The sequence below is a fragment of the Polaribacter sp. HaHaR_3_91 genome, from assembly GCF_019278525.1.
GTDB lineage: Bacteria > Bacteroidota > Bacteroidia > Flavobacteriales > Flavobacteriaceae > Polaribacter.
This window is the reverse complement of record NZ_CP058986.1, coordinates 3,554,731-3,612,401: the sequence shown is the minus strand read 5'-3', so window position 1 is coordinate 3,612,401 and position 57,671 is coordinate 3,554,731. Positions and strand designations below refer to the sequence as shown.

At 31.4% G+C, this 57,671-nt stretch carries 38 protein-coding genes, 2 rRNA genes and 2 riboswitches (2 of these 42 only partly in view); of the genes, 32 read left to right on the top strand and 8 right to left on the bottom strand.

The genetic code is table 11. The features are described from left to right. The 16 genes from H0I27_RS15110 to H0I27_RS15035 all read left to right on the top strand — a co-directional run. Window positions 1–1,636: ribosomal RNA gene (locus H0I27_RS15110) — 23S ribosomal RNA — on the top strand (it extends 1,249 nt beyond the left edge of the window). A gap of 107 nt (window positions 1,637–1,743) precedes the next feature. Continuing rightward, a 5S ribosomal RNA gene (gene rrf / locus H0I27_RS15105) occupies window positions 1,744–1,853 on the top strand. Between the two features lie 644 nt (window positions 1,854–2,497). Then, complete coding sequence (locus H0I27_RS15100; RefSeq protein WP_218731446.1) at window positions 2,498–4,879, top strand: polysaccharide lyase 6 family protein; 2,382 nt, start codon at window positions 2,498–2,500, stop codon at window positions 4,877–4,879. A 12-nt stretch (window positions 4,880–4,891) separates the two neighbouring features. Then, the gene (locus tag H0I27_RS15095) at window positions 4,892–5,968 is read left to right on the top strand and encodes a T9SS type A sorting domain-containing protein (RefSeq protein WP_218731444.1); all 1,077 of its coding nucleotides are present in this window, start codon (window positions 4,892–4,894) and stop codon (window positions 5,966–5,968) included. A 276-nt stretch (window positions 5,969–6,244) separates the two neighbouring features. Next, window positions 6,245–8,554, top strand: coding sequence for a chondroitinase-B domain-containing protein (locus tag H0I27_RS15090; protein WP_218731443.1), 2,310 nt, complete (start codon window positions 6,245–6,247; stop codon window positions 8,552–8,554). A gap of 370 nt (window positions 8,555–8,924) precedes the next feature. Continuing rightward, window positions 8,925–11,192, top strand: coding sequence for an alginate lyase family protein (locus tag H0I27_RS15085; protein ID WP_218731441.1), 2,268 nt, complete (start codon window positions 8,925–8,927; stop codon window positions 11,190–11,192). A gap of 27 nt (window positions 11,193–11,219) precedes the next feature. Next, on the top strand, window positions 11,220–11,594 hold the full coding sequence (locus tag H0I27_RS15080) for a cupin domain-containing protein (protein WP_165733157.1): 375 nt from the start codon (window positions 11,220–11,222) through the stop codon (window positions 11,592–11,594). A gap of 133 nt (window positions 11,595–11,727) precedes the next feature. Continuing rightward, window positions 11,728–14,982, top strand: coding sequence for a SusC/RagA family TonB-linked outer membrane protein (locus H0I27_RS15075; protein ID WP_218731440.1), 3,255 nt, complete (start codon window positions 11,728–11,730; stop codon window positions 14,980–14,982). 6 nt (window positions 14,983–14,988) lie between these two features. Then, window positions 14,989–16,560: a RagB/SusD family nutrient uptake outer membrane protein gene (locus H0I27_RS15070; protein WP_218731439.1), complete on the top strand. Its 1,572-nt coding sequence runs from the start codon at window positions 14,989–14,991 to the stop codon at window positions 16,558–16,560. 13 nt (window positions 16,561–16,573) lie between these two features. Next, a complete protein-coding gene (locus tag H0I27_RS15065; protein ID WP_254712694.1) occupies window positions 16,574–17,749 on the top strand; it encodes a hypothetical protein in 1,176 nt (391 codons plus the stop codon). 21 nt (window positions 17,750–17,770) lie between these two features. Further along, complete coding sequence (locus H0I27_RS15060; protein WP_218731437.1) at window positions 17,771–19,264, top strand: PKD domain-containing protein; 1,494 nt, start codon at window positions 17,771–17,773, stop codon at window positions 19,262–19,264. A gap of 1,386 nt (window positions 19,265–20,650) precedes the next feature. Further along, window positions 20,651–21,352, top strand: a complete 702-nt coding sequence (locus H0I27_RS15055; protein WP_218731435.1) for a FadR/GntR family transcriptional regulator — start codon at window positions 20,651–20,653, stop codon at window positions 21,350–21,352. Window positions 21,353–21,369: 17 nt separating this feature from the next. After that, the gene (locus H0I27_RS15050; protein WP_218731434.1) at window positions 21,370–22,668 is read left to right on the top strand and encodes an MFS transporter; all 1,299 of its coding nucleotides are present in this window, start codon (window positions 21,370–21,372) and stop codon (window positions 22,666–22,668) included. Between the two features lie 32 nt (window positions 22,669–22,700). After that, a complete protein-coding gene (locus H0I27_RS15045) occupies window positions 22,701–23,465 on the top strand; it encodes an SDR family NAD(P)-dependent oxidoreductase (RefSeq protein WP_165733151.1) in 765 nt (254 codons plus the stop codon). Window positions 23,466–24,196: 731 nt separating this feature from the next. Further along, window positions 24,197–27,388 (top strand): TonB-dependent receptor, encoded by a 3,192-nt coding sequence (locus H0I27_RS15040; RefSeq protein WP_218731432.1) that lies wholly within the window; start codon window positions 24,197–24,199, stop codon window positions 27,386–27,388. Between the two features lie 19 nt (window positions 27,389–27,407). After that, entirely contained in the window at window positions 27,408–28,736 is a 1,329-nt protein-coding gene (locus H0I27_RS15035; RefSeq protein ID WP_218731431.1) for a RagB/SusD family nutrient uptake outer membrane protein, read from the top strand. A gap of 582 nt (window positions 28,737–29,318) precedes the next feature. Here the strand turns inward: H0I27_RS15035 and H0I27_RS15030 are convergent. From H0I27_RS15030 to metK, 8 genes are all read right to left on the bottom strand, one after another. Continuing rightward, complete coding sequence (locus tag H0I27_RS15030) at window positions 29,319–30,383, bottom strand: polysaccharide lyase family 7 protein (RefSeq protein ID WP_218731430.1); 1,065 nt, start codon at window positions 30,381–30,383, stop codon at window positions 29,319–29,321. A 53-nt stretch (window positions 30,384–30,436) separates the two neighbouring features. After that, entirely contained in the window at window positions 30,437–30,871 is a 435-nt protein-coding gene (locus H0I27_RS15025) for an RbsD/FucU domain-containing protein (protein ID WP_218731428.1), read from the bottom strand. Between the two features lie 87 nt (window positions 30,872–30,958). Then, on the bottom strand, window positions 30,959–31,729 hold the full coding sequence (locus H0I27_RS15020) for an SDR family NAD(P)-dependent oxidoreductase (RefSeq protein ID WP_218731427.1): 771 nt from the start codon (window positions 31,727–31,729) through the stop codon (window positions 30,959–30,961). 56 nt (window positions 31,730–31,785) lie between these two features. Next, window positions 31,786–32,901: a polysaccharide lyase family 7 protein gene (locus H0I27_RS15015; RefSeq protein ID WP_254713101.1), complete on the bottom strand. Its 1,116-nt coding sequence runs from the start codon at window positions 32,899–32,901 to the stop codon at window positions 31,786–31,788. A 29-nt stretch (window positions 32,902–32,930) separates the two neighbouring features. After that, window positions 32,931–33,641, bottom strand: a complete 711-nt coding sequence (locus H0I27_RS15010) for a FadR/GntR family transcriptional regulator (RefSeq protein WP_218731424.1) — start codon at window positions 33,639–33,641, stop codon at window positions 32,931–32,933. Between the two features lie 43 nt (window positions 33,642–33,684). Then, window positions 33,685–34,959 carry an Nramp family divalent metal transporter gene (locus H0I27_RS15005; protein WP_218731422.1) on the bottom strand — a complete coding sequence of 425 codons (1,275 nt, stop codon included), beginning with the start codon at window positions 34,957–34,959 and terminating at the stop codon, window positions 33,685–33,687. 20 nt (window positions 34,960–34,979) lie between these two features. Further along, window positions 34,980–36,878 carry an NADP-dependent phosphogluconate dehydrogenase gene (gndA, locus tag H0I27_RS15000; RefSeq protein ID WP_218731420.1) on the bottom strand — a complete coding sequence of 633 codons (1,899 nt, stop codon included), beginning with the start codon at window positions 36,876–36,878 and terminating at the stop codon, window positions 34,980–34,982. A 375-nt stretch (window positions 36,879–37,253) separates the two neighbouring features. After that, window positions 37,254–38,510: a methionine adenosyltransferase gene (gene metK, locus H0I27_RS14995; protein ID WP_218731419.1), complete on the bottom strand. Its 1,257-nt coding sequence runs from the start codon at window positions 38,508–38,510 to the stop codon at window positions 37,254–37,256. Window positions 38,511–38,931: 421 nt separating this feature from the next. Beyond that, window positions 38,932–39,055, top strand: a riboswitch (SAM riboswitch). 123 nt (window positions 39,056–39,178) lie between these two features. Here metK and H0I27_RS14990 point away from each other — a divergent pair. The 16 genes from H0I27_RS14990 to cysM all read left to right on the top strand — a co-directional run bounded on the left by H0I27_RS14990 (window position 39,179) and on the right by cysM (window position 57,539). Beyond that, window positions 39,179–40,453, top strand: coding sequence for an O-acetylhomoserine aminocarboxypropyltransferase/cysteine synthase family protein (locus tag H0I27_RS14990; RefSeq protein WP_218731417.1), 1,275 nt, complete (start codon window positions 39,179–39,181; stop codon window positions 40,451–40,453). 104 nt (window positions 40,454–40,557) lie between these two features. Further along, entirely contained in the window at window positions 40,558–43,962 is a 3,405-nt protein-coding gene (thrA, locus tag H0I27_RS14985; protein ID WP_218731415.1) for a bifunctional aspartate kinase/homoserine dehydrogenase I, read from the top strand. Between the two features lie 167 nt (window positions 43,963–44,129). Beyond that, the gene (locus H0I27_RS14980; protein ID WP_218731413.1) at window positions 44,130–45,299 is read left to right on the top strand and encodes an O-succinylhomoserine sulfhydrylase; all 1,170 of its coding nucleotides are present in this window, start codon (window positions 44,130–44,132) and stop codon (window positions 45,297–45,299) included. 137 nt (window positions 45,300–45,436) lie between these two features. Further along, window positions 45,437–46,645 carry a polysaccharide lyase family 7 protein gene (locus tag H0I27_RS14975; protein WP_254713100.1) on the top strand — a complete coding sequence of 403 codons (1,209 nt, stop codon included), beginning with the start codon at window positions 45,437–45,439 and terminating at the stop codon, window positions 46,643–46,645. A 144-nt stretch (window positions 46,646–46,789) separates the two neighbouring features. Beyond that, window positions 46,790–47,203, top strand: a complete 414-nt coding sequence (locus tag H0I27_RS14970) for an Rrf2 family transcriptional regulator (protein WP_165733138.1) — start codon at window positions 46,790–46,792, stop codon at window positions 47,201–47,203. Window positions 47,204–47,532: 329 nt separating this feature from the next. Further along, a complete protein-coding gene (locus H0I27_RS14965; RefSeq protein WP_208891073.1) occupies window positions 47,533–47,796 on the top strand; it encodes a DUF2061 domain-containing protein in 264 nt (87 codons plus the stop codon). Beyond that, complete coding sequence (locus H0I27_RS14960) at window positions 47,796–48,410, top strand: phosphoadenosine phosphosulfate reductase family protein (RefSeq protein ID WP_218731411.1); 615 nt, start codon at window positions 47,796–47,798, stop codon at window positions 48,408–48,410. Before H0I27_RS14965 ends, H0I27_RS14960 begins: the two co-directional genes overlap by 1 nt. A 10-nt stretch (window positions 48,411–48,420) precedes the next feature. Then, the gene (cysD, locus tag H0I27_RS14955; RefSeq protein WP_218731410.1) at window positions 48,421–49,326 is read left to right on the top strand and encodes a sulfate adenylyltransferase subunit CysD; all 906 of its coding nucleotides are present in this window, start codon (window positions 48,421–48,423) and stop codon (window positions 49,324–49,326) included. A 188-nt stretch (window positions 49,327–49,514) separates the two neighbouring features. Continuing rightward, window positions 49,515–50,762 (top strand): sulfate adenylyltransferase subunit 1, encoded by a 1,248-nt coding sequence (locus H0I27_RS14950; RefSeq protein WP_218731409.1) that lies wholly within the window; start codon window positions 49,515–49,517, stop codon window positions 50,760–50,762. A 97-nt stretch (window positions 50,763–50,859) separates the two neighbouring features. Then, the gene (locus tag H0I27_RS14945) at window positions 50,860–52,953 is read left to right on the top strand and encodes a HEPN domain-containing protein (RefSeq protein ID WP_218731408.1); all 2,094 of its coding nucleotides are present in this window, start codon (window positions 50,860–50,862) and stop codon (window positions 52,951–52,953) included. A gap of 16 nt (window positions 52,954–52,969) precedes the next feature. After that, entirely contained in the window at window positions 52,970–53,740 is a 771-nt protein-coding gene (cobA, locus tag H0I27_RS14940; protein ID WP_218731407.1) for a uroporphyrinogen-III C-methyltransferase, read from the top strand. A gap of 4 nt (window positions 53,741–53,744) precedes the next feature. Beyond that, window positions 53,745–54,329 carry a bifunctional precorrin-2 dehydrogenase/sirohydrochlorin ferrochelatase gene (locus H0I27_RS14935; RefSeq protein ID WP_165733131.1) on the top strand — a complete coding sequence of 195 codons (585 nt, stop codon included), beginning with the start codon at window positions 53,745–53,747 and terminating at the stop codon, window positions 54,327–54,329. A gap of 1 nt (window position 54,330) precedes the next feature. After that, window positions 54,331–55,386 carry an NAD(P)/FAD-dependent oxidoreductase gene (locus H0I27_RS14930; RefSeq protein WP_218731406.1) on the top strand — a complete coding sequence of 352 codons (1,056 nt, stop codon included), beginning with the start codon at window positions 54,331–54,333 and terminating at the stop codon, window positions 55,384–55,386. Window positions 55,387–55,550: 164 nt separating this feature from the next. Continuing rightward, complete coding sequence (locus H0I27_RS14925; RefSeq protein WP_218731405.1) at window positions 55,551–55,883, top strand: 2Fe-2S iron-sulfur cluster-binding protein; 333 nt, start codon at window positions 55,551–55,553, stop codon at window positions 55,881–55,883. 8 nt (window positions 55,884–55,891) lie between these two features. Next, window positions 55,892–56,650, top strand: a complete 759-nt coding sequence (gene epsC, locus H0I27_RS14920; RefSeq protein WP_218731404.1) for a serine O-acetyltransferase EpsC — start codon at window positions 55,892–55,894, stop codon at window positions 56,648–56,650. 1 nt (window position 56,651) lies between these two features. Further along, on the top strand, window positions 56,652–57,539 hold the full coding sequence (cysM, locus tag H0I27_RS14915; protein WP_218731403.1) for a cysteine synthase CysM: 888 nt from the start codon (window positions 56,652–56,654) through the stop codon (window positions 57,537–57,539). A gap of 61 nt (window positions 57,540–57,600) precedes the next feature. Further along, a riboswitch (SAM riboswitch) is annotated at window positions 57,601–57,671 on the top strand; it runs 55 nt beyond the window's last position.

The following is a 57,671-nucleotide window of genomic DNA, read 5'->3' as shown; positions in this document are numbered from 1 at the left end:
TGTACTGTGAGGTATGCTGGAGTGTTTACAAAAGAAAATGTAGGCATAAGTAACGATAATGGGGGCGAGAAACCCCCACACCGAAAGACTAAGGTTTCCTCAGCGATGCTAATCAGCTGAGGGTTAGTCGGGTCCTAAGGCGAATCCGAAGGGAGTAGTCGATGGATAACAGGTTAATATTCCTGTACTTCTTATAATTGCGATGGGGTGACGGAGTAATGAAAGCACCGCGAACTGACGGAATAGTTCGTTGAAACATGTAGCTATTGGCACTGTAGGTAAATCCGCAGAGTTAGGTGAAATGTGATAGTACCAAGCGTCTTCGGACAATTGGATAGTGTGCCTAAGGGCTTCCAAGAAAAACCTCTAAGCTTCAGATTATAAGAACCCGTACCGTAAACCGACACAGGTAGTTGGGATGAGAATTCTAAGGTGCTCGAGAGATTCATGGCTAAGGAACTAGGCAAAATAGACCCGTAACTTCGGGAGAAGGGTCGCCCATCTTCGGATGGGCCGCAGTGAAAAGGTCCAGGCGACTGTTTATCAAAAACACAGGGCTTTGCTAAATTGAAAGATGATGTATAAGGCCTGACACCTGCCCGGTGCTGGAAGGTTAAGTGGAGGGTTTAGCTTCGGCGAAGATCTGAAATGAAGCCCCAGTAAACGGCGGCCGTAACTATAACGGTCCTAAGGTAGCGAAATTCCTTGTCGGGTAAGTTCCGACCTGCACGAATGGTGCAACGATCTGGACACTGTCTCAGCCATGAGCTCGGTGAAATTGTAGTATCGGTGAAGATGCCGATTACCCGCAGCGGGACGAAAAGACCCCGTGAACCTTTACTATAGCTTAGTATTGGCTTTGGATAAGTAATGTGTAGGATAGGTGGGAGACATTGAAGCGGCGTCGCTAGGCGTTGTGGAGTCGTCCTTGAAATACCACCCTTTGCTTATCTAGAGTCTAACTCAGAGATGAGGACAGTGCTTGGTGGGTAGTTTGACTGGGGTGGTCGCCTCCAAAAGAGTAACGGAGGCTTCTAAAGGTACCCTCAGTACGCTTGGTAACCGTACGTAGAGTGCAATGGCATAAGGGTGCTTGACTGAGAGACATACAGGTCGATCAGGTTGGAAACAAGAGCATAGTGATCCGGTGGTTCCGCATGGAAGGGCCATCGCTCAAAGGATAAAAGGTACTCCGGGGATAACAGGCTGATCTCCCCCAAGAGCTCATATCGACGGGGGGGTTTGGCACCTCGATGTCGGCTCGTCACATCCTGGGGCTGGAGAAGGTCCCAAGGGTTGGGCTGTTCGCCCATTAAAGTGGCACGCGAGCTGGGTTCAGAACGTCGTGAGACAGTTCGGTCTCTATCTGCTGTGGGCGTTAGAAATTTGCGTGGATCTGACTCTAGTACGAGAGGACCGAGTTGGACTGACCTCTAGTGTACCTGTTGTTTCGCCAGAAGCATAGCAGGGTAGCTACGTCGGGAAGGGATAAGCGCTGAAAGCATATAAGCGCGAAACCCACCACAAGATGAGATTTCTTTAAAGGGTCGTAGGAGATTACTACGTTGATAGGTCATAGGTGTAAAGGCAGTAATGTCATAGCCAAGTGATACTAATAACCCATAGACTTATGTACGCTTCCCGCCGAAAGGCGGGAGCAGAACCTCTTTATTTATTAGACGATTTAGATATTATTTTACCATATGTTAACTTATACAGTTAAAATTATTTAGCTGAAAATTTTAGGGTGGTTATAGCATTGGGGCTCACCTCTTCCCATCTCGAACAGAGAAGTTAAGCCCAATCGCGCCGATGGTACTGCATTTATGTGGGAGAGTAGGTCGCCGCCTTTCTTTAATCTTGAATATTCAAGATCCTAAACCTCAATTCTTATGAATTGAGGTTTTTTTTTTGTCCTAAACTCAAATCATAGTCACTTTTTTTAATCTATGAATTACATAAAATCATTTATATCCTACATTTAAAGATTCGTTTTCTTCTGAAAACTATTATTTATTATTAGTTTCATAATATGTTTAGGTGCTTATTTAAAGATGAAAATCCTAAGTAATTATATTTTATCATATTTGTTTATTAAAATATTTTTACAATCTTTTTATACCAATAAAATATATATCTATTTTAAAGTTAATTAAATTCATTATTTAGAAAATTTTAATTATTAAATTTAAAATATTTTTTTCTGTAAAATTGTTATTCCATATTAAAAATTTTATTAGCATATATAACTAATTATTCTTCTTTATATCTTTTATTAATCTAATTTTATGTTTTATACATCTCCTTTAATTATTAAAACTAAATTGCATTTTATTATTTTAAATTTTCGAATGGCCTTACCATTTTTTTATTTAATAAAAATACGTATATTTGGTTAACCAATTTGGTTTACCAGTTTAAAACTATACTTAAATGGTTGTTTTAAAAAGTGGCTCACCTTTTGATTATTACCATATATTAATTATAAATTCTATTTATGAAAAAATTAGTTTTATTTTATATTTCCATTTTATCAATTACTAATATTAATATCTTTGCACAAGAAAAATTAGTTTCTAATATAACAGAATATAACAGTACTATTAAAACTGTAAAAGCGGGAGATGTTATTGTTTTGAAGAATGGTATTTGGCAAGATGTTAAATTAAATGCTTACGGACAAGGTGAGGTAGGAAGCCCCATTTTAATAAAAGCAGAAACTGCTGGAGAAGTAATAATCACAGGAAACTCTACCTTAAATATTTATGGCGAACACATTATTGTAAGTGGCTTGTGGTTTAAAGATGGTAATACAAGCTATAAATCGGTTGTTCAGTTTAGAAAAGATTCTAAAACCTTTGCTAATAATTGTCGTTTAACAAACTCTACAATATCTTATTATAAATCTAAAGAAAATTTAAAAGACCATTGGGTAGATCTTTGGGGTAAAAATAACCGTGTGGATCATAATAACTTTACAGGTAAAATAAGTGAAGGAACTACTTTGGTAGTTTGGCTTAAAGGAGAAGAACATGTAGAAAATAATCATAGAATAGATAATAACTTTTTTGGTACAAGACCAGACCTAGGTAAAAACGGAGGAGAAACAATTAGAATTGGTACCAGTACGAACTCTAAAAAATCATCTAAAACTCTTGTAGAAAAAAATATTTTTTCAAGTTGTGACGGTGAAATAGAAATTATTTCTAATAAATCTGGAGACAATATTTATAGAGATAATTTATTTGTAGGTAGCCAAGGTGCTTTAACGCTAAGACATGGCGATAACGCGTTGGTAGAACGAAATGTTTTTTTAGGAAATGGTGTATCTAAAACAGGTGGAGTTAGGGTAATCAACTCTAATCATATTATCAGAAATAATTTATTTGTAGGTTTGTTAGGTGATGGTTTTAGAGGACCAATTGTAGTAATGAACGGGGTGCCAAATTCACCTTTAAATAGATATGAACAAGTAAAGAATGTAGATATTCAGAATAATACCATTATCAATTCTGGGCCAATTTCCTTTGGAGAAGGTAAAGATGATGAAAAAACGCTTGCACCTATAAATACTAATTTTTCAAACAATTTAATTTTTAACGACAAACCAGGGAAAAATATTTTATTTGTTGATGACGTTTCTGGAATCACTTTTAATAATAATTATATAGATGCGGCAACACCACAAGTTATTAACGGTTTTAATGCAACCAAAATAGATTGGAAAGAGATAGGTTCTTTTCCTGTGCCGACTGCTAAGAATAACGATTTGTTAGTAGTTACTAAAAATAGTAAAAGTCTAGAAAAAGATATCAACAATAATATAAGAGAAGTTTTTAATGCAGGCGCTTTTAATCTGGATGCCAATAATTTACCAAGAGCTTTAAAGTTAAGATCTGGTCCGGGTTGGACACCTAATATTGTTGCTCCAATTATTAAAGCTGAAGAAATTACCGTAGAACCTGGTATAGAAACTTTAAGAAAAGCGATTGATAAAGCATCTCCAGGTTCTGTTTTAAATTTAAAAACAGGAGAGTATATTTTAGAAAAATCAATTAAAGTATCTAAGAATATTACTATTGTTGGAGATAAAGGCGGTGCTACCATTATAGCAGCCAAAAAAGATCTAGAAAAACCGATTAGTTATTTGTTTAGGGTAAATGAAGGGATAAACTTACACATTAGCAATGCAATTCTAGATGGTGTAAATTCTGAATTAAAATATGCTATTGTTTCTCCTGACAAACAAGAAGGCGGACTTTATAATTTATTTGTAGATAATATTATCTTTCAAAACTTTACGAATAAAAATGGAGGAAGCGTTTTTAAAGCCTATAATGGTACAAAAGCAGATACATTAAGTTTTGTAAACTCTAGATTTGAAAACAATTATAGAGGACTAAATTTATCTTATGATAAAGATATTATGGAACTATATAATGCGAATACAATTATTATAGACAACACTGTATTTAAAAATATAGAAGAAGCAGCAATTAATTATTATAGAAAAACTGTATCGACAGAAATTCCGGGTGGTAACTTAATTATAAATAATTCAATATTTAGTAATGTTTTTAATAATGAAAAAGGTAAAATTATTAGAGCAGATGGAATTAGCAATGTTTCCATTACAAATTCTGTGATTGAAGATAGTTATAAAGTTATAACGCCTGTTTCTTTAAAAGGTTCTAATAATAGTATTTCTAATTGTTTAATTCATAAAAGTGGTTTTGTTAAAATAAGTGATAATGCTAAAAAGGAAAATTTAATTTATAAAAATCCCCGATGGGATGATAATTATCTTTTTACTCCAAGTGATAAATCTCCATTATTAAAAGTAAATAATGATATCGATAACATAGGTTTAAAGCAATAAATATATTTTCTGATGAAGAAAAACTTTTTTTTTGGTATTGTTTTTTTGACTTTAGTCTCACAAACAATTTTTAGTCAGGTTGTTTTAAGTGCAGATGGTCCTGGAAATACCTATGAGTTGATAAATGCTGTTTTTGCTAATCCAAACAGAAGTGTGGTGGAAGCTCCAGATTGTAATCATACAGATTTTGGAAATCATATAGATGAAGTTTTTGATACAGAATTAAATAAGAATGTTTTCCGTTTTCATATTCATGTAACTCCAGATAATGATCGTTGTAAAAAGTTTGATAGGCAACGTAATGAGATAAAAACATATTCTGATTCACCTGAAAATTTAAAGGTAACTAAAGGAGAAACTGTAGCTTATAAATGGAAATTTAAGTTAAGTGATTCCTTTAAAACTTCAGCAAGTTTTACACATATTCATCAAATAAAAGCAGTTGGTGGTTCGTATGCATCTATACCAATGATTTCTTTTACTTTAAGAAAAGGAAATCCGGATAAATTTGAATTAAGGTATACAGCAACCAATGATCAAACTACTTTAGAAACGGCAAACTTAGATTTATTTAGAGGGAATTGGGTAGAAGTAACAGAGTATATTAAATTTGATGATGCAGGGAGTTATTCTTTAGAAATAAGAAAAGTTTCTAATAATGAAGAAATATTTAGTTATTCTAATAGTCCATTAGACACTTGGCAAGATGGTGCAGAATTTGCAAGACCAAAATGGGGTATTTATAGAAGTTTAAATAACAAACAAGATTTGCAAGATGAAATAGTAAAATATGCAGATTTTAGCATTGAAGAAATTACAGGATTACTTTCTGTTGATGATTTAAAAGCAAAATCAGAAAATATTTTATTATTTCCAAATCCATCATCTAATGAGATAGAGTTTAAAAATACAGATTCAGATGCGTATGATGAAGTTGCGTTGTTTGATTATACTGGTAGAAATATTTCTATAGAAAATAGGTTTAATAATAAAACGGTAGATTTTAGTGGTTTTTCTAAAGGATTGTATTTTGTTGTTCTTACAAAAGATTCAGTAATAGTAAAAGTATTAAAATGCTATATTAAATAATGCTTTCAAAGCATTATAAGTTAAATTAAAGTATCTACATTTATTTTTAATTTTTGAAACATAAAATTAATTACTTCTTAATGAAACTATTAATTCTTCTTAAATAGTTTTATCATTCCAAAATTAGTAACTATATTTGGTAAACCAATTTGGTAAACCAGTTTGTGTTTTACCAAATAATTTATGTACTATTTTTTAAAACAATATACTTTTTTAGGGTTAGCAGTCTCTAAAAATTTTATAAGAGTTTACCCAAAACATATTAACTAAAAGAAAATGAAAAAAACACTTCTAATTATCAGTTTACTATTGCTAATCGTTTCTTGTGAGCAAAAAGTTGCTAAAAGTATTGTTGTAACAAATTCATCCGAACTAATAGAGGCAACAAAAAACGCGCAAGCAGGAGATAATATTGTTATTAAAGACGGAATTTACAAAGATGTAGAAATTGTTTTTGAAGGTGAAGGAACAAAAGAAAATCCTATTATTTTAAAAGCAGAAAATGCTGGTAATGTTTTTATAGAAGGTATTTCTAGTTTACAAATGGGAGGTAGTTATTTAGAAGTAAATGGATTGTTTTTTAGAAACGGATATTCACCGTTTAAAAATGTTATTGGTTTTAGAATTACAGAAGAAAATGTAGCAAACTATAGTAAAGTTACCAATTGTGTTATTTTAGATTATAACAGTTTAGAGCGTGATCAGGATAATTTATGGGTGCAACTTTATGGTACGCATAACGTATTAAGTAATAACTATATTGCTGGTAAAACAAATGGTGGACCAACTGTTAGAGTAGATCTAAAAGGGAACCAAAGCATTAGAAATTATCACCAAATTATAAATAATCATTTTGGACCAAGACCTAGAAAAGGTGGTGCAAGAGGAGAAACTATTCAATTAGGAAGTAGTTTTACATCTATGTCTCCAAGTAATACAACCATTGCAAACAATTTATTTGAAGAATGTAATGGAGAAGTTGAAATAATTTCTAGTAAGACAAATTTTAATATCATTAAAAATAACATTTTTTATAAAAGTGAAGGTTCTGTTGTAACCCGTCATGGAAATTACGTTACTATTGATGGTAATTATTTTATTGGTGATGGTGTAAATAAACAATTTGGTGGAATTAGAATTGTAAATACCGGACACTGGATTATCAATAATTATTTTTATAAAATTATAGGAGAAAACTTTAGAAGTCCATTAGCTATTATGAATGGTATTCCTAAATCACCATTAAATAGATACAATCAAGTTACCGATGTTGTAGTTGCATATAATACATATGTAGACTCTAAATCTCCTTGGCAATTTGGTGTAGGTACAAATATTGCTCAAGCAGCTGTATTGCCTAAGTCAGAAATTCGTTCTGCAAGAGCGCTTAGAACAGTTGTTGCAAATAATATTATTTACAACAGTGTAGGAGATGAAACTCCAATTATAGAACATGATAAAGCGGATGGAGTTAAATTTAAAAACAACATCATTAATAATCAGGGTGTAGGTTTTGATAATTCAGAAAGAATACAAGCTGCCGAATTTGAATTAACAAAATTGAGTGAGCATATTTATATGCCTAAATTAACGAGTGATTTTGATGTTTATAACGGTTTTGGTTTTGAAACTATTAAACAAGATATTTTTGGAAACTCTAGAGAAAATTCGAACTCTATAGGAGCTGCAGTTCAAGGATTAATGAAAGATCCAGCAATTTTAGATAAAACTAAATACGGAGCTTCTTGGTATTCTAATGTAGTAGAAGCTGCAACACCAAATGTTTTAGCTGTTACAAATGCTAAAGGTGAATTAGAAGGGGTAATTGCTTCTGCTAAATCTGGTGACGTTATTGCTTTGAGTCCTGGTACATATAATGTTTCTGCATCTCTTGTAATTAATAAATCACTTACAATTCAATCTAAGGATGATAAAAAAGCGGAAATTATTTTTGAAGGAGCAGACAATACGCCTTTGTTTAATTTGAATCCGTACGGAATTTTAACAATCAATAACATTGTGCTTTCTGGAAACGGAAAACAAAAAGCGTTTGCAAACTTAAATAAAAACATGTCTAATCATTTTGGATTGACAGTTTCTGGATGCGATATTAATAATTTTAATTATGTGTTAAAAGCATATAAACAGACATTTGCAGAAGAAGTTACCTTTAAAAATAGCACCATTACCAATTGTGAAAATGGTATTGAATTATCTGAAGAAACAAATGATAGAGGAGACTATAATACAGAGTATTTAACGGTAGATAACTGTCAGTTTACAAATGTTAAGCAAAATGTGATAGACTATTACAGAGGTGGTTATGATGAGTCTACTATTGGTGGAAACTTATTGGTTTCTAATAGTACTTTTACAGAATGTGGGAGTAAAGAGGAAAACGGTATGTTGTTAAATCATAGAGGTATAGTAAATGTAAACATCACTAAGAATGTATTTAAAAACAATAAAGTGGAGTTTGTTTCTATTTTATGGGGAGCAAAAAACAACGTTGAATCTAATAATACATTAATCAATTCTGGTAAAATTAAAACTGAAGAAAATTTAGTGATGAAATTAATGTATTAATAAAATATATTATACCTCTAATCGTTCTTTTAATTTTTTTCAATATCCATTTTCGAACAATATATAGGCAAAAAAACAATTGAATTGTCTGTTTTTTTAATGAGTTTATGTTATAAATAAGTAATGACTTAGTAGGTTCTATAAAAATAATTATTGAGTAGTTTTTTGAATTATTACTTTTAAGGCCCATTTATTTAATAAATGGGCCTTTTTTTTGTTTTTTTATAACATGACTAATGTAAAAAGATGAAATTCTGCGTGTAAAATATGTTAAATTCACTATTTTATATACTATTATTTTGTTAAAATACTAATTAGCCATATATTTGGTACACCAATCTGGTTAACCAATTTTAATTTCAATTTATATATGAAAAAATTTAGCATACAATTAATAGCTCTTTTTTTTATTAGTTTTATTGCGATCTCTTGTAATAAAACAACAGAGAATGCTAATGAGGATGCAAAAAAAGAGGGTTCACATCCTAAATTGATTTTAACCAAAGAAGGTGTAGATAACATCAGAAAAAACTTAGGCAATGTGCCTATTTTCGATAAAACGTTAGCAGATACAAAAGCAGAAGTAGATGCCGAAATAGAATTAGGAATATTAGTTCCTATTCCTAAAGATTTATCTGGAGGTTATACACATGAACGTCACAAGAAAAACTTTATAATTATTCAAAAAGCTGGAGTCTTATTTCAGATTTTGAATGATGAAAAATATGCAAACTATGTTAAAGATATGTTGTTTGCGTATGCAAAATTATATCCAACATTACCTGTACACCCACAAACAAGGTCGTATGCAAGAGGTAAATTATTTTGGCAATGTTTAAATGATTCTAATTGGTTAGTGTATTCTGCACAAGCTTATGATTGCGTATATGATTGGTTGTCTAAAGAAGAAAGAGAAACATTAGAAAACGATTTATTTATTCCGTTTGCTGAATTTATATCAGAAGGGAATCCTCAATTTTTTAACAGAGTACATAACCATAGTACTTGGGGTAATGTAGCTGTTGGAATGATTGCCTTGGTTATGGACAACGATGAGTTGTTAGACAATGCATTAAACGGTTTAAAAACTGATAATTTAAATACCGGAATGAGAGACAATGATGGTGGTTTTATTAAAGTTGAAGGATTAAGGTTAGGCTTTTTCGGTAACTTAGACGAGCCTTTTTCTCCAGATGGTTATTATAATGAAGGTCCTTATTACCAACGTTATGCCATGTATCCTTTTTTAATTTTTGCTGAAGCATTACACAATGTAAAACCAGAATTAAAAATATTTGAATATAAAGATGGCGTTTTATTAAAAGCAGTAGATGCTTTACTAAACTTATCGGATGCAGATGGAGATTTTTTTCCATTAAATGATGGCCAGAAAGGAATGTCTTATTATACAGCAGCGTTGGTTTCTGCAGTAGACATTGCTTATAAGTTTGGAGGAGAAAATCCTGAGTTGTTAAGTATTGCTAAAAAACAAGATAGAGTTGTTTTAGATGATACTGGTTTAGCAATTGCAATTGGAATTAAAGAAGGCTTAGAGAAACCTTTTACAAAAAAATCTGTTAATTTATCTGACGGTAAAAAAGGAGACGAAGGTGGAGTTGGTATTTTAAGAAGTGATAATTTAGAGTTGGTGTATAAATACGCTTCACATGGTTCTAGTCATGGTCATTATGATAAATTATCTTTCTCTTTACATGAAAAGGGTAATGAAGTATTGCAAGATTATGGTTTAGCTCGTTTTGTAAATATTGAACAAAAAGGTGGAGGTAATTATTTAAAAGAAAACCAAACATGGGCAAAACAAACTATTGCACATAATACAATTACCGTAAATGAAGAAAGTCATTTTGAAGGTAAGTTTGAGATTGGAACCAAACACCATTCAGACTTGTATTTTTATGATGATAAAAATCCTAATATACAGATATTAAGTGCAACAGAGGTAAATGCTTATCCTGGTACAGAAATGCTTAGAACTCTTGCCTTAATTAAAGATGAAGATTTTGAAAGACCATTTACAATAGATCTTTTTAAAATAAAATCAGATAGTAAAAAGCAATATGATTTACCTTATTATTACTTAGGTCATATTATGAAAACTAATTTTGAGTTTGAAACGTATGATCAACTAAATCCTTTAGGAAAAAAGAATGGTTATCAGCATTTATGGAAAGAGGCTTCAGGAAAACCTGCTGATGCTAATACGGTGTTCTCTTGGAAAAATAATGATTTATTCTACACATTAACAACCGCTTCTAATGCAAATGATGAGTTGATTTTGGCAAGAATTGGTGCAAACGATCCAGAGTATAATTTACGTAAAGAACCTTCTTTTATTATCCGAAGAAAAAATACTCAAAACACCACTTTTGCTTCTGTAATAGAATCTCATGGTAGTTATAGTTCTGTTTCTGAATTAGCTTTAAACGCATATAGTAGTATTACAAACTTAAATGTTGTTTTAGATACAGAGGCTTATACTGCAGTAGAAATTACTACTAAGAAAAATACTACTAAAATTTTTATAATTTCTAATAAAGATAATTCTACAGATAAAAATCATATAATTAAAATAGGCAATAAGGAGTATAATTGGAAAGGTTCTTATTATTATAAGTAAATAAAAAAAATAAATAAAATGGGAAAAATGAATAGATTTAGTGAAAAGTACGTAATTTCTAAAGATTTAGATTGGGAAGTATTAGGTGGAGGAGTTTCTAGAAAATTTTTAGGTTATGATAATCAAATTATGATGGTAAGCGTAAAATTTGAAGAAGGAGCATTAGGTGCACCTCATCAACATTTTCATACGCAAGCTACTTATGTGGTTTCAGGTAAATTCGAATTTGAAATTGACGGTGTAAAACAAATTGTAGAAGCAGGAGATGGGGTTTATATAGAGCCTAATTTATTGCATAGTGCTGTTTGTTTAGAAGAGGGACAATTAATTGACACATTTAGTCCTGTAAGAGAAGATTTTTTAACTGGAGATGGACCTTCTTATTTTGCAGACAAGAAGTAAAATAAGAATCTCTTAAGGAAGATTTAATGAGGTGATAGACGTTACTATTACATCAAAATATAGCAGTTTTAATCTTAAAGACATATTTAAGATTAAATGTTTTTTAAAGAAAAATAATTCAAAACAATTAACAATGAACTTAAAAATTAAGTTAGTATTTATTGCAATGCTTCTTTTTAGTGCAATAGGATTTGCGCAAGAAAGTGTTACAGTAACGGGAAATGTTATGTCTAAAACGGATAGTGAGCCTATATTGGGTGCTAATGTTATCCTGGTTGGAACAACAAAAGGAACAAGTACCGATTTTGATGGTAATTATAAAATTACCGTGAAGTCTGGAGATGTTATTCAGTTTTCTTACCTAGGTTTTAAAACGAAAACAGTAACTTTTACAAATCAAAAAACAATTAATGTAGCCTTAGACGAAGATTCTAATATTTTAGATGAAATTGTTGTAGTAGGTTATGGAAATCAAAAACAAAAAAACGTAACAAGTGCTTTAACAAAAGTTTCTGGAGAAGATCTTCAAAACCAAGCAGTAGCGCGTGTAGAGGATGCTCTTAAGGGTAGAGTAGCAGGTTTAAGAATTCAAGTAACTTCTTCTGAAGCGGGTGGAGATCCAAAAATTACATTAAGAGGACCTGGTTCTGTTACTGGTTCTTCTTCTCCTTTAATTGTGGTAGATGGAGTAATTCTAGGTACAGATTCAGATATTTTAGGATCTATAGACAATAATAATATTAAATCTATTAGTGTTTTAAAAGATGCATCTTCTGTGGCCATTTATGGTTCTCGTGGTGCAAATGGTGTAATTTTAGTTACTTTAAAAGAAGGAATTTCTGGTCAAACAAGATTTTCTTATAACAGCTTTACAGGGTATAAATATTCTGATAACAATAGCAACTTTAATACAACAATAGCGCAAGAAAGAGCAAGGTTAGATGGTTTACAAGGTCAAGTGAGTGCAATATCAGTAAATAGTCCTAACTATGGTAGAATTGTTGGTGATAACGCAAATGCAGATAATGGATCTTATAATAATGCTTACGCTGAATTAGAAGCTATGGAATTTATTGCTTCATTAGGGAGTGGTGAAACAAATTGGCAAGATGAAATTTTTGATGGTGGTTTTATACAAAGTCATTCTTTTGCTGCCAGAGGTGGTTCTGAGTTAACTAGTTATTCAGCTTCTTTAGGTTATTTAGAAGATGAAGGAATTGTTTTAAATGATGATTTTAAAAAATACAATGCTAGAGTTAAGATTGATAGTAGATCTAAGAATAAAAAAATAAAATATGGTGCAAGTATACGTGTTAATTATAATGACCAAACTAAAGTACCTGCAAGATTTACAGATCCATTAAGACAAATGGGGCATGTGCCATTATATTTAAATGAAGAACATTTAAAATATGTAACTCCATTTTCTACAGAGGTAGGTGTTTCTACAGATGCAGGAAAATTATTTGAAAACCTTGGTGTTGGAAGTTACGGTTTTTCTAGAGCTTTTGATCATACCTTTACAGCAGATCCTAGCAACCCAAGAAGTATTCTTAGAGATCCAGCTACTGGTTTACCTGTTGCTAGTGGTTTAACTTCTGGTGGTTTAACCTTATCTACCACTAAAAACGTACATCCTTTGGTACATTATATGGAAAGATCTAGAACTAAGAAGAAGTTAAGTTTAAACGCATCTTCTTATATCGATTTTAAATTAGCAAAAGGGCTTAGTTTTAGACAAACTATTTCTGGTGATTTTAGACACAATAAAAGTAACGAAGCAGATTATTTGTATGGTCAAGAAAACAGAGATCAAGAATCTTTTAGATTAGAAAGGAGAGACGAATTAAACCAATATACGTTCGAGTCATTACTTAAATATGATACAAGTTATAAAAAGCATAACTTTAATTCAGTATTAGGATTTGAGTACATGCAAAGTGATAATTACAGACAAGAATCTGAAGCAGTTGGTTTTTCTAATGATTTTAACAATAATATTGCTATTGCAGATGGAGGAACAACATATACAGATAACGCAAGCGAAAAATTAGTTTCATTTTTTGGTAGGTTAGACTATAATTATGATGAAAAATACTTGTTTCAATTATCTGTACGTAATGATGCAAGTACAAGATTTGGTCCAGATTCTAAAAATGGATTTTTTCCTGCTGCATCTCTTGGTTGGGTTATGTCTAATGAAAAATTCTTATCAGACAGCAACTTAATATCATTCTTAAAAGTAAGAGCAAGTTATGGTCTTTCTGGTTCTAACCAAATTTCTAATAACATATTCGAATCTCTTTACAGATTTGAAGAAGCGTATAGTACAATAAGCTATGATGGAACAACTGGTGTAAAAGCAACAACTTTAGCAAATCAAATTTTAGGTTGGGAAAAATTAAGAGAATTTAACCCAGGTATAGATGTTACTTTTGGTAGAGGTCTTTTTAGCTTAACAGCAGATTACTATATTAGAACAAGTGAAGATTTATTACTTTTTGCTCCATCTGCTGCTGCTTATGGTACAGACAATTGGTTACAAAACCTTGGTGAAGTTAAAAATGAAGGAGTAGAATTTGAGGTAAGTTCTAGATTGATGTCTAAAGAAAACTTCCGTTGGAGTGTTTCTGGTCAGTTTTCTTTAAATAGAAACGAAGTAACAAGCTTAGGAAATAACGAACAAATTATCTCTAGAATTGATCAAGATACAAGACCAACAGAATTTATTGCAAAAGTTGGGCAGCCAATTACCTCTTTTTATGGATGGGTATATGAAAAAGAAATTCCTTTAGAATGGGTAGACAATCCTTTTAATAGATTTAACAATGATTATGCAGATGTTTATGTAAAAGATTTAAATGGAGACGGAATTATTGATGATGATGATAGAACAGAATTAGGTAGTCCTTACCCAGATTTTGAATGGGGTTTTAATTCTGATTTTACTTTGTATGATTTCGATTTTTCTTTTCAATTACAAGGTTCTCATGGAGCAGAAGTTAGAGTTGCAGATTTAGATCAATTGTATTATGCAAGTGAGTCTGCTGTTAACGAAGTATCTAATTTTCCGGATAGAGACTTAACGGTTCATAGAAGATTTACTGATGACCACATTCAAGATGCATCTTTTGTAGCTTTAAGAAATGTAACTTTAGGATATACATTACCAGAGTCTTTTACATCAAAATATAATTTTGATAAATTAAGATTTTACATAGCAGGAGAAAACTTATTATTCTTTACAGCTAAAGGTTATGAAGGATTTAATCCAGAAGCAGCAGGTCAAACATCAGATAATGCGAATACGCCTTTAACAGCAGGATATCAAAGAGGAGATGGACCTATCGTTAAAACAATTTCAGCGGGAATTAACTTTCAATTTTAAATAATTATGAAAAATATATATAAAAATATAATAGTTGGTTTTTCTTTTATAGCTTTATTGACAAGTTGTGAAACAGAACTGGACTTAAGTAATCCTACAGCACTTTCGCTAGAGGAGTTACTACAAACAGACGATGGGTTTATAGCATTATCTAATGGAGTTTTAGATTCTTATCAAAAAATTCCTGCAAACGAATTCTTATTAACAGAATTAAGATCAGATAATGTTAGAGCAAATTCAGAAAACGGAAACTTTCCTGCAATTAACGCATTTAATGTAGATGCAAATAATGGAGATGTAGCAACGTATTACTCTAATAATATGCATACTATTAAGCATGCAAATACAATTATTGATAATAAGTTTTTAGCACCAGAAAGTCAACAATATACTGTTGGTGAAGCTTACTTTATGAGAGCTTTATGTCACTTTAACTTGGTAAGAGCATATCAAAACATACCTTTTATAGACAAAGTATTAGATGTTACAGAAAAGGAAGCTTTAGATTATCCTCAATTACCAGAAGCTGAAGTGTATGCTAAAATTATTGAAGATTTTAAAACTTCAATTGCTTACTTAAACAATGCAGAACAAAATAGATACCGTCCTTCTAAAGGAGCTGCAATTTCTTTAGCAGCAAAAGCATATTTAAGTCAACCGAATCCAAATTATGTAGAAGCAGAACTTTTATTAGCTTCAGTTGTAGAAAACAATGTTACCTATAAATATGATTTAATGTTTACAGAAAAAGCTGCTGGTTTATCAGACCGTGATTATTATGCAACTTTAGCTGTAGATTATGGACATATTTTTGGGAATGAATTTACGGGTGATTTTTCTGAATCAAATTTAGAATCAGATCCAGTTCTTGATGGAGATTGGGTTAATAACTCAGGTCTTGAAATTAACAACGAAATTATTTTTTCAATAGCTTATGATCTTGTTAGTAGTGATAACTATGCAACTAGTGATAGTGGTTTAGGCGATCAAGTAGAAACAGATTCAGAATCTCACAGTTTTGCAATGACATTACAAGGACCTTCTAACGGTGTAAATATTGCAACTTTAGAATTCTTAGAAGTTATGAACCCAACAGCACAACCGGTAAGATTTCCTGCCTCTATTTTGTCTTTAGGGTATAGCGCTTTTTTAGCAAATAATACTGTAGATGTTTTTAATGCTAAATATCCTACGGATGGTGAAATTGGAGATAATGATTGGATTGTTTTAAGATATGCAGATGTGTTGTTATTATATGCAGAAGCTATTCTAGGAAACTCAGATAGTACTACAGACCAAAGAGCTATAGATGCTTTTAATCAAGTGAGACTAAGAGCTGGTTTAGAAGAGGTAGTAAACTTAACAAAACAAGACTTATTAGATGAAAGAAGAGTTGAGTTTGTATATGAAAACCAACGTATGTATGATTTAATAAGATTTGGAGAAGCAGATAATGTGTTGTCTAAATTTTCTACAGACAATAGTTTAAATTATACTAGTGGAAAGAAATACCTTCCATTCCCACAAAGAGAAAGAGATAATTTGCCTAATTTTTATAAACAAAATGATGGATACTAAAAAACACTCAATTATGAAAAAATATTTGTTTAACTTAAAATATATTGTGTTAGGGACAGTAGTTTCTCTAACCTCTTGTGTAAGTAACGACTTACCAGAAGTTGGCGATTTAGAAGATTTTACAAGTCCAACACCTTTTTACAATTCAACAGATATTACAACATCTGAATTTGATTGTAATGATGTAGAATTATGGGCTAATTATGAAGTTAATTTTCAAGCAGGTTCTAATTTAGCTGTAAATGGTACACAGTACGATTGGACAGTAACACCATCTGAAGGGGTAACTTTAATAAATAAAGACTTGCCAATTCTTAAGCAATCTATAGATGCGGAATTAGCAACTGTCGTAGCATTAGAAAATGAGATAGCTAAAATTGAATTTAAATTACCATGTGAAGTAAATGAAGACAAAAAGGCTGTCTTAGAAGCTTCTATTGCAAGTTTAAAAGTTCAATTACAAGCAGCTAAAGATGAGGTTTCTGCAGAAGTTACAGAAAATGTTGCTGCTTTAAATACACAAATTTCAGAATTAGCACCAGCAACATTACAAGATCAAGAATTAATTTTTTCTTTTCCTGGTCCAGGTACATATACTATTGGTTTAACGGTAACAGACAACCTTGGTAAATCTGCTTATACAGAAAAGTTAGTAACTGTAAATCAAGCCGTACCAACCATTGCTATACCAGAAATTGGAGAGCCAGGTTTTGATGATGGAACTTTATTTGATGGAACAGGAGACGGTAGAGATTCTTGGAGATCTCCTAGTACCGCAAATTGGGGAGGAGTATTTCAAATCAATTCAAAATCTGAGTTAGGTGTATTGCCTTCTGGTTTACAAGCTGCTAAATTTCCTGCAGATGGTAGTAGAGTAGGGTATCAAGAAATTGAGGTTACTCCTGGAGCAACTTATGTGTTAACTTATTTTAGTGAGTTAGATACTAATAATGCAGGAGACGTAACAGTTTCTTTAATAAGTCCAAATGCTACAACACTTGCCGAGTCTAAATTAGAAGCTAATATTATTGCATCTAGAACAGATAGTAGTGAAGGACGTGTAGATGATGTATTTAAAAAACATGCTATTACGTTTGAAGCAGGTCTTAATGAATCAGTAATTATTTTACTTACTAATTCTGGAACAGAGTGTAGGCTAGATGCTTTTGATATAATAGTTAAACAATAATAGATTCTAAAATTTAATATTATGAATTATAAAAAAAATAAAAAATTCAATAGCAGTATTTTTGCACTGTTTTTTGTATTTCTAGGTCTAGTTTCTTGTTATGACAACGGGTATGAAGAATTTGTGCCACCAACAGGTAATGTAAATGATATACAACCATCTACACTTTTTACAACAAGTACAAGTGCAGATGATACTATGTCTATCGTGTTTAGAAGTTATTCTACAGATGCTGCTTCTTATTTGTGGGATTTTGGCGATGGTACAACTTCTTCGGAAGCAAATCCAGATTATAAATATACCAATGGTGGAGAGTATAAAGTAAAACTTACTACTACAAGTTCAGATGGTTTAGTAGCTGTAGATTCAGCAACAGTAGCTCCTGTTTTTGTTGATTTTAATTTTACTTCTATAGATTCTAAAGTAACTTTCGAAAACTTAACTTCTGGTGCAAAATCTTTAGTTTGGAATTTTGGAGACGGAGAAACTTTAACATGGAACTCTGAAGAAGATACAGAATTAGATTCAGACTTTAACCCTTCTCATATTTATAAAACAGCAGATACTTTTGAAGTAACCTTAACAGTAACTAATTTTTTAGATGCTGAGGTTACGGTTTCAAAAAATATTGAAGGATTGGTTTTATCTACAGTACCAGATTTTACTTTTGATGTAAATGGTCTTACTGTTCAGTTTACAGATGCTTCTCTTTTAGCAACTACACATAGTTGGGATTTTGGAGACGGAACTACATCAACAGAAGTTAGTCCATTACACACTTTTCCGGCAGAAGCGACTTATGATGTAACTTTAACAACAACCAACGAAGCAGGTGTTTCTAAAAGTGAAACAAAAGCGGTACCAGTAGGTGCTGTTAAACCAACTTTTAAAGCAATTGTTCAAAATGGTACAGCAGATGATTTTACTAAAAATACAGGTGATAATGCAGATGCTTGGGATATGACTCCTAACAGTAGTGTAGAAGATAATTCTGGGAATACTATAGATAGTCCTTTTAGAGCACTATGGAATAATACTGCTCTAAATGCCTATATAGATGGAGCTTTTGGTACAAATGAACAACCAGGTTCTTCTAGTGATGGTTCTTATGTGAATGGAGAAAAAACGAGAGCAGTTAAACTTTCTAATAATTCTAGACGTCTATACCAACTTGTAGAGGTAGAAGCAGGTGTTGTGTATTCTTTTACTATTGATACTCGTTCTGAAGCTGAAGGAATCAATACCGAAGTATTCATTTTAAATAATGAAATTACTACGGAAGAAGATATCAATACAGACCCTGCAAATAATAGCAATGTTGATGCTTATTTTGATATTACTAATGATTTTAATTCAAGTAAAGGATCTTCATCTGATAATACATTTACAACTACAACATTTACCTTTAAGGCTACATCAAATATTGTTGTAATTTATGCGAGAGCATTAAAAGCGGTAGATAGCAGCAATGAGGTATTTATAGATAATATTGATATTATTACTCCTGGCTTTTAATTAAGAAGTACTATATCACAATGAAATAACACTTATTTTATTTCATTCGATGGTAAAGAAGTAGACAGTTTTACAAGTCTATCATAGAATAAATAGCACACATTATAATTTTTAAATAATGTGTGTTATTTTTTTTTGTGCTAATTTTTAGCCATAAATATGCTTTATAAATTCATGATATTTAATTTTTAAACTTCTAATTATTCAAATTTTTGAGCATATTTAAGTATGATATCAGTGGTGGTTTTTTACGTATATTTTAGCTTTAAAAATCAATATATTAAGGATGATTTCTGCGTAGAGTAATAATATTTCACTTCTTTTTTTTATTGTAACAGCTATTTTAATATTTACGTATCTAAATAAATCAGGTTGAAGTTTGACTGATAAATAGCCTTTATCAGAAAATAATACCCATTCTTTCATTTTGAATCTTTTAAATGATGAATTTCTTACCAATTTATTATTAATAAATTACTGTATTTGATAAGTATAAATACTAAATAAAACAGCACTTAATTTACCTCCTAAATACTTCTAAAAAGACTCATGAAAAATACTTCGTTTAAGGTCTTTTTTGAATATTTACTTAATTTTATTTCTTCTTTTTATTGATAATTTAGAAGCTTTAAAAGTGATGTTATTGACATTAAAATAATATTGAAAATTAAGAGAATAGTTATCTCTTTTTAAGTCCGTTTTATTTTGAATATAATACGAATAGTTGCTTTTTATTGTAAACAGAATTTTCTAATTGGTATATTGTAATAGGCTTTAATCTATTGATTTTCAGGTATATTTTTTGTTTTTTTTAATATTTAAGGGAGGAGCGTAGCTATTTTTATGATATTTTATTTTTGGTTTTATTGCTTTTTAAAACTAAAATTATTTGATAATAATTCACTTTAATATTGTGTTGTTTTTTGCTTTTTTATTTTAAACCTACAAGAGGAAAAATTAATAGATAACTAACGATTAACTTCTTAGTAAAATAATTATTATTAAGTCAATAATTTGTTTAGAATTTTAAGTAGAATAATCTTCAATAAAACATAATTTGTCATTTTAATTAAATTACAATAGTTTAGTGAATTAATTAATAAAGTGTTTTATAGGTAAAAAAAATAGTATATCTTTGAAAAACTGAAACTGGTAAACCAATTTGGTAAACCAGAAGTAAGCTTATTTTAGATGTTCTTTAAAAACCAATTTATTTTAACTATAAAATAGCAGTATTTAAAGTTTAAAAGGTTAATTAAAGTTTCTAGAATTATAATAAATAATTCAAAACAATTAACAATTAGTATAACGGTTAATTTAATTTTTATGACAATGTTTCTTTTAAAAATAATGTTAGTAAGTCATAAAACTATAAAATTTGAATAAATGAAATTAGAGGTGCTTACAAAAAATGAAAATCAAAAAATCCAGGATTTAATAATTAAAGGAATTAAAGAACTTATTAATTATAAAAATTTAGAACCTGGAGATAAATTACCTTCTGAAAGGATGCTTTCAGAAAAATTTGTAGTGAGTAGAAGTAACGTAAGAGAAGCGATTCAGAAATTAGAATTTTATGGCCTTCTAAAATCCATTCCACAAAGTGGAACATTTGTAGCTAATATTGGTGTTATTGCTATGAATGGTATGATAGACGATATTTTAAGATTAGAAAAATCAGGTTTTAAATCTCTAGTAGAAACTAGAATACTATTAGAATTAAAAACTGTAAGATTAGCTGCATTAAGGAGAACGGATGATGATTTATTAAAAATAGAAGAAGCGTTAGAAGCACACAAAGAAAAGGTGCTTAATGGAGAAGACGCTGTACAAGAAGACTTGTTATTTCATTTAGCAATAGCAAAGGCTTGTCGTAACAGCACTATGAATACATTTATGTTGATTATTACTCCAGAAATTATTACAAACTTTAAGGAGCACCATGTTTGTGATGCAGACTTAGCGCATAGAGGAATAGCTGATCACCAGGCTATTTTTGAAGCTATTAAAGCTAAAGACCCTCAAATGGCAAAACTAAAAATGAAAGAGCATTTTAGAGAGCTCTATACATATTGTTATAATGTTTAATTAAATAAGTATATAAAATGAAAGTAAAAGGATTACGTTGGTGGGTCGTCGCATTGATTGCTATAGCTACTATTATTAATTACATTGACCGAACATCATTAAGTGTCCTTTGGCCAGAAATAGCCAAGGATTTATATCCCGGGCATACAGCTGATGAAACGAAAGCAATTTATGCTCTTATTTCAATTATTTTCGTATTTTCTTATGCTTTCGGACAAGCAATATTTGGGAAAATATTTGATTGGGTAGGTACACGATTCGGGTTTGTTTTGTCTATTGGTGTGTGGTCTGTTGCTACAGCATTACACGCATTTGCTCAAGGAGTTTTAAGTTTTGGTATATTCCGTGCAATCTTAGGAGTTTCTGAAGCAGGAAATTGGCCAGGTGCTACAAAGGGAAATGCAGAATGGTTTCCTACCAAAGAACGTGCACTTGCACAAGGTATCTTTAACTCAGGAGCTGCGATAGGTGGAATTATTTCCATTCCGTTAATTGCTTTTTTAACAGTGTATTTTAGTTGGAAAGGTATATTTATTTTAATTGGTTTAGCAGGTTTACTATGGTTGGTGCCTTGGTTAATTTTAGTAAAAGCGCCACCAATAAATCACCCATGGATTACAGATGAAGAGCGTGATTATATCTTAACAGGTCAAAAGAATGAAGATTTTGATGGAGATGGAGTAAATGATCAAGAATACAATCCAGATACAAAAGAGTTATTAGGTCATAAAGAAAGTTGGGGTGTAATATTAGCATCAGCATTTATTGATCCTATCTGGTGGTTGTTTGTTTTTTGGATACCAATCTATTTAAATGAAGTGTATGGTATGGATGTAAAATCTATCGGACTTTATGGTTGGGTGCCTTATGCAGGAGCTATGTTAGGAGCTTGGTTTGGTGGTCTTTTGGCACAAAATAGACTTAAAAAAGGATGGACTATTAACAAGACCAGAAAAATGATAATTACATTAGGTTGTCTAATAATGTTACCAGCATTATTGGCTATGGCTAGTCCTGGAGGACCAACAACTGCAGTAATTATTATGGCTGTTATTTTATTCGGATTTCAAACAGCGATTGGAAATGTTCAAACTTTAACAAGTGATCTTTTTAGTGGAAAAACAGTAGGTACATTATCTGGACTTTCTGGTATGGCTGCTAAACTGACTGCTGCTGGTTTAACATATTTAGTGCCTTGGTTAACAAGTGGTGGTAATTATACACCTGCATTTGTTATTGGTGCTGGATTAGCTATCTTAACTTTAGTAAGTGTTTGGGTATTTATACCAAAAGTTAAGTCGATTACAAAAATTTAATATAACATAATTAATATTTAAAAATAATTTAAATGAGTACATTAAACAACAAGGTTGCTGTAATTACTGGAGCAACAGGAGGAATTGGTTTTGCAGTAGCAAAAAGATTAGGAAAAGATGGTTATACTGTTATATTAAACGGTATAGAAGATGAAGCAGGAGCTAAAAGAGTAGAAGAGTTAACTGCAGAAGGAATTACTGCAGAATACTATGGTTTTGATGTTACTAAAGAAGAAGAAGTAACTGCAAACATCAATAAAATTGGTGAAAAGTTTGGTAAAATTGATGTGTTAGTTAATAACGCAGGTGGTTTAGGTGGTAGATCTAGATTTGAAGAAATGACAACTGAATTTTACAGGTTTGTAATGGCTTTAAACTTAGATTCAGCATTTTTTGCTTCTAGAGCAGCAATCCCTTTTCTTAAGAAAAGTGACAATGCTTCAATCGTTAACTATACTTCTAACGCTGGTTGGAATGCAGGTGGACCAGGAGCAGGAATCTATGGTACTTCTAAAGCTGGTGTTCATGCAATTACAAGAGCGTTAGCAAAAGATTTAGCAGAATATGGTATTAGAGTAAATGCAGTATCTCCTGGTACTATTGATACTCCTTTTCATGCTCAAATTAAAGCTACTAAGCCAGAAGTTTTTGCTTCTTGGGCAAATAGTATTATGTTAGGAAGATTAGGTCAGCCAGAAGATGTGGCAGGTGTAGTTGCTTTCTTAGCTAGTAAAGATGCTGCTTTTATTACTGCAGAAACTATCCAAATTGGTGGTGGTCAAGCATTAGGTATCTAATTAGATATTTTTTTATATACAACTCCTTTACATTATATGTAAAGGAGTTTTTTTTTGTTCTAATTTTAGCATTAGAAATTATTGTAAATACTAGTTGTGTATTTAATTTTAAAGAATTCATTACAATTTTTAGTTTATCCTTCTATTGAATTTTAGATGTAAAAGTTTAAAAAATTATTACCATATTCTTTGTAATTCTAATCACGCTCCTGTCTACAAATATGTTTGTCGCACAAAATCAAATGACTATTGTGTGTTTCTCACTCTTTAAAAAGGGGGTGTACTTAATGAATAATTTATGTTATCTACAATGTGAATATTAAGATTAGATTTTAATAAAAAAATCAAAAAATTACATAATCATATTATTTCTTAGGATAATTAAGTTCAGTCTGCGAGCTTTATTCTTTTAATTATGCATTCAACTGATCGTGAAAAGAACTCTTAAATGGTTTTTAAAACGTTGATATTGGTTAAAATTACCTTAATAATAGCTCATTTTTTTATTTGTGTAAATTAATTTCATCTCTTTGTAATAGTGGTGTTTATGTGTTTCTTTAAAAGTTGTTGAAGTTTTTAGAGGTTAATTTAGAATATTTTAGAGTTAATATATTGTTAATTCAAATATAATTGTATATTTGAAAAACCATATTGGTTAACCAGTTTGGGTGACCAAATTGGATTACCAATTAAAAATATAACTCTTTAATTAATTAAAATTAAATTTTATTATGTCGAAACACAACATTATTAAAAAATTAAGTACATGCTTCTTTTTGTTAGCATCGCTTTTTGCTTTTTCTCAGCAGAAAGTAACAGGTACTGTAACAGGAGGTGTAAGTGAAGGCTTGCTACCTGGGGTTAGTATTCAAGAGAAAGGAACAACAAATGGTACTTCAACAGATTTTGATGGAAACTATTCTTTAACAGTTTCTAATGGAGATGCTACTTTAGTTTTTAGCTATTTAGGTTTTGCAGCGCTAGAAGTAAAAGTAGACAATAGAAATAATATCAATGTAAATTTAGTAGAAGATGCTAGTGCACTTGATGAGATTATTGTGGTAGGTTATGGTACTAGTAAAAAATCTCACCTTACAGGTTCAATTTCTAAAATAGGTGGAGAAGACCTTGCATCTGTTCAAGTTGCGCGTGTAGATGAGGCCTTAACAGGTAAGTTATCTGGTGTTTTAATTCAAAACCAAAGTGGAGAGCCAGGTTCAGATCCAAAAATTCAAATTAGAACAGGATCATCTCTTTCAAGTAATTCAGATCCATTAATTGTTGTAGATGGATTTCCTATTTCTGGAAATTTAGCAACAGTTAATCCAAATGATATTGAGAGCATGGAAGTATTAAAAGATGCTGCTTCTGCTGCCATTTATGGTTCTTTGGGTGCAAATGGTGTAATTTTAATTACTACTAAAAAAGGAAAGACAGGGAAATTAAATTTCAGTTATAATGCCTATACAAGTGTTTCTAGAAAATATGTGAAAGACATTGATATGCTTAAAACTTCTGGAGAGTGGGCAAAAGAATTGCAGACAGATGCTTATGATCTTACACAAACAGATGCTGGATTATTAGATTATAGATTATGGGCTTATGAGAATGCACCAGATGTTGTTAGTATAGAAGATTGGCTTTTCCAAGATGGTTCTACAACTAGTCACGATTTTAGCGTGAGTGGTGGATCAGAAAATATAAAAGCGTTTGCTTCTGTAGGATATTTAAATACTGAAGGTATTGTTAAAGGACAAGGTTATGAAAGATTTAATGGACGTATGAATATTGATGCTAATTTGAATGATAAATTTAAGGCAGGATTAAGTATGAATGGGTTTTATGGTAACCAAGATATTGTGCCTTGGGAAATGAGAGATCTTTTAAGAGCATATAGTATTAGTCCTATTTACCATACGCAATCTTCAATTGATTTTGTTCAAGAATTAGATACTAGAAGACAAGCATTAGCAGACTCTGGTTTTACAGGTAATAATATTGGTCGTTCATTTGACCAAGATTATAGAGGTATAGGTTTAGATGCTACAAGTATTTATGATTTACAGCCAGGTGATGTTGCTCATGATTGGCAATATGGTAGAAATCAGAATGGTATTGGAGGAACAGGTGATGCAGGTGTAGCTGCTAAATTTGATAATTCAGAAAGAACCAAAAAAACATTTTATGGTAATGTAAGTTCTTATTTACAGTATGAAATAACTGATGGGTTAAATATCAAAACCATTTTTGGAGCAGATGTACAAGATGTACAGTTGTATTATTATAGAGGAATATTATCAGATGGTCAACAACGTTCTAATCAGACTGCTTTAGATATTTCAGATATTAAAAAATCTACCATTTTAAGTACAACTACTTTAGATTACGCAACAGTAATAGCTGATAAGCATGATCTTTCTGCTGTAGTTGGAGTTGAACTTGTAAGTACAAAATTTAAAGGTTTAGAATCTTATGGATCAAATGTGCCAATTAGTTTACCTTTAAATTATTCTTTATTTAATGCTGAAGATGTAGTATCTAACAGAATTGATGAAGTGCAAGCAAGAAGAGGTATTTTTGGTAGAGTTGCTTATGCATATGACGATAAATATTTAGTATCTGCATCTGTTAGAAGAGATGGTGATTCTCGTTTTGGAGCTAATGAAAAATATGCAGTATTTCCAGCAGTTTCTTTAGGTTGGAATGTACATAAAGAAGATTTTTTACAAGACAATGAAACATTAAGTACATTAAAACTTAGATTTAGTATGGGATCTTTAGGAACTTCATCTGATTTAGATTCTTACAGTTCATTAAGTGTTTTAGGTACTTCATCAACTGCTTTTGGTACAGGATTTTTAATTCCTGATGAGGTTGCAAATGCTGATTTAACTTGGCAAACAAATAAAGAAACTAATTATGGTGTTGACACAGGATTTTTAGACAATCGTTTAAAATTTAGTGTAGACTATTATACATCAGATGTGAATAACATGTTGATTCAACAAAGTGTTTCTGAAGTTCTTGGTACAGATCAGGTTAGACTTAACCGTGGAGATATTACTAGTTCTGGTTTAGAGTTAGAATTAAATGCTAGAATTATCCAAAATGATGAGTTTACTTGGAGTATGGGAGCGAATTTATCTACTGTTAATTCAGAAATTACAAGTTTAGGAGCTGTAGACGAATTACCTCGTCAAATATATGGAGGTCCTAGTGGTAGAGGTGTTGAGTTTAGAAATTATGTTGGTGGAGAACTTGGTGAAATGTGGGGATATGAAAGCGCAGGTCAAGTAGAATCTATTTATATAGAAGACCCAACAAGATCTATAGGTTATACTAGTGGTGTACAATACGTAGTAGATCAAAATAATGATGGTCAAATAACGTATGAAGATGATTACGTAAAGTTAGGTTCTGCTACTCCAGATTTTTATTGGGGAGTATCAAGTAATATGAATTATAAAGAATTTGATTTATCATTCCAGTTACAAGGATCTCAAGGGGCAGAATTATATAATATAGATCCTATCTATTGGCAATCTCAATTCCGTGATGCAACAAACACTGCTTTTGATGCTAATAGTGACGGTATTGCTGATAATAATGGTAAACATTATTTACAAACTAGAGATGTACATGGTGCATTAATTCAAGATGCCTCATACATCGCACTAAGAAACCTTACTATCGGTTATACTCTTAATTCAGATTTTACAAGTAAAATGGGGATTGGCTCATTGAGATTATATCTTGCAGGTACAAATTTGTTATATATAATGGGTAATGATTATACTTCATTTAATCCTGAAGGGATAGAGACTGAAAATAGTAACTATGGAGGTCCAACAACTTACGGATACCAAGAAGGTGCAAGTCCAATTGTTAGAAGTTTTACTTTTGGATTAAATGTTAATTTTTAATTAAGAAAAAATGAGAAAAATGAAAACTATATATATAGTATTAACAGCGATGATGTTATTTACATCATGCGATAATGACTTAGAACAAACACCAGCTTTAGATTTAGAATCAAGTAATTTAGAAGTATATGGTCCTGTTTTAAATGCAGCATATTATTATCATACAGGAGTTGCAATGTCACAAGTAGTTTTAGGTGATTTTAGAGCAGACAACATGTTAATGTTAGAAGACCCATTTACATCTTTAGATACCTATAATCCAGATTTATCAGGTGGAGATATGACAGAAGCCTTTTTTAATCCAATTTATACAAACTTGTACAAGTCAATCTTAAGTGCAAACAATGTAATAGAAAACTCATCGGAGTCTACAGAGGTAGCAGAAGCAAAGTTTTTAAGAGGTTTATCTTATTTTAAACTTGTAACAATTTTTGGTGATGTTGCAGTAAATTTATCTGCTACGCCAAGTACTTCAGATTTATCTATTTTGGAGAGACAACCGACTGAAGACATTTATAATAATGTAATTATTCCAGATTTTCAAGACGCTATAGCAGGTTTAGACAATTCTGGATTAGAAGAAGGTAGAGCAACACAAATTGCTGCACGTGCATTTTTAGGAAAAGTATATATGCACAGAAATAATTTTACGAGTGCAGTAACAGAGCTTGCAGCTGTTGTAAGTGGTGCATCTGCAGCAGGTGTTAGTTTAGAAGCTAACTTTGAAGATGTTGTAACTGATTTAAGTTCAGAAAGATTATTTGCAACTCAATTATCAACCTCTGTTTCAATTGCTGATGGTTCTTCTATATCTTCTACATTTGTAGGATGGTTTGAAGGAGCTGATACAAAATCTCTTACACCGTTAGACCCACGTTTAACTGCTGCATTTGATGCTAGTAGTGCAGCTGATGGAAATACAGACTTAAGAAAAGCGTTAACAGTTGATGCTGCTAATGGAGTAGCTGTAAAATATACAGGAGGTTTAGAACAAGATTTTATTGAAATGAGATTGTCTGATGTGATACTAATGTATGCAGAAGCTTTAAACGAAACGAGTTCTCCTGCAAGCACTGTACTTCCTATGTTAGATGATATAAGAAGTAGAGCAGGTTTAAGTAGTCTAACAGGTACAATCAGTTCTCAAGCAGATGTTAGAGAAGCAATTGCAAATGAAAGAAGGTTAGAGTTAGCTTTAGAAGGACATAGATGGTTCGATTTGGTAAGAACAGGTACAGTTGATGCTGAAATGGGATTATCAGTTAATCCTAACTATTATGTATTTCCAATTCCAACCTCAGAAATAACAGCAACCAATGGAGTAATTACTCAAAATGCAGGTTACTAATAATTAAGTTTTTTAAATTGGTTTTTTACTAAGGGTTGCAACTTTTAAAAGTTGCAACCCTTTTTTTGTATTCTAATAAAATTATTTTGTAATATTATTAATATAGCACATGGTTTGTTTTAGTCTTTATTTTTAAACATGTATAAAAGTTATCTTAAAAGATGTTATTGGTTTTGTTATCTGTTAAGGATTGTAAATGGTTTTACTGATAACATATAGCAGTTAACCAGTGATTTTAGGTGTTAAGCACTGAAGAAAGTTGAAAACTAAAGAGAATTTGTTGAATTGTTTACCCTTAATAAAAGATGATTACCAAATAAGGCGGTATCTTATTTAATAGTTTGTACACGTTTTATATTCGAGAATATTAGATATTAAGATGATTATATTCTTTCCTATTAAGAATAATGTAATGATATTTATCAGAGTAGTAAGTTGTAATTGATGAAGGTTTAATTGTATTTAGACTTTATTTTTAGTCATAAAAAAAGCTCAAAACACCAATGAAGTGTATTCTGAGCTTTAAATAAATATAATAAGTTGATCCTTTTTTATAATGAAGTTATTAATTCAAAATTGATATTATTCCTCATCAGGTAAAGTACCTTCTCCTACAGTTCCTTCTCTAAACCAAACTTCTGCATAGCATCCGTTGGCATATTGTTTAGCGATATCTCCATTGTAAGTTTCAGATCCAGTGCTCCAAACAATATTATCTTCAGGGTTTTTACCGTTTGTTTGATTGTATGCACCTTGTTTAAAATAATTTATTTCTCCAGCATACGCATTTTCACGTTCTACACCATCGCGACCAATTGCTGCGTAAAGTGATAGTATTTGTTGAGGAATATCTGCTTTTGTTGAAAATTCGGATTTTAATAAATTTTTAGTAAACTTAATTGTTTCATGTCCTTCGCTTGTAAAAGTTAAATACATGATACCTTTATATACATTAATTTCATAACTAAATTCCTCACCTAATTCAATTCCATCTTTAGGTTCTTCTGGATATGTGGTAGCATCAGGTCCAACAACAGACATGTCATTTCCCCAAACGGCTGATGAATAATCCCATCTTCCAGAATTATCTCCTTTTGTATTAATTTCATAATTCCAGAAAACAGATCCTTTTGTATGACCAGGAAATTTTTTATAAAATATTTTGATTGGTTCATTTTCATGACCTTCATCACTATGAATTTGTCCTACTACAACAGAATAAGAAGCGGCTACTCTAGCGTCACCAGAAGTAGAAACATGTTGTACTTTTAAGGTACCCGTTAATTTACCACCTGTTTCTGGTATCCAATGTTTTTTCTGACCTAATTCTGTTCTTGTATTACTAGATGTTCTAGAAGTAATACCAGCGTTAGGCGTTTTATACACTACCCAATCAGTTCCTTTTTCATTTTCTACATAAAAAAAGTCTTTATGTTCTACGTCTACTAATTCTTTATATTTTGTACCATCTCCACAAAGAATACTCCATTCATTTAAAAAGGGTAATACATCACTAGGGTAAGTGACTGCTATTAATTCTTTAGACGGCTCTTTTTTTTTCTTTGGAGTAGAACAACCAATTAATAATAAACCTAAGCTTATCATTAAAAAAGACTGTAAAGATGATTTAGTGATTGTTATTTTCATTTTGTTTCTATTTTAGATATATAATTCTTATAAATGCATTCGGTATTTTGTTTTTAAAAGTTGCTTTCTTCTGCCATTTTAACAACACCAACAGTTAAAATCAAATTTGCAAAACGACGTTGTTCTCCTGTTTGGATAATTAAGGTTGTATTTTGGTCTCTAATTTTATCATAAAAAGCATAACGTTCCATTTCATCCCAAGTTACATCACCCAATAAATTTTTATATTCATGGTGAATTTCTGCATTTGCTTCTGCTGGCTTTTCCATAACGATTGCACCTTGAATAGGACAAACTTCTAGGATGCCTTCTAGAACGGTAAGTGCATCTAAAAGCCCTGGACGAAAATTAAGGTGAACTGTAGTTGAGTTTGGTCCTGTCATTGCTCCAACTGGTAAATTACCATCTGCGATAACAACTTGTGCAAAGTGACCTGATCTTGCAAGCACTTCCATTATTGTAGGGTGTATTACTGCCGTTTTTAACATAATTTAATTTTTTATTAATTGATTAAATTTAAAACACTAGAGATTAGTATAGTTCCTAGTGTTTTAAATTATTATTAAAAGCTATAATTACATATTGTAAACACCACCATTAATATCTAAGGTTGCACCTGTAATAAATCCATCATATTCTGATGCTAAAAATAAAACAGCACGAGCTACATCCGCAGCATTACCAGCTCTTTGAATTGGAATTCCTGCTGTAGTTTCTGCTGCAGATTCTTTTGTTGTGTGTGTGTTATGGAAAGAAGTACCCAAAATAAGTCCTGGAGCAACGGCATTTACCCTTGTTCCTTGAGGACCTAATTCGGTAGAAAGTGCTCTTGTAAATGTTAGAATAGCACCTTTACTGGTAGCGTAAACTAAAGATCCTGGGTGGCCACCTTTACGTCCTGCAAGAGACGCCAAATTAACAATACTACTATGGTTGTTTTTTGCTAAATGAGGTACTGCAGCTTTTGTTACAAACATCATAGAGGTCATGTTAATGTCCATTACTTTATGCCAGAATTCAGCTTCCATTTCTCCTATTAGTTTTCTTGCAACAAGAGATCCTGCATTATTAATTAGAATATCTAAACCACCTAATGCTTCTATTGTTTTTTCTACTACTTTATTAGCATCTGCTTCTTTGGTTAAATCTCCTGCAATAGCAATTGCTTTCTGTCCTTTACTAGTTGCGTATTCTACTAATTGGTTTGCAGTATCTGCACTAGAAAAATAATGGATTGCTACGTGTGCACCATTATCAATAAAATGTTTAGTGATGGATTCTCCAATTCCTTGAGCACCAGCTGTTACTAATATGTTTTTTCCAACTAATTTGTTATCGTTCTTCATGTTATTCTTGTGTCTGTTAGATTTTTTTTGATGGACTAATAAATAAAATATTTCTTTTAGTGTTTTGTTTCTTTTTGGTACAGTAAATCATTTTTAGAGAAATAACCATCGTTAGAAACAGAATTACTGCTTATAGTGATGCTAGCTGTTTTAAACCAAACTTCTGCATAGTTGCCATCTGCATATTGTTTTTTAAGATCTCCTCCATGTGTTTCTGCACCAGAACACCAGTTTTTATTTTTTTCTGGAGATTTTCCATTTGTTTGATTGTAAGTACCAAGTTTAAAAAAACAACCTTCACCTGCGTAAGCTTCTTTACGTTCTACACCATCTTGACCAAGTGGCCCAAATAATTTTTTAGTTTGTTCTGGTATATCTGCTTTTGTTGTGTATTCAGATTCAATTAAGTTTTTTGTAAATGTTTTAGTTTCGTGTCCTTCACTTGTAAATTTTAAGTTCATGATTCCATCCTTCACTTCAATTTCATAACTAAATTCTTCTCCCAATGCAATTCCGTCTTTTGGTTCTTCTGGCGGTGTATTTGCATCTGTACCAACAACTGAAAAGTCATCACCCCAAACAGCATAAGAATAATCCCATCTTCCAGAATTATCGTCTCCTGCCGTATTTATTTCATAATGCCAAAACACAGATCCTTTTGTGTGACTAGGGTATTTTTTATAAAATATTTTAAGAGGTTCGTTTTCATGTTTGTCTGCACTATGAATTTGACCAACAACAACGGCGTGTGAAGCTGCTACACGAGCGTCTCCAGTTGCAGATACATTCATTACCTTAAGTGTAGCGGTTAATTTGTCATTCGCTGTTTTTGGATACCACTTTTTTACTTGTGCTAATTCTGTTCTTGTGTTGTTTGACGTTCCGTGTGTGTTTCCTCCGTTAGGTGATTTAAAAACAACCCAATCTTCTTTTTTATCGTTTGTAGCGTAAAAGAAATCTTTGTCTTCAAAATTATTTGCAATTCCAGCATTAGAACCGTCTCCTAATATTAATTTCCAATGATCGAAAAATGGAATAACGTCACTAGGGTAAACTGTTTTTGCAACTTCTTTTTCAGCTTCTTTTTTATCAGTCTTTTTTGGCTTGTTGTTACAACTACTTAATATTAATAGAATGCTAAATATAAAGATGGTTGATACCGATTTAATCATTTTTTTGTTCATTTTATTTTTATTTAAGTTTATTTTTTTGAATCACTACTTGTAATATGTTTAGATAATTTATTAAAATGTTGTTTCATCATGTCCGTTGCAAGTTCAAGGTCTTGAGACTCTATGGCTAAATAAATATCTTCATGTTTTTTTATTTCAGAAATCAATTTATCTCCTTCACACACCGTTTTTCTGTCGTAAGTAGCAAGGATAGGAGGCGTAATTAAAAGCATTAATGAAATCATTGTATTGTTTTTACTTGCTTTTGCGATGGCTAAATGAAATAATAAATCCTCTTCTAAATAATCATCTCCCTCAGTAATTTTAGCTTTAAAATCATTTAAGGTGTCCTTTATTCGTTTTAAGTCCGTCTCTGTTCTCCTCTGAGCAGCTAAACTAACAGTCTTTAACTCTAATGATATTCTGGTTTCTACGAGTTCATTAAAAGTTGGAGTGTTCAAAGAAATAATTTCATCTACCATTCCGTTAAAACCTGTTAATCCAATATTTAAAATAGTACCGCTTTGAGACATTGATTTTATGATTCCATAAAACTCTAACTTTCTGATTGCCTCTCTAATGTGATTTCTTTTGATATCAAACTTTTCCGACATAATTCTTTCGGAAGGTAGTTTGTCTCCTCGTTCTAAATTTTTAGAGTTAATTAAATCTCTAATCATGCAAATCACACTGTTTTCTGAGGTTTTCTTTGCGTTCGTATCTATCAGACTTATTTTCATGAAATTGATTATTCTTTTGTGTTAAAGGGATTTGTGTTTTGTATTAAAAATATTCTATAAGAGCTAATATTCCATTATAAGAAATGATGCATGCAAAAAGGAGTGAAGCAAACAATCCTATATTTACAAATAGACTTGTTTCGTAACCCTGCATTATTTTTTTGTTATTTACGATTAAAATTATTCCTAGAATAACAATTGGTAAAACAAACACATTAAAAACTTGCGATAAAATTTGAATTTCTATTGGGTTTGCTCCAAAAGCAGGACCTATTAAAGCTACTAAACATGCAATTGCAGTTATGATTCTAAATTGACGTGAATTGGTATCTAGTTCTCCAGATTGATAATCGGCAATTAATAAAGGAGCAATTAATAAGCACGGAAAAATAGAAGATAAACCAGCACTTAATGCTCCAAAAAAGAAAATTGAAACCGCCCAACTTCCTGCAACGGGCTCTAAAGTATTTGCCATATCTAAAACTTGTGTAACTTCTTTACCTTGGTAATATAATGCACCCGCAGCGACTGCCATAATAACACCACTAATAATAAAGATTAAAATTGCTGCAGTTATAGAATCCTTTTTTTGTTGATCTAAATTTTTTATAGTCCATCCTTTTCCTTTTACAAATAAGGGTCTTGATAAAAAAGTGGCTGATGCCATTGTAGTACCAACAAAGGCTGCAACTAACATTTTACCACCTGCTACGTCTGGTATTGTTGGTATTAAACCTTTAACTACATCTATAGAAAGAGGTTGTACAAAACATAAAGAAAGTATAAATGAAAGCCCCATTAAGCTTACAAAAATGACAAGTATTTTTTCGAAAAAGGTGTATCTACCTACCAGCATTAATAAGTAAAAAGTAATAATTATTACAATTGCAGTAATTAAAACGGTTTCATATTTATAGGCGATTAAACCTTCAAAATTCATGGCTAATATTTCAAAAATAATATTGGCAGAAATACCTAAGATTCCCATTAATGAGTTCCATTGACCAAAGGTGATACCAACAATAATTAAAATGGCGAATATTTTACCATATTTAAAATGTTTTTTAAAGCCATAAAGAGCTGTTTCTCCTGTTATTAAAGCGTAATTTCCATAAGTAAACATTAGTACTCCAGAGAAAAGGCAACTTATTAAAAGTACCCATAAGAGTTGCATGTTAAATTTACTACCTGCAACAATCATAGAAGTTACACTACCTGTACCAATGGTATATCCAATGGCGAAAATCCCAGGGCCAAATCCTAAAATAACTGCTATTATTTTTTGTAGGAATGACTTTTTATTTTGGGGTGTTGTCATAGTTAATTGTTTTTATTTAGTTAATTATTCCACTCAGTATGATAGAATTTATTTGAATCGTCATTAATTCTTTGGTAGGTATGTGCACCAAAATAATCTCGTTGTGCTTGTATTAAATTTGCTGATGAATTTGCTATCGCAAAACTGTTTAAGAAATTGATAGATTCACTAAAGTTAGGAATCGGTAATTCATTTAAAATACTTTCAGAAACCACTTTTTTAACACTAGGTTTTAAAGCTTTTATTTTTTGAATGATGGTTTTATCAGTTAAAATATTGTCTGTAGATTTAAAAACTGTAACCAATTCTATCATTAAATCAGATCTAATAATACAACCGTTTGTCCAAACTCTAGACAACTCACTCAAGTTTAAATCCCATTGATAGCTTTTAGATGCTTCTTGTATCAATTTAAAACCCTGATAATGATTTATGATTCTTGCAAATTGATATGCTTTTAAAATATCATCAATGGCAACGTTAAAATTAGTGTTGTTTCGAGATTCTAAATTTTTACTTGCAGTAATTCTTTCCTCTTTATAAAATGAGGTATAACGAGCAAATAGGGCAGTAGCAATCATAGAACTTGGTACTCCTAATTGAGCGGTAGTTATGGTAGTCCAGTTTCCTGTTCCTTTATTACCTGCCTTATCCATTATTTGGTTTACTAACCAATCATCATCTTCTTTTTTTCTTAAAATATCAATGGTAATTTCTAATAAGTAGCTATTTGTTGTTTCTTTCCAAGATTCTAAAATGGCTGCTATTTCATCTGGATTATGACCTAATGCTTTTAGCATTACAAACACTTCTGCCAACAATTGCATTTCTACATATTCGATTCCATTATGCACCATTTTTACAAAATGACCACTTCCTTCTGTTCCAATATATGTACAACAAGGTAAGTTGTTGGCATCTTTAGCTGCAATTGCTTCTAAAAAAGGTTGTACACCTTTATAACTTTCTTTGCTCCCACCGGGCATAATAGATGGTCCTTTTAATGCACCTTCTTCTCCACCAGAAACTCCAGCGCCAACAAAATGAATGTTTTTGCCTTTTAGATAATCAAAACGTTCTTTTGTTTTATTATAGTTTGAATTTCCTCCGTCTATTAAAATATCTCCATCTTCTAAAAAAGGCAATAGATCTTCAATAACATTGTCTACAATTTTACCAGCATTCACCATTAACATGATTTTTCTTGGCTTCTCTAGAGAGTTTGCAAAAGATGCTATATCATCAAATGGAAGACTTGTTGATAGTTCTTTGAATTCGTTTTTAAAATTTTTAGCAACATCTTCTTCTATACCTGCAACATGTCTGTTGAATAACGATATATGAAACCCTTTATTAGCTAAATTTCGAGCAAGACTTTTCCCCATAACTCCTAATCCGAATAATCCAAATTCCGATTTTTTTAATAATTCATTACTAATCACTTTTACAATATTTTTAGGCGTTAAACTTATATCTACTTTAATGGCGTTTTTTGGTGCTTCTAAAATATCAAATTGAGATTTCAATAAATCAGAACTCATAAAATGACCTTCTCGTTGATTCATTCTTTCTTTAATTTGATCAAAAGAACCATCAAGAAAAACCCACTTTACACTATCTTTTATGTTTGTATTTAAAATAGTACGATACTTTTCTTTTAATGCAGAACAAACGATAATACAACCCTTATCTTTTAGTTGTTCTATTGCTAATTTGTTTAATGTTTGTAACCACCCGAATCTATCATCATCATTTAAGGCTTCTCCATTAGACATTTTTAAAATGTTTTTTTCAGGATGAAAGTCATCTCCATCAAAAAAAGGAACATTTAATTCTTTAGATAATAGGTGACCGATGGTGCTTTTTCCACAACCAGAAACTCCCATAATAAATGTAATGTTTGTTTTTAAATCGCTCATATATTTTTGGTTAACCAGTTTGGGCACCCAAATATATGTATTTTAAATTAAAAGCCATTACATCCACCTGTTTTTTTTGAAATTCATATAATTGCTTGATAATTAGTGTTAAAGATGTTTTTAAGTTAGACCAGACTTCTGATATGTCTAGTTTCTTAGAATATGATTTTTATAAAATGTAATTTTAGAAGTAAGAATAATTTTGATAAAAAAATTACTAAAGTAAAATTTTATAGGTTGATTTTTGATCAATAGAAGAGAGTTGAAAACGTTTCGTTTTATAAAGATAATTTAAATATGAGTAAATGATATCCAATAAAAAAAGCCTCTAGAAAATTAATTCTAAAGGCTTTTTTATATTATATTTTTTAAGTTTTACAACTTAAAAGCTTCTTTAATTGCATCTACATAGTCTAATTTTTCCCAAGTAAAAGTTTCTACTTCTTCGCTGGTAGTCTCTCCCATAGGATTAGTAAATGTAACTGTTTTTACTTCTGGAGTTCTACCCATGTGACCATAAGCAGCAGTTTCAGAATAAATAGGGCTTCTTAATTTTAAACGTTTTTCTATAAAATAAGGACGCATATCAAAAAGGGATTCTACTTTTTTGCTGATTTCTCCATCAGTTAAATCTACAGTAGCTGTACTATACGTTTCAACATTTATACTTGTTGGTTTTGCAACACCAATTGCATAAGAAACTTGTACCAAAACTTCTTTACAAAGACCAGCAGCAACTAAGTTTTTAGCAATATGTCTTGTTGCATATGCTCCAGATCTATCAACTTTAGAAGGATCTTTTCCAGAGAAAGCACCACCACCGTGAGCTCCTTTTCCTCCGTAGGTATCAACAATGATTTTTCTACCAGTTAAACCAGTATCACCGTGAGGTCCACCTATTACAAAAACACCTGTTGGGTTAATATGGTAGGTAATGTTATCTGTAAATAATTTTTGAAGATGAGCAGGTAATTTTGCAACCACTCTTGGTATTAAAATTTCTACAATGTCTTTTTTAATTTTTGCTAACATCACATCATCAGACTTGTCAAAATCATCATGTTGTGTAGAAATTACAATAGCGTCAATTCTTTGCGGTACATTATCATCAGAATATTCAATAGTTACTTGAGATTTAGCGTCTGGACGTAAATAAGGAATATCTTTATTTTCTCTTCTTAAAGCAGCTAATTCAATTAACAATCTATGAGATAATTCTAATGCTAAAGGCATATAGTTTTCCGTTTCATCTGTAGCATAACCAAACATCATTCCTTGGTCTCCTGCACCTTGTTCTTCTGGGTTTGCTCTATCAACACCTTGGTTAATATCTGGAGATTGTTCGTGGATTGCAGATAAAACTCCACAAGAGTTTCCATCAAACATATAGGCACCTTTGGTGTAACCAATTTTGTTAATTACATCTCTAGCAATTTTTTGTACATCTAAATACGTTTTAGATTTTACTTCTCCTGCTAAAAATACTTGACCGGTTGTTACCATGGTCTCGCAAGCAACTTTACTAGATTTGTCGAATGCTAAAAAGTTATCGATTAAAGCGTCTGAAATTTGATCGGCAATTTTGTCTGGGTGTCCTTCAGAAACACTTTCTGAGGTAAATAAATATGACATAATAAATCTTTTTTAATATTAAAAATTGATTTTTTTTAAACGTGTTCTTCCTATTGGAAATCAAGAAAAATAAAAAGAGATTGCATAAGTCGCTGAAAGTAGTAGAATATTACTGCTTTAGCATTTTTTGTTTCAGCAGATATAAATATCAGCGTCAGAGGTTGCAATCAGTTCAAATTTTTCCTCTAAAATTCTTTGCAAAGTTACAGCTTAAATTCTAATAACATAATTTTTCAGCATAATATTTTATTATGGTATCATCAATAAAACAAACTTCATTGTTTGTTATTTGTTTGATACTTATTAAACAAGGGGTTTTAATGTGATATTTATATTTCTAAAAAAATAAATCGGTTTTTTCTTGGTTATTAAATTTTTCTAAACATATATTTGCATTCAGAAAGTTCAATAACTTATCGAAATGTTATCAAGAAAGGTGGAGGGAAAGACCCGTTGAAACCTTAGCAACCCTTTTCGTGAGGAAAAGAAGGTGCTAAATTCTACTTAATTTCAGATTCATTTATCAGAAATTGGATAGATAACCCGTAAACAATTACACTTCCGTGTATTTGTAAAATTCTTAATAACATTTTTCTAGTAAGTACATCAAATTTTTGATGCATTCGACTTTTGGTTTAATTATTTATTAACTCAAAAAAAATAGAAAAATGAGTACGCACAAATTAGCAACAAACGCATTACATGCAGGACATGATGTAACACAAAATGGAGGTACAAGAGCAGTTCCTATTTACCAAACATCATCATACGTTTTTAACAACTCAGAACATGCTGCAAACCTTTTTTCATTAAAAGAATTAGGCTTTATTTATACCCGATTAAACAACCCAACAAACCAAATTTTACAAGATCGTTTAGCAGCTGTAGAAGGCGGAATTGGAGCCGTAGTTTTTGCCTCTGGTACAGGAGCAATTGCAACTGGTTTATTAACGCTTTTAAAAGCAGGAGATCATATTGTAGCCTCAAGTAGTTTATACGGAGGAACCTACAATTTATTAAGTGTAACTTTACCAAGATTAGGTATTACAACTACGTTTGTAGATGCTGATAATCCAGATAATTTTGCAGCTGCAGTTCAAGAGAACACAAGAGCATTTTTTGTAGAATCATTAGGAAACCCAAAATTAGATGTGTTAGATTTAGAGGCAATTTCTGAACATGCAAAAGCAGCAGAAGTTCCTTTTATTGTTGACAATACAGTGGCAACACCTGCATTATTGAATCCTATTAAACATGGAGCAAATCTTGTAATTCATTCTTTAACAAAATACATTGGCGGACAAGGAACTTCTTTAGGAGGAGCAATTATTGATGCTGGAACTTTTAACTGGGCAAACGGAAAATTTCCTGAATTTACAGAGCCTTCTGCAGGGTATCATGGTTTAAAATATCATGAAGCTTTAGGTGCAGCGGCGTTTACTTTTAAATTGATTTTAGAAGGATTACGTGATTTTGGTGCAGCTTTAAGTCCTACAAATGCATTTAATATTATTCAAGGTTTAGAGACTTTACCCGTTAGAATTAAGCAACATTCAGAAAATGCATTGGCTTTGGCAACTTGGTTAGAAGCGCAAGAAGAGGTTACTTGGGTAAACTATCCAGGTTTAAAAAGTAATAAATACAAAACGTTAGCAGATAAATACTTGCCTATAGGACAAAGTGGTTTGGTAACTTTTGGAGTAAAAGGTGGTTTTGAAGCAGCAAAAACAATCGCAGATAATACCAAATTATTCTCTTTACTAGCAAATATTGGTGATACTAAATCATTAATAATTCATCCAGCAAGTACAACGCATCAACAATTAGATGAAGCGGCACAAGCAAGTGCAGGTGTAAGTCAAGATTTAATTAGATTGTCTGTTGGTATTGAAGATTTAGAAGATTTAAAAGCAGATTTAACAGCAGCTTTTTCAAAAATATAAAATGATGTCTGTTCGAGGGTAATTGAAAGGTTTTTTTACTTTTTGTAATAGAAGAGTTCTCAACTGCGCTCGAACGGACAATAATTTAAAATTCAGTAAATAATTTGGAACATCCATTACAACATATCAAAATAAAAGATTTTACTACAGAATCAGGTGCCTTAATTTCGGAAATGAATTTAAGTTACCAGGTTTTTGGTCAAGATTTAGGGACAGCTCCTATCATTTTGGTAAATCATGCACTTACTGGTAACTCTTATGTTGCAGGTAAAGAAGGTTGGTGGCGAGATATTGTTGGAGATGAAAAGGCAATTAATACTAAAACCTATACCATTTTATCCTTTAATATTCCTGGTAATGGTTTCGATGGAATTTTAATTGATAACTATAAAGACTTTATAGCTAGAGATGTTGCAAAGATATTTTTAGAAGGTTTATCAATTTTAAAAATTGATAAACTATTTGCTTTGATTGCAGGTTCTTTAGGAGGCGGAATTGCTTGGGAAATGATGGTACTAAACAACAATTTAACACAACATTTTTTACCAATAGCAACCGATTGGAAATCTACAGATTGGTTAATTGCCAATTGCCAAATTCAAGAACAATTTCTGGTAAATTCTAGCAATCCTGTTCATGATGCACGTATGCACGCTATGTTGTGCTACAGAACTCCAGAAAGTTTTAAAGAGCGTTTTCATCGATCTAAAAAACAAGATTCAGATATTTTTGATGTAGAAAGTTGGTTATTACATCACGGAAAATCATTGCAAGAACGATATCAATTATCTTCTTATAAGTTAATGAATCAATTATTAAAAACGATTGATGTTACTATTGGAGGACAAAAAGATATTGAGATTTTAGATAAAATTAATGCAAATATTCATATTATAGGTGTGGATTCAGATTTGTTTTTTACTGCGGAAGAAAACAGAGAAACACATAAAAAGTTAGCATTAACAAAAGATAATGTTACGTATAATGAAATAAACTCTGTGCATGGTCATGATGCATTTTTGATGGAGTATGACCAGTTGCAAAAAATTATTGAGCCTATTTTTAATAAAGATTATAGAGAGAAGAAGATGAAAGTTTTAAAATTTGGAGGAAAATCTTTAGCCAATGGTGAAGGATTAGAAAATGCAATAGAAATTATTGCAAGTAAATATAAAGCCGGAATAAAAGTAACCGTTGTAGCCTCTGCAAGAGGAAATTCTACAAACGAACTAGAAGATATTTTAGATAAGGCAGCGTCAAAAAAGGAGTATAAAACAAAGTTTGAAAAGTTTAAAGCATATCAATCAGAACCAAATAGTTCTGTAGACTTTTCTCAAGAATTTTCTAAATTAGAAACCATTTTTGAAGGTGTTTCTTTATTGGGAGATTATAGTCATAAAATTAAAGATGAGGTTTTAGCTCAAGGAGAATTGTTATCTGTAAAATTGGTAGCTAGTTTGTTAGAGAAACAGCAAATTTCTTCAAATGCTGTAGACTCTAGATCTTTAATAATTACAGATGAAAACTTTGGAAATGCACAACCTATTCCAACGGTTTCTAAAGAAAATGTGATTAATTTTTTCAAAAATAATGACACAACAGTTAATATTGTTACAGGTTTTATAGCATCAAACAAAAAAGGAGAAACCACTACTTTAGGTAGAAATGGTAGTAATTATACTGCAGCTTTATTGGCTAATTATTTAGATGCGGATGAGTTACAGAATTATACACATGTAAGCGGAATTTTTACAGCAAATCCAGATTTGGTTGCAGATGCTAAAAAGATTGAGCAATTATCATTCTCGGAAGCGAATGAAATGGCCAATTTTGGAGCAACGATTTTACATGCAAAAACCATTATTCCGTTATTAGAGAAAAATATCAATCTTAGAATTTTAAATACATTTCATAAAGAAGATAAAGGAACTTTAATTACATCAGAATCTTCATCAGCAAAAGGAATTAAATCTATTGCTACCATAGATAATGTTGCTTTACTGAATTTTGAAGGTAGAGGTTTATTAGGTAAAGTTGGTGTTGATGCTCGTATTTTTAAGGTTTTAAGTGATCGTAATATTAGTGTAAGTATCATTGCACAAGGTTCATCAGAAAGAGGAATCGGTTTTATTATTGATGCAGATAGAGCGGTTGAAGCGGTTTCTGCATTAGAAAAAGAATTCGAAAATGATTTTTATTCGCAAGATGTAAATCATATTTCTATTGTAAGTAATGTTGCGGTGATTTCTATTATTGGTCAAGATTTAAGTGAATTTCATCATCCTTATAATGCGTTAATCAAAAATCAAATTGTACCACTTTTATTCAATAATACGGTTACTGGAAAAAATGTGAGTTTGGTGGTTAAAAAAACCGAATTACATAAAGCAGTAAATGTAATTCATGGTCAAGTTTTTGGAGTTACTAAAAAAATAAACATTGCCGTTTTTGGTAAAGGTTTGGTTGGTGGAACTTTAATAGATCAAATTATAGAAAACACACAATCTGTTTTAGAGCGTAGAAAAATTCAATTGAATGTTTTTGCCGTAGCAAATTCTAAAAAAGTATTGCTGAATAAAAATGGAGTTTCTAAAAATTGGAAACAAAATTTATTAGAAAATGGGGAAGAAAATGTAACTGTTGATGATATTATCGCTTTTACAAAAGCAAACCATTTTGAAAACTTGATAGCGGTAGATAATACAGCGAGCGTCAATTTTGTAAGTAATTACATTCCGTTTATCGAAGCTGGTTTCGATTTAGTTTCTTGTAATAAAATAGCAAATACATTGTCTTTTGATTTCTACAAAGAAGTAAGAGCAAAGTTAAAAGAGTACAAAAAACAATATTTGTATGAAACCAATGTTGGTGCAGGTTTACCTTTAATTGATACCATTCGTTTATTGCATGAATCAGGAGAAAATATTACTAAAATTAGAGGGGTGTTTTCTGGAAGTTTGAGTTATTTATTCAATACTTTTTCTGCGGAAAATGTTCCTTTTTCTAAAACATTGCAAGAAGCAATTGATAAAGGATTTACAGAGCCAGACCCTCGTGAAGATTTAGGAGGAAATGATGTAGCTAGAAAATTACTAATTTTAGCAAGAGAATTAGAATTAGAAAATGAATTTGATGAAGTTGAAATTAAAAATTTAATTCCAAAAAATTTAAGAGAAGGTTCTGCTGCTGACTTCTTAGGGAAATTAGACTTATTGAATGACGAATATCAAAAGATAAAAGAAAACCAAGAACCGAATCATGTTTTACGTTATATAGGTGAATTAAGTGGAGATTTGTCGCAAAATAAAGGGAAATTAGAAGTGAAATTAGTTTCTACAGATAAAAGCACTCCATTAGGTTCTTTAAAAGGTTCTGATGCAATTTTTGAAATTTATACAGAATCTTACGGAGAACAACCAATTGTAATACAAGGGGCAGGAGCAGGAGCAAGTGTAACTGCAAGAGGTGTTTTTGGAGATATTCTAAGGTTAGCAAAGCATAATAATTAAATAGTAGGTAGTTATGAGTTGGCTGTATTTCAGTCAACTACGATTTTAAAAAAACAAGAGATTGAAAGAGACAAGAATAAGGCAGCGAAAGAATGGAATTACCCTTTTTTGTCTTAACTCTTGATTCTAAAAAGCGATAGCGGTCTAACAATAATACAATACAAATTATGAGTAAACATTTCGAAACAGAAGCAATTAGAAGTCAAACAGAAAGAAGTCAGTTTTCTGAACATTCTACACCTTTATATTTAACCTCTAGTTTTGTTTTTGACGATGCAGAAGACATGCGTTCATCCTTCGCAGAAGAAAAAGAACGTAACTTGTATAGTCGTTTTACAAATCCAAATACTACAGAATTTGTAGATAAAATTGTTGCTATGGAAGGTGCGGAGGCTGGTTATGCTTTTGCAACAGGTATGGCAGCTATATTTTCGTCATTTGCAGCGTTGTTAAGTGCCGGAGATCATATTGTTTCTTGTAGGTCTGTATTTGGATCAACACATGGAATGTTTACTAAATACTTGCCCAAATGGAATATTGAAACTTCTTATTTTAAGGTTGATGAGGTAGATTTAATAGAAAGTTTGATTCAAGAAAATACAAAGGTTCTTTATATAGAAACGCCAACAAACCCTGCTGTGGATATTTTAGATTTAGATGTGATTGGTAAAATTGCCAAAAAACACAATCTTATTTTTATTGTTGACAATTGCTTTGCAACACCATACATTCAACAGCCAATTAAATTTGGAGCAGATTTGGTAATTCATTCTGCAACAAAATTGATTGATGGTCAGGGAAGAGTTTTAGGTGGAGTAACAGTTGGTAGAGCAGATTTATTAAGAGAAATCTATTTGTTTGCAAGAAATACAGGACCAGCAATGTCTCCTTTTAATGCTTGGGTTTTGTCTAAAAGTTTAGAAACCTTATCAATTAGAGTAGAAAAACATTGTGAAAATGCTTTGAAAGTTGCTTCTTTTTTAGAAGAAAATGAAAATGTAGAGCTTGTAAAATATCCATTTTTAAAGTCGCATCCTCAATATGAAGTAGCTAAAAACCAAATGAAATTAGGAGGAAATATTGTTGCCTTTGAGATAAAAGGAGGAATTGAAGCTGGAAGAAAGTTTTTAGATGCTATAAAAATGTGTTCATTGTCTGCAAATTTAGGAGATACAAGAACTATTGTTACGCATCCATCTTCTACAACTCACGGACGTTTGTCTGAAGAAGATAGATTAGAAGTTGGTATTACTAATGGTTTGGTTCGTGTTTCCGTAGGTTTAGAGCATGCAGTTGATATCATTGCTGATTTAAAACAAGCTTTAGATAATAATTAATAATAGATATTTTGATTGTTTAAAGAGTTGGTTTTAATCTCTTTATTTAATTAAATAATAATTTTATTTAAAATTACAGTAAATTGGTTAACCAATTTTGTATTTTTAAAAATTCAATTATTAATGTCATTATTTTTATGAAAATTTCTTTCAGATTATTATTATTTATTGGTTCATTATTTTTATCTTTTTTTTCTTGTAGCTCTGCAGATTCAGAAGAAGAAATAGTAGATATTTTGTCTTTATCTACAATTGCTGAATTTTCTGCAAGTCAAGAAACACAAACCGTTGAGGTAACTGCGAATGCTTATTGGTACACGAGTAATAATAATGACTGGATTAACATTACACCTACAAACGGAACAACTAACAGAATCATAAATATTTCTGTAACAGCAAACTCTGAGTTTAATAAGCGTACAGGAATAATAACTGTTATTGGTGATAATATCACTAAAAGTTTAACAATTACACAAGCAGCAAGAGAAGAAATTTCAGGAGAATTAGATCCTAATAAAGTACCATCACAAAATTTTGATTTATCAACATGGAATTTGAGTATTCCTACTAATAATGGAAATGGTGTAGCTAAGACAATTACTGTAAGTGAGCTTAATAGCGAATATAAAAATGATACTTATTTTTATACTGCAAATGATGGTGGAATGGTTTTTAAATGTCCAGTTGATGGATTTAAAACATCTCTAGGTACAAGTTATACAAGAGTTGAGTTTCGCGAAATGCTAAGAGGAACCAATACGAGTATAGATACCAAAGGAGTTAATAAAAATAATTGGGTTTTTGGTACTGCTCCGCAAGCGGATATAACTGCCGCTGCAAGTTATGACGGAGAAATGTCTGCAACACTTGCTGTAAATCATGTAACAACTACAGGTAATTCTGATCAGCAAGGGCGTGTTATTGTTGGTCAAATTCATGCAAATGATGATGAACCTATCCGTCTTTATTATAGAAAATTAGAAGGTAATACTTTCGGTTCTATTTATTTTGCACACGAACCTGCAGAGGGAAGTGGAGCTGAACAATGGCACGAAATGATAGGTTCTAGAAGTGATAGTGCTTCTAATCCTTCAGATGGAATTGCTCTAGACGAAAAATTTAGTTATAACATTAAAGTTGTTGGAGATGATCTAACGGTTACTATTATAAGAGAAGGTAAAGCAGATGTTGTTAAAACTGTAGTTATGGCAAATAGTGGTTATAATACTGGTGGACAATACATGTATTTTAAAGCTGGAGTTTATAATCAAAATAACACTGGAGATGCTGATGATTATGTGCAAGCTACTTTTTACGCTTTAGAAAAGTCGCACACTGCAAATTAAGTTAGGGTTAAAAATACTTAGATTTTAGATTAAACTATAAACCCACTGAGATAATACTTAGTGGGTTTTTAGTTTTAAAAGATATTTGTAAAAAAGTATATCCTACTGTTTTAGTATAGTAATTAAATTGTGTAATTTTGCACTATGCTATCAAAGAAAACAAAATACGGAATTAAAGCACTTACTTATCTTGCAAGACTAGAAGATAAAACGCCTGTTTCTATTGCTACGATTTCTAAAAATGAAAATATTTCTTTAAAATTTTTAGAAACTATTCTTTTAACCCTTCGTAAAAACGGATTGTTAGCGTCTAAAAAAGGAAAAGGTGGTGGCTACTATCTTTTAAAAGAGCCTAAAGATATTCAAATGACTACTATTATGAGAATCTTAGAAGGGCCAATTGCCATGATTCCTTGTGTTAGTTTAAATTTCTACGAAAAATGTGCAGATTGTCCTGATGAAAACCTTTGTGCTGTAAACAAGTTAATGGTTCAGGTAAGGGATAGTTCTTTGCAGATTTTTAAAAATACTACTCTTGCAGATTTGTGTAATTGCTAAATTTATAACAAAAATGTAAGTTCTATAGAGTAGGTAATCTGTTAATTAACAATTCTATAGTTAGATTAATTGTAAGCTTCTTTAGTCAATTAATATTGAGTACAATACATCTTTACAAATACACTTCATAGTCCCTTTGTATTATTTTAATTACTAAATCCTTGTAGTGGTTACATATTCATAATTTATTTGCCTTTTTTTTATTAATCTACTAAATCTATAGGGTTTAGGTAATTTTTAAGATTTAATCCCGACTTTTTGTATAATAATAATGTAGATTTGCATACCCTATTAAAGTAGTAGGGTAATTATTTGAATTAATTTTTTTTATGATTTTAGACCAAATCATTTTTAGTAAAAAAGCACAGACTAAAGGTTTTAAAGAAGATAAAACTTCTGAAAAACCTTTACGAAGTGTGCTTAAGGCATTAAGTTGGAGAGTTATAGGTACCGTAGATACTTTAATAGTGTCTTACCTCTTAACAGGGGAGTTATCAGTAGCTACTTCAATTGCATCAATAGATTTTTTAACAAAGTTAGTTTTATACTTCTTTCACGAGAGAGTATGGAATAAAATAAAATGGGGAAAGTAATGAGCTTAAACTTAACACAAGTTAACGCAGAATTAAAAGATAAAAGTCCAGCAGAAATTATAGCTTGGGCTATTTCTTTTGCTAAAAATCCAGTAATCACAACCAACTTCAGACCTTATGAAGTTGCAATTTTAAAAGCGGTTACGGATGTGCAAAAAGACATTAAAGTAATTTGGTGTGATACAGGTTACAATACGATGCAGACGTATAAACATGCAGAAGATATTATAGAAAAGCTGAATTTAAATATTCATTTATATACACCAAAACAAACTGCAGCTCATAGAAATGTTGTTTTAGGAGTTCCTTCGGTAGAAGACCCAAAACATGTTTTGTTTACAGAACAAGTTAAGTTAGAACCATTTTCTAGAGCTATGAAAGAACATCAACCAGATGTTTGGTTTACAAACTTAAGAAAAGGTCAAACTGCATTTAGAGATAGTATAGATGTTGTTTCTCAAAGTAAAGACGGTGTGGTAAAAGTGAGTCCGTTTTATAATTGGACAGATGAACAGTTAGATGCTTATTTAGTAGCGCAAAATTTGCCAAATGAGTTTACATATTTCGATCCAACAAAAGTAGAAAGTAACAGAGAATGTGGTTTACACATCTAAAAAGATAATTATGAGTAATACAACAATACAAGTAGATGCTTTAGAAAGTGAAGCAATTTATATTTTTAGAGAAGTTGTAGCGCAGTTCGAAAAACCTGTGTTGCTTTTTTCTGGAGGAAAAGACAGTATAACGTTAGTGCGTTTAGCACAAAAAGCATTTTATCCTGCAAAAATTCCTTTTCCTTTAATGCATATTGATACAGGTCATAACTTTCCTGAAACAATAGAATTTAGAGATCGTTTAGCAAAAGAATTAGGTGTTGAGTTAATTGTAAGAAATGTACAAGACAATATAGATTCTGGTAGAGTTAAAGAAGAAACTGGTAGATATGCAAGTAGAAATATGTTGCAAACAGAAACCTTATTAGACGCTATAGAAGAGTTTGGTTTTGATGCATGTATTGGAGGAGCAAGAAGAGATGAAGAAAAGGCTAGAGCTAAAGAAAGAATCTTTTCTGTAAGAGATGATTTTGGTCAATGGGATGAGAAAAACCAACGTCCAGAAGTATTCGATATGTTAAACGGACGCATAGATTTAGGTCAAAATGTACGTGTTTTCCCTATTTCTAATTGGACAGAATTAGATGTTTGGTCTTATATCAAACAAGAAAACATCGAAATTCCTTCTATCTATTTTGCACACAAAAGAAAGATTTTTGTAAGAGACGGAATGATCTGGTCTGCAGATGACGACGTTGTTTTTAGAGATAAAGAAGAAGTTGTAGAAGAAAGAATGGTTCGTTTTAGAACTGTTGGAGATATGAGTTGTACAGCAGCAGTTTTATCCGACGCAGTCGATATTGCAAAAGTTGTAGAAGAAATTAGAGATTCTTCCATTTCAGAAAGAGGTGCAAGAATAGATGATAAACGTTCTGAAGCAGCAATGGAGAAACGTAAACAACAAGGGTATTTTTAGAATACTTTGGGCGTTTTAACGGGCTTTTCACTATATCTTTTTTTGAAAAGAACAAAAAAAGGATGTCGTTTCAATCCCTAACGCAACTATTTGCAAACACCTTACAAAATTTAATCGCTTTGTAAGTATTAAAAATGAATACAAATTAAGCTAAAAGCCAAAGGCTAATAGCGAACAGCTGATAAAAAATGAAAGTACTAAAAATAGCAACAGCAGGTAGTGTAGATGATGGTAAGAGTACCTTAATTGGTCGTATTTTATACGATACAAAATCATTAACTGACGATAAATTAGAAGCAATAGAAGAAAAAAGTAAACAACGTGGTTTCGACTATTTAGATTTTTCTTTAGCAACAGATGGTTTAGTTGCAGAACGTGAACAAGGAATTACTATTGATGTTGCACATATCTATTTTTCTACACCAAGTAAAAGTTTTATTATAGCAGATACTCCAGGTCATATAGAGTATACAAGAAATATGGTTACGGGTGCTTCTACAGCGCAAGCTTCTATTGTTTTAATCGATGCAAGAAACGGTGTTATAGAACAAACGTACAGACATTTTTTTATCAATAATTTATTAAGAATTAAAGATGTTGTAATTGCAATAAATAAAATGGATTTAGTTGATTTTTCTGAAGAAAAATACAATGCAATTAAAGCCGAAATAGAATACATAGCAAGTAAAAGTGAATATAAAGGTCAGAATTTAACATTTATTCCAATGTCTGCTTTACAAGGAGATAATGTGGTAAATAAATCAGAAAACACTCCTTGGTATAAAGGTGATACATTAATGGATCATTTAGAGAAATTAGATGTAGAAGATATTGCAGATGATTCTCAAGTTCGTTTTCCTGTACAAACGGTTATTAGACCAAAAACAGAAGAATATCACGATTTTAGAGGGTATGCTGGTAAAATTTACGGAGGAGATTTATCTGTTGGAGATGAAATTACGGTTTTACCTTCTCAAACAAAATCTAAGATTAAGAGTATTAATTTCTTCGACAAAGAATTTAATACTGCAAAAAGAGGAAGTTCTGTTACCATTACGTTAGAAGATAATGTAAATGTAAGTAGAGGAGATATGTTGGTAAAAATTAATGAAGAACCAACAATTGCAAAACAATTAGATGCAACCATTTGTTGGATGGACAAAGAACCTTTACAAGCGTCGCAAAAATATTACATTAAACATGGTGTAAATGATGCGCAGGCAAAAATTACACAATTATCAAGTATCATTAAAACTGATTTTTCTGGAATTGAAGAAAATCCATCAGAATTAGTCTTAAACCAAATAGGAGACATACAATTAAAATTAAGCAAGCCTTTGTTGGTAGATTCTTATAAAGATAATAAATCTAATGGATCTTTTATTTTGATTGATCCAAAAACGAACAATACAGTAGGTGTTGGTTTTATCAAGTAGTAAGAATAAAGAATAAAGGAACAGTAAAATTAAAGTAGAATTTTAAGGTATTAAGAATTGCTTAATATTTTATACGAACTACTAAATACTAGAAAAAATGCAGAGTTTTAGAACCGAAATAGAGAATCCAGTTGTAGAAAGAGATATTATTGAATTAGCAGATAAAATTGCAGCATTCAATAATCTAGAAATAGATGAAGAAAAATTTAGAAGTTTACGTTTAGCAAGAGGTGTTTACGGTCAGCGTCAAGAAGGCGTACAAATGATTCGTATTAAATTGCCTTATGGTAAAGTAATGAGTAATCAATTACGTAGAATTTCTGAAGTTTCAGACGAGTATTCTAGAGGAAGATTACATATTACAACACGTCAAGATATTCAAATTCACTATGTAGATTTACAAAGAACGCCAGAGTTATGGGCAGAATTAGAAAGAGATGATGTTACCTTGCGTGAAGCTTGTGGAAATGTTGTTAGAAATGTAACAGCATCAGAAACTGCGGGTATCGATGTAAACGAACCTTTTGATGTTTCTCCGTATGCAGATGCTTTGTATAAATTCTTTTTACGTAACCCTATTTGTCAAGAAATGGGACGTAAATTTAAAGTTTCTTTTTCTTCAACAGATGAAGATACAGGTTTATCTTATTTACATGATTTAGGTTTTATAGCTAAAATTGAAAACGGTGTAATAGGTTTTAAAGTGATGGTTGCAGGAGGGTTAGGTTCTCAGCCAAGACATGCAGAAACTTTATATGAGTTTTTACCATCAGATAAAATTATTCCAGTAATGGAAGGTGTTTTAAGAGTTTTTGATCGTTATGGTGAGCGTAAAAGTAGAGCCAAAGCAAGAATGAAATTCTTATTAAAAGACATCGGTTTAGAAGCTTTTAAAGAATTGGTAGCACAAGAACAAAAGGCTATCGAATTAAAATCAGTTGCTATTGATGCTGATGGTTATGTTGCATCAACTCCAGTTGCTGTTGATGCTCCACAAGTAGAGATAAAAAATAAAGAAGCATTTGATTTATGGAAATCTACCAACTTAATTCCGCAAAAACAAGCAGGTTATGTTGCTATCGGAATTAAAGTTTTATTAGGAGATTTTTACACAGATAAAGCACGTTTATTAGCAGATTTAGTTGATACTTACGCAGCAGGAGAAATCCGTTTAACCTTGCGTCAAAATATTGTAATTCCTTTTGTAAAAGAAGATTTAGTTCCTTATTTCTATCAAGAGTTAGAAAAATTAGGATTTGTAGAAGCAGGTTATAACAAAGCAGTAGATATTACTGCGTGTCCTGGTACTGATACTTGTAATTTAGGTATTGCAAGTAGTACGGGTATTGCAGCAGAACTAGAAAAAGTGATTGCGGCTGAATATCCTCAATACTTAAAAAATGAAGATTTAGTAATTAAAATTAGTGGTTGTATGAATGCTTGTGGACAACACAACATGGCAAACATTGGTTTTCAAGGAATGACTGTTAGAACTCCAGATAAATTAGTGGCGCCAGCATTACAAGTTTTATTAGGTGGAGGAAACTTAGGAAACGGAAATGCATTATTTGCAGATAAAGTAGTAAAAGTACCAAGTAAAAGAGGACCAGAAGCTTTGCGTAGAATCTTTAACGATTTTGAAGCAAATGCTGATGGAAAATCATTTGTAGAGTATTATAAAGTGACTGGAGAACGTTATTTTTATGATTTATTAAACGATTTACAAGATGTTACTAATTTAACTCAAGAAGATTTTATCGATTGGGGAGAAGCAGATAAATATGTAAAGGAAATAGGAATTGGAGAATGTGCTGGTGTTGTAATCGATTTAATTGCGACTTTATTCTTAGAAAGTGATGAGAAAATTGAAAATGCAAATGAAGCTTTTGAAAACAAAGTATATTCAGGAGCTATTTATTACGCATATCAGTCTATTGTAAACTCTGCAAAAGCGTCTTTATTAGCAGCAGATAAGAAAACAAATACACATGCAAGTATCGTTTCTCAATTTGATGAGTACTTTATTGCATCAGAAAAAATAGATTTAGGAGGTTCTTTTGCAGATTTAATTTATCAAATTAATAAGTTTTCGCCAACAGAAGAATTTGCAAAGAAGTATATTAGCGATGCGAATACGTTTTTACAGAAAGTAAGAGCTTTTAGAAATGCTGAAACTGCAATTGCAAAGTAAGTTATAAAAGAATAAAATGAGTTTAAAAACACCAAAGTTAACCGTTGTAGGTGCAGGCCCTGGAGATATAGATTTAATTACAGTAAAAGCCATTAAGGTTTTAAAAACTGCCGATGTAGTTTTATATGATGCTTTGGTGAATGAAGAGTTATTAGCATATATAAATCCGGAAGCCGAACAAATTTTCGTTGGAAAACGTAGAGGGTGTTATAAATATCAGCAAGAACAAATTAATGAGTTAATTGTTGAACGAGCAAAATCTAGCGGACATGTAGTTCGTTTAAAAGGTGGAGATCCATTTATTTTTGGTAGAGGTGCAGAAGAAATGGAATATGCCGCAAATTTAGGTTTAGAAGTTGCAGTTGTTCCAGGAATTTCATCTTCGTTAGCGGTAGCAGCTTATCAAAATATACCCTTAACAAAACGTGGTAGTGCAGAGAGTTTTTGGGTAATTACTGGAACCACAAAAGATCATAAAATTTCTAATGATATTGAGTTGGCTGCAAAGTCTAATGCAACCATTGTGGTGTTAATGGGAATGAGCAAACTGCCTCAAATTGTAAAATTATTTCAAGCAGAAGGTAAAAATGACTTACCAGTTGCAATTATTCAAAGAGGTACTACTTCTAGAGAAAAATTAGGAATAGGTACTGTAGACACCATAGAAAAAATTGTTGCTGATAATGAATTGAAAAATCCGGCAATTATTGTTTTGGGTGAAGTAGTAAAACATCGTCAGGTAATTTTAGATATTCAAGAACAGTATGCAAATGAGTTAAAAGGATAGGTTTATGGAAAGAAATAATTTATATCCTATTTTTTTAAAAACTAAAAATCTTCAGGTTTTAATCATTGGAGGTGGTTTTGTAGCAGAAGAAAAATTAACGTTTTTATTAAAATCAAGTCCAGATGCAAATGTAACCATGGTTTCACCTATGTTTAGGGAAGGCACAACTGCATTAGCAAAGAAGGGAAACGTAAAACTGATTAAAGAAAAATATAATAAACGTTACTTAAAAGGAAAACATATTGTTGTGGCAACAACAGAGTTTCCAGAAGTTAACGAAAAGGTTTATAAACATTGTAGAAAGCGAAGTATATTGGTAAATGTTGCTGATAATCCTCCTTTTTGTGATTTTTATATGGGCGGTATTGTAACCAAAGGAAATGTAAAAGTAGCCATTTCTACCAACGGAAAATCGCCAACAACAGCCAAAAGATTACGTCAGTTTTTTGAGGATGTAATTCCGGAAAACGTAGACGATTTGGTTAAGAATTTAAACGAGTTTAGAAAAACAATAAAAGGAGATTTCGAAGAAAAAGTGGAAACACTAAACGAATTCACCAAAGGATTAATAGAGAAAAAAGAGTCTTAAGATGATTACAACAGATATACTAATTATTGGAGCAGGTCCAACAGGTTTATTTACAGTTTTTGAAGCTGGTTTATTAAAATTAAAATGTCATTTAATTGATGCATTACCACAACCAGGTGGGCAATGTTCTGAGATTTATCCTAAGAAACCAATTTATGATATTCCTGCATATCCAGAAATTTTAGCAGGAGATTTAACACATAAATTAATTGAGCAAACAAAGCAGTTTGAACCTGGTTTTACATTAGGAGAAAGAGCAGAAACAATAGATAAGCAAGAGGATGGTACTTTTATTGTTACAACCAATAAAGGAACAAAACACCATGCTAAAATTGTTGCAATTGCTGGTGGTTTAGGTTCTTTTGAGCCAAGAAAACCATTGATACCTAATATTGCAGATTTTGAAGATAAAGGTGTAGAATATATTATTAAAGAACCAGAATTTTATAGAGATAAAAAAGTAGTAATTTCTGGTGGTGGAGATTCTGCTTTAGATTGGGCTGTTTTCTTATCAGACGTTGCATCTGAAGTAACTTTAATTCATAGAAGAAATGAATTTAGAGGCGCTTTAGATTCTGTAGAAAAAGTACAAGAATTAAAGAATTTAGGTAAAATTAGAATGATAACTCCTGCAGAAGTAAAAGGAATTATCGGAACAGATAAAGTAACGGGTGTTGCTGTAGAGAAAAAAGGAGAAGATGCTTTTATTGTAGATACAGATCATTTTATTCCTTTATTTGGTTTATCTCCAAAATTAGGACCTATTGCAGACTGGGGATTAGAGATTGAGAAAAATGCAATTAAAGTAAATAATGCATTAGACTATCAAACAAATATTCCTGGTATTTACGCTATTGGAGATGTAAACACATATCCTGGTAAATTAAAATTAATTCTTTGTGGTTTTCACGAAGCAACTTTAATGTGTCAGAGTGCTTACAAAAGAATTTTTCCAGATAAGAAATACGTTATGAAATATACTACTGTTGGTGGTGTAGAAGGATTTGATGGAACAAGAAAAGATGCGCCAAAAGCAGTTGTAAAAGCTATTCAGTAATTTTTTAGCAAGTTTTCAAAAAACCTTATTGGTATAAATTGTTAGGTTTACTTAATTTAGTAGACAATTAATAAAAGAGAATAACATAGACCTCAAAGGTTTTTAAAACCTTTGAGGTCTAACCAAACAAATTTATTACTTTTGGCTTTGGTAAAAAATGTATAATGAGCGTAGATATAAATATAAAAATAACTGATAGAAATGGTGTACTACATGAAGTTGTAGCACCTACAGACATGGCAATGAATCTTATGGAAGTTGTTCGTTCTTACGAATTAGCAGAAGAAGGTACCATAGGTATTTGTGGCGGTATGGCCATGTGTGCTTCTTGTCAGTGTTATGTAAATTCAGATCACGAATTACCAGAAATGACAGATGATGAAGATGCTATGTTAGCAGAAGCGTTTAATGTAGAAGACAATAGTAGATTGGGCTGTCAAATACAAATGACGCCAGCAATGGACGGGTTAGAAGTAGTATTAGCTCCAGAAATGTAAAAGCTAACATGAAAGAAACAGCACAAATAATTACGTTTAAAAACTACAGCATGTGTTTAAGAGATGCAGTAGAGGTTTTTACGAAACAGTTAATCAATAACTTGTTTGATGAACGTCATTTGTCTGAAAGTGGTGCAGAAACAAGGTTGAAGTTTTTGAAAATTTTAGAAAGATTATCCGTAGAAAATGGAGCAAATTTGTGGAATGATTTTGAAAGTTCTTTTGTTTCTATTCGTCAAAAATTAGATTTAGATGCTGCTGCTTCAGAAAAAAATGATCCTGCTGCTAAAAGTTTAGAAGAAATTTACTTAGCATATCCTGGTTTTTATGCCATTGCAGTGTATCGCTTAAGTCACCAATTATTAAACTTAGGAATCCCTGTTTTTCCAAGAATAATGAGTGAGTATGCGCACAGTAAAACCGGTACAGAGATTCATCCAGGAGCAGAAATAGGAGCTTCTTTTCATATAGATCACGGAACAGGAACGGTAATAGGAGAATCTGCAATTATAAAAGATAATGTACAGATTTTTCAAGGCGTAACTTTAGGAGGAATACAAGTAAAGAAAAGTTTAGCATCTACGAAAAGACATCCTACAATAGAAAGTGGTGTAGTTATTTATGCAAATGCTACTATTTTAGGAGGAGATGTTGTAATAGGGAAAAACTCTGTAATTGGAGCCAATGTTTGTATTATGGAATCCGTTCCAGAAAATTCGGTGGTAACAGTGAAATCAGAAAATAATATTTTTCAAAAAAGAAATTAGAATGAAAACCAAAAGTATCATAGATTTTGTTGGAAATACACCACTTGTAGAGGTACAAAATATCTTAAAGAAAGAAGGTGTTACTTTATTATTAAAACTAGAAGGAAATAATCCTGGAGGAAGTGTAAAGGATAGAGCAGCTTATTATATGATTTCTGAAGCAATCAAAAGAAAAAATATAAAGAAAGGTGATACTTTAGTAGAAGCAACAAGTGGAAACACGGGTATTGCATTGGCTTTAATGGCAAAAGTTTTAGGTGTAAATATGGTGCTTACAATGCCGGAAAACTCTACTATAGAACGAGTTAAAACGATGAGAGCTTACGGTGCAAAAGTAATTTTAACTCCTGCTGATAAAGGGATTGAAGGTGCTATTGATTATGCTTTAAAGTTAAAATATAAAAAAGGATACTTTCGTTTAAATCAGTTTGATAATTTTGATAACCCTAAAGCACATTTTAATACAACAGGACCAGAAATTTGGAGAGACACAGAAGGAGAGGTAACTCATTTTGTTTCTGCCATGGGAACTACTGGAACCATTACTGGAGTTTCTGATTATTTAAAATCGCAAAACGAAAGCATCACCATTATTGGAGCGCAGCCTAAAGAAGGAGCTAAAATACCTGGAATTAGAAAATGGTCTGAAGAATATATGCCCGCTATTTTTAAAGCTAAAAAAATAGATCAAATATTTGAAGTAAGTGAAGAAGAAGCAAAAGAAATGACGGTTCGTTTAGCAAAAGAAGAAGGCATTTTTGCAGGAATGAGTAGTGGAGGGTCTGTTGCTACCGCGTTAAAAGTAGCAAAATCAATAGATAAAGGTGTTATTGTTGCTATTATTTGCGATAGAGGAGATCGTTATTTATCATCAGATATCTACGAATAAATTATTAAAACAAGAAAAAAGTTCGTTACTTTGTAACGTAATTTAGTTCATTTATTAAATATTGTTATCAAGAAAGGTTGAGGGATTAGACCCGAGGAAGCCTTGGCAACCCTTTATCTTTAAAGAAGGTGC

Excerpts from the sequence above, each read along its gene's own strand:
- H0I27_RS15015 (WP_254713101.1), bottom strand. The coding sequence starts at position 32,901 with ATGATTAAATCGGTATCAACCATCTTTATATTTAGCATTCTATTAATA.
- gndA (WP_218731420.1), bottom strand. The coding sequence starts at position 36,878 with ATGAGCGATTTAAAAACAAACATTACATTTATTATGGGAGTTTCTGGT.
- H0I27_RS14925 (WP_218731405.1), top strand. The coding sequence starts at position 55,551 with ATGAGCGTAGATATAAATATAAAAATAACTGATAGAAATGGTGTACTA.
- H0I27_RS14975 (WP_254713100.1), top strand. The coding sequence starts at position 45,437 with ATGAAAATTTCTTTCAGATTATTATTATTTATTGGTTCATTATTTTTA.
- H0I27_RS15010 (WP_218731424.1), bottom strand. The coding sequence starts at position 33,641 with ATGAAAATAAGTCTGATAGATACGAACGCAAAGAAAACCTCAGAAAAC.
- H0I27_RS14990 (WP_218731417.1), top strand. The coding sequence starts at position 39,179 with ATGAGTACGCACAAATTAGCAACAAACGCATTACATGCAGGACATGAT.
- H0I27_RS15065 (WP_254712694.1), top strand. The coding sequence starts at position 16,574 with ATGAAAAAATATTTGTTTAACTTAAAATATATTGTGTTAGGGACAGTA.
- H0I27_RS15045 (WP_165733151.1), top strand. The coding sequence starts at position 22,701 with ATGAGTACATTAAACAACAAGGTTGCTGTAATTACTGGAGCAACAGGA.
- H0I27_RS14945 (WP_218731408.1), top strand. The coding sequence starts at position 50,860 with ATGCAGAGTTTTAGAACCGAAATAGAGAATCCAGTTGTAGAAAGAGAT.
- H0I27_RS14930 (WP_218731406.1), top strand. The coding sequence starts at position 54,331 with ATGATTACAACAGATATACTAATTATTGGAGCAGGTCCAACAGGTTTA.
- H0I27_RS14965 (WP_208891073.1), top strand. The coding sequence starts at position 47,533 with ATGATTTTAGACCAAATCATTTTTAGTAAAAAAGCACAGACTAAAGGT.
- H0I27_RS15090 (WP_218731443.1), top strand. The coding sequence starts at position 6,245 with ATGAAAAAAACACTTCTAATTATCAGTTTACTATTGCTAATCGTTTCT.
- H0I27_RS15005 (WP_218731422.1), bottom strand. The coding sequence starts at position 34,959 with ATGACAACACCCCAAAATAAAAAGTCATTCCTACAAAAAATAATAGCA.
- H0I27_RS15025 (WP_218731428.1), bottom strand. The coding sequence starts at position 30,871 with ATGTTAAAAACGGCAGTAATACACCCTACAATAATGGAAGTGCTTGCA.
- H0I27_RS14950 (WP_218731409.1), top strand. The coding sequence starts at position 49,515 with ATGAAAGTACTAAAAATAGCAACAGCAGGTAGTGTAGATGATGGTAAG.
- epsC (WP_218731404.1), top strand. The coding sequence starts at position 55,892 with ATGAAAGAAACAGCACAAATAATTACGTTTAAAAACTACAGCATGTGT.
- H0I27_RS15040 (WP_218731432.1), top strand. The coding sequence starts at position 24,197 with ATGTCGAAACACAACATTATTAAAAAATTAAGTACATGCTTCTTTTTG.
- cobA (WP_218731407.1), top strand. The coding sequence starts at position 52,970 with ATGAGTTTAAAAACACCAAAGTTAACCGTTGTAGGTGCAGGCCCTGGA.
- H0I27_RS15085 (WP_218731441.1), top strand. The coding sequence starts at position 8,925 with ATGAAAAAATTTAGCATACAATTAATAGCTCTTTTTTTTATTAGTTTT.
- H0I27_RS15100 (WP_218731446.1), top strand. The coding sequence starts at position 2,498 with ATGAAAAAATTAGTTTTATTTTATATTTCCATTTTATCAATTACTAAT.
- H0I27_RS15070 (WP_218731439.1), top strand. The coding sequence starts at position 14,989 with ATGAAAAATATATATAAAAATATAATAGTTGGTTTTTCTTTTATAGCT.
- H0I27_RS15035 (WP_218731431.1), top strand. The coding sequence starts at position 27,408 with ATGAAAACTATATATATAGTATTAACAGCGATGATGTTATTTACATCA.
- H0I27_RS15050 (WP_218731434.1), top strand. The coding sequence starts at position 21,370 with ATGAAAGTAAAAGGATTACGTTGGTGGGTCGTCGCATTGATTGCTATA.
- H0I27_RS15020 (WP_218731427.1), bottom strand. The coding sequence starts at position 31,729 with ATGAAGAACGATAACAAATTAGTTGGAAAAAACATATTAGTAACAGCT.
- cysD (WP_218731410.1), top strand. The coding sequence starts at position 48,421 with ATGAGTAATACAACAATACAAGTAGATGCTTTAGAAAGTGAAGCAATT.
- H0I27_RS15095 (WP_218731444.1), top strand. The coding sequence starts at position 4,892 with ATGAAGAAAAACTTTTTTTTTGGTATTGTTTTTTTGACTTTAGTCTCA.
- cysM (WP_218731403.1), top strand. The coding sequence starts at position 56,652 with ATGAAAACCAAAAGTATCATAGATTTTGTTGGAAATACACCACTTGTA.
- H0I27_RS15080 (WP_165733157.1), top strand. The coding sequence starts at position 11,220 with ATGAATAGATTTAGTGAAAAGTACGTAATTTCTAAAGATTTAGATTGG.
- H0I27_RS14980 (WP_218731413.1), top strand. The coding sequence starts at position 44,130 with ATGAGTAAACATTTCGAAACAGAAGCAATTAGAAGTCAAACAGAAAGA.
- H0I27_RS14935 (WP_165733131.1), top strand. The coding sequence starts at position 53,745 with ATGGAAAGAAATAATTTATATCCTATTTTTTTAAAAACTAAAAATCTT.
- H0I27_RS15030 (WP_218731430.1), bottom strand. The coding sequence starts at position 30,383 with ATGAAAATAACAATCACTAAATCATCTTTACAGTCTTTTTTAATGATA.
- H0I27_RS15060 (WP_218731437.1), top strand. The coding sequence starts at position 17,771 with ATGAATTATAAAAAAAATAAAAAATTCAATAGCAGTATTTTTGCACTG.
- H0I27_RS14960 (WP_218731411.1), top strand. The coding sequence starts at position 47,796 with ATGAGCTTAAACTTAACACAAGTTAACGCAGAATTAAAAGATAAAAGT.
- H0I27_RS15055 (WP_218731435.1), top strand. The coding sequence starts at position 20,651 with ATGAAATTAGAGGTGCTTACAAAAAATGAAAATCAAAAAATCCAGGAT.
- H0I27_RS15075 (WP_218731440.1), top strand. The coding sequence starts at position 11,728 with ATGAACTTAAAAATTAAGTTAGTATTTATTGCAATGCTTCTTTTTAGT.
- metK (WP_218731419.1), bottom strand. The coding sequence starts at position 38,510 with ATGTCATATTTATTTACCTCAGAAAGTGTTTCTGAAGGACACCCAGAC.
- H0I27_RS14970 (WP_165733138.1), top strand. The coding sequence starts at position 46,790 with ATGCTATCAAAGAAAACAAAATACGGAATTAAAGCACTTACTTATCTT.